At 65.1% G+C, this 56,274-nt stretch carries 54 protein-coding genes and 1 pseudogene (2 of these 55 only partly in view); 19 read left to right on the top strand and 36 right to left on the bottom strand.

Annotated elements, in window-relative coordinates:
- The 9 genes from tssC to AB4Y36_RS29315 all read left to right on the top strand — a co-directional run.
- Positions 1-102: the 3' end of a type VI secretion system contractile sheath large subunit gene (gene tssC / locus AB4Y36_RS29355; RefSeq protein ID WP_069267983.1), read on the top strand. Its footprint begins 1,374 nt before the window's first position; 102 of the gene's 1,476 nt are visible here — the last part of the coding sequence; its start codon lies off the left edge, out of view; its stop codon occupies positions 100-102.
- A gap of 131 nt (positions 103-233) precedes the next feature.
- Complete coding sequence (locus AB4Y36_RS29350) at positions 234-740, top strand: Hcp family type VI secretion system effector (protein ID WP_069267982.1); 507 nt, start codon at positions 234-236, stop codon at positions 738-740.
- Positions 741-752: 12 nt separating this feature from the next.
- Positions 753-1,247, top strand: a complete 495-nt coding sequence (gene tssE, locus AB4Y36_RS29345; RefSeq protein WP_368605829.1) for a type VI secretion system baseplate subunit TssE — start codon at positions 753-755, stop codon at positions 1,245-1,247.
- Positions 1,231-3,018: a type VI secretion system baseplate subunit TssF gene (gene tssF / locus AB4Y36_RS29340; RefSeq protein WP_368684843.1), complete on the top strand. Its 1,788-nt coding sequence runs from the start codon at positions 1,231-1,233 to the stop codon at positions 3,016-3,018. Before tssE ends, tssF begins: the two co-directional genes overlap by 17 nt.
- Positions 2,982-4,112 carry a type VI secretion system baseplate subunit TssG gene (gene tssG / locus AB4Y36_RS29335; RefSeq protein ID WP_368684842.1) on the top strand — a complete coding sequence of 377 codons (1,131 nt, stop codon included), beginning with the start codon at positions 2,982-2,984 and terminating at the stop codon, positions 4,110-4,112. The genes tssF and tssG overlap by 37 nt, the downstream gene beginning before the upstream one ends.
- Positions 4,109-6,763, top strand: a complete 2,655-nt coding sequence (gene tssH / locus AB4Y36_RS29330; RefSeq protein WP_368684841.1) for a type VI secretion system ATPase TssH — start codon at positions 4,109-4,111, stop codon at positions 6,761-6,763. The genes tssG and tssH overlap by 4 nt, the downstream gene beginning before the upstream one ends.
- Before the next feature lie 37 nt (positions 6,764-6,800).
- Positions 6,801-8,789 carry a type VI secretion system Vgr family protein gene (locus AB4Y36_RS29325; RefSeq protein ID WP_368684840.1) on the top strand — a complete coding sequence of 663 codons (1,989 nt, stop codon included), beginning with the start codon at positions 6,801-6,803 and terminating at the stop codon, positions 8,787-8,789.
- Positions 8,790-8,796: 7 nt separating this feature from the next.
- A complete protein-coding gene (locus AB4Y36_RS29320) occupies positions 8,797-9,342 on the top strand; it encodes a toxin-antitoxin system YwqK family antitoxin (protein WP_342946196.1) in 546 nt (181 codons plus the stop codon).
- 33 nt (positions 9,343-9,375) lie between these two features.
- Positions 9,376-9,771, top strand: a complete 396-nt coding sequence (locus AB4Y36_RS29315; RefSeq protein ID WP_368684839.1) for a DUF4280 domain-containing protein — start codon at positions 9,376-9,378, stop codon at positions 9,769-9,771.
- An 83-nt stretch (positions 9,772-9,854) separates the two neighbouring features.
- Here AB4Y36_RS29315 and AB4Y36_RS29310 read toward each other — a convergent pair whose 3' ends face one another.
- The gene (locus AB4Y36_RS29310) at positions 9,855-10,349 is read right to left on the bottom strand and encodes a hypothetical protein (protein WP_368684838.1); all 495 of its coding nucleotides are present in this window, start codon (positions 10,347-10,349) and stop codon (positions 9,855-9,857) included.
- Positions 10,350-10,629: 280 nt separating this feature from the next.
- Here AB4Y36_RS29310 and AB4Y36_RS29305 point away from each other — a divergent pair, with 280 nt between their 5' ends.
- The 5 genes from AB4Y36_RS29305 (at position 10,630) to AB4Y36_RS29285 (ending at position 14,193) form a co-directional block, all read left to right on the top strand.
- Positions 10,630-12,201: an alpha/beta hydrolase family protein gene (locus tag AB4Y36_RS29305; RefSeq protein WP_368684837.1), complete on the top strand. Its 1,572-nt coding sequence runs from the start codon at positions 10,630-10,632 to the stop codon at positions 12,199-12,201.
- Positions 12,202-12,408, top strand: a complete 207-nt coding sequence (locus tag AB4Y36_RS29300; protein WP_368684836.1) for a hypothetical protein — start codon at positions 12,202-12,204, stop codon at positions 12,406-12,408.
- Between the two features lie 241 nt (positions 12,409-12,649).
- Complete coding sequence (locus tag AB4Y36_RS29295) at positions 12,650-13,066, top strand: hypothetical protein (protein ID WP_083245546.1); 417 nt, start codon at positions 12,650-12,652, stop codon at positions 13,064-13,066.
- Positions 13,063-13,629: a MerR family transcriptional regulator gene (locus AB4Y36_RS29290; protein ID WP_368684835.1), complete on the top strand. Its 567-nt coding sequence runs from the start codon at positions 13,063-13,065 to the stop codon at positions 13,627-13,629. The genes AB4Y36_RS29295 and AB4Y36_RS29290 overlap by 4 nt, the downstream gene beginning before the upstream one ends.
- Positions 13,630-13,773: 144 nt before the next feature.
- Positions 13,774-14,193: an ester cyclase gene (locus tag AB4Y36_RS29285; protein ID WP_368619576.1), complete on the top strand. Its 420-nt coding sequence runs from the start codon at positions 13,774-13,776 to the stop codon at positions 14,191-14,193.
- 67 nt (positions 14,194-14,260) lie between these two features.
- Here AB4Y36_RS29285 and AB4Y36_RS29280 read toward each other — a convergent pair whose 3' ends face one another.
- Positions 14,261-15,529 carry an NAD(P)/FAD-dependent oxidoreductase gene (locus AB4Y36_RS29280; protein ID WP_069267969.1) on the bottom strand — a complete coding sequence of 423 codons (1,269 nt, stop codon included), beginning with the start codon at positions 15,527-15,529 and terminating at the stop codon, positions 14,261-14,263.
- 183 nt (positions 15,530-15,712) lie between these two features.
- On the opposite strand from AB4Y36_RS29280, the gene AB4Y36_RS29275 reads away from it, so the two are divergent.
- The gene (locus tag AB4Y36_RS29275; RefSeq protein WP_069267968.1) at positions 15,713-16,450 is read left to right on the top strand and encodes a class I SAM-dependent methyltransferase; all 738 of its coding nucleotides are present in this window, start codon (positions 15,713-15,715) and stop codon (positions 16,448-16,450) included.
- Positions 16,451-16,491: 41 nt separating this feature from the next.
- Here AB4Y36_RS29275 and AB4Y36_RS29270 read toward each other — a convergent pair whose 3' ends face one another.
- The 18 genes from AB4Y36_RS29270 to AB4Y36_RS29185 are packed head-to-tail and all read right to left on the bottom strand — an operon-like array spanning position 16,492 to position 33,506.
- A complete protein-coding gene (locus AB4Y36_RS29270; protein WP_069267967.1) occupies positions 16,492-16,932 on the bottom strand; it encodes an excinuclease ABC subunit A in 441 nt (146 codons plus the stop codon).
- A 17-nt stretch (positions 16,933-16,949) separates the two neighbouring features.
- Entirely contained in the window at positions 16,950-17,405 is a 456-nt protein-coding gene (locus AB4Y36_RS29265; protein WP_368684834.1) for a signal peptidase, read from the bottom strand.
- 35 nt (positions 17,406-17,440) lie between these two features.
- Positions 17,441-18,685, bottom strand: coding sequence for a beta-ketoacyl synthase N-terminal-like domain-containing protein (locus AB4Y36_RS29260; RefSeq protein WP_368684833.1), 1,245 nt, complete (start codon positions 18,683-18,685; stop codon positions 17,441-17,443).
- 2 nt (positions 18,686-18,687) lie between these two features.
- The gene (locus AB4Y36_RS29255; RefSeq protein WP_368684832.1) at positions 18,688-19,914 is read right to left on the bottom strand and encodes a beta-ketoacyl-ACP synthase; all 1,227 of its coding nucleotides are present in this window, start codon (positions 19,912-19,914) and stop codon (positions 18,688-18,690) included.
- On the bottom strand, positions 19,914-20,639 hold the full coding sequence (locus AB4Y36_RS29250; RefSeq protein ID WP_368619581.1) for a 3-ketoacyl-ACP reductase FabG2: 726 nt from the start codon (positions 20,637-20,639) through the stop codon (positions 19,914-19,916). Before AB4Y36_RS29250 ends, AB4Y36_RS29255 begins: the two co-directional genes overlap by 1 nt.
- Positions 20,636-21,121 carry a hotdog family protein gene (locus AB4Y36_RS29245; protein WP_368684831.1) on the bottom strand — a complete coding sequence of 162 codons (486 nt, stop codon included), beginning with the start codon at positions 21,119-21,121 and terminating at the stop codon, positions 20,636-20,638. Before AB4Y36_RS29245 ends, AB4Y36_RS29250 begins: the two co-directional genes overlap by 4 nt.
- Positions 21,122-21,129: 8 nt before the next feature.
- Complete coding sequence (locus AB4Y36_RS29240; protein ID WP_368684879.1) at positions 21,130-22,311, bottom strand: beta-ketoacyl-[acyl-carrier-protein] synthase family protein; 1,182 nt, start codon at positions 22,309-22,311, stop codon at positions 21,130-21,132.
- Positions 22,308-24,677 (bottom strand): MMPL family transporter, encoded by a 2,370-nt coding sequence (locus AB4Y36_RS29235; RefSeq protein ID WP_368684878.1) that lies wholly within the window; start codon positions 24,675-24,677, stop codon positions 22,308-22,310. The genes AB4Y36_RS29240 and AB4Y36_RS29235 overlap by 4 nt, the downstream gene beginning before the upstream one ends.
- A 59-nt stretch (positions 24,678-24,736) precedes the next feature.
- Positions 24,737-25,414, bottom strand: a complete 678-nt coding sequence (locus AB4Y36_RS29230) for an outer membrane lipoprotein carrier protein LolA (protein WP_368684830.1) — start codon at positions 25,412-25,414, stop codon at positions 24,737-24,739.
- A complete protein-coding gene (locus tag AB4Y36_RS29225; protein ID WP_069267959.1) occupies positions 25,402-25,842 on the bottom strand; it encodes a thioesterase family protein in 441 nt (146 codons plus the stop codon). The genes AB4Y36_RS29230 and AB4Y36_RS29225 overlap by 13 nt, the downstream gene beginning before the upstream one ends.
- A complete protein-coding gene (hutH, locus tag AB4Y36_RS29220) occupies positions 25,839-27,416 on the bottom strand; it encodes a histidine ammonia-lyase (protein WP_368684829.1) in 1,578 nt (525 codons plus the stop codon). Before hutH ends, AB4Y36_RS29225 begins: the two co-directional genes overlap by 4 nt.
- Positions 27,403-29,124, bottom strand: coding sequence for a glycosyltransferase (locus AB4Y36_RS29215; protein ID WP_368684828.1), 1,722 nt, complete (start codon positions 29,122-29,124; stop codon positions 27,403-27,405). Before AB4Y36_RS29215 ends, hutH begins: the two co-directional genes overlap by 14 nt.
- Positions 29,121-30,836, bottom strand: coding sequence for an AMP-binding protein (locus AB4Y36_RS29210; RefSeq protein ID WP_368684827.1), 1,716 nt, complete (start codon positions 30,834-30,836; stop codon positions 29,121-29,123). The genes AB4Y36_RS29215 and AB4Y36_RS29210 overlap by 4 nt, the downstream gene beginning before the upstream one ends.
- Positions 30,833-31,489, bottom strand: coding sequence for a hypothetical protein (locus AB4Y36_RS29205; protein ID WP_368603512.1), 657 nt, complete (start codon positions 31,487-31,489; stop codon positions 30,833-30,835). Before AB4Y36_RS29205 ends, AB4Y36_RS29210 begins: the two co-directional genes overlap by 4 nt.
- A gap of 8 nt (positions 31,490-31,497) precedes the next feature.
- On the bottom strand, positions 31,498-31,749 hold the full coding sequence (locus AB4Y36_RS29200; protein ID WP_069267955.1) for an acyl carrier protein: 252 nt from the start codon (positions 31,747-31,749) through the stop codon (positions 31,498-31,500).
- 3 nt (positions 31,750-31,752) lie between these two features.
- On the bottom strand, positions 31,753-32,052 hold the full coding sequence (locus AB4Y36_RS29195; RefSeq protein ID WP_069267954.1) for a phosphopantetheine-binding protein: 300 nt from the start codon (positions 32,050-32,052) through the stop codon (positions 31,753-31,755).
- The gene (locus tag AB4Y36_RS29190; protein ID WP_368684826.1) at positions 32,027-32,821 is read right to left on the bottom strand and encodes a lysophospholipid acyltransferase family protein; all 795 of its coding nucleotides are present in this window, start codon (positions 32,819-32,821) and stop codon (positions 32,027-32,029) included. Before AB4Y36_RS29190 ends, AB4Y36_RS29195 begins: the two co-directional genes overlap by 26 nt.
- Positions 32,805-33,506, bottom strand: coding sequence for a beta-ketoacyl synthase chain length factor (locus tag AB4Y36_RS29185; RefSeq protein WP_368684825.1), 702 nt, complete (start codon positions 33,504-33,506; stop codon positions 32,805-32,807). Before AB4Y36_RS29185 ends, AB4Y36_RS29190 begins: the two co-directional genes overlap by 17 nt.
- A 419-nt stretch (positions 33,507-33,925) precedes the next feature.
- Between AB4Y36_RS29185 and AB4Y36_RS29180 the strand changes: the two genes are divergently transcribed.
- Positions 33,926-34,525, top strand: coding sequence for a LysE family translocator (locus AB4Y36_RS29180; protein ID WP_368684824.1), 600 nt, complete (start codon positions 33,926-33,928; stop codon positions 34,523-34,525).
- Positions 34,526-34,535: 10 nt separating this feature from the next.
- Here the strand turns inward: AB4Y36_RS29180 and AB4Y36_RS29175 are convergent, their stop codons facing one another.
- Complete coding sequence (locus AB4Y36_RS29175; RefSeq protein ID WP_368684823.1) at positions 34,536-35,054, bottom strand: hypothetical protein; 519 nt, start codon at positions 35,052-35,054, stop codon at positions 34,536-34,538.
- A gap of 260 nt (positions 35,055-35,314) precedes the next feature.
- Here AB4Y36_RS29175 and purU point away from each other — a divergent pair, with 260 nt between their 5' ends.
- Complete coding sequence (purU, locus tag AB4Y36_RS29170) at positions 35,315-36,196, top strand: formyltetrahydrofolate deformylase (protein WP_342946207.1); 882 nt, start codon at positions 35,315-35,317, stop codon at positions 36,194-36,196.
- Positions 36,197-36,212: 16 nt separating this feature from the next.
- On the opposite strand, the gene AB4Y36_RS29165 is transcribed toward purU, so the two are convergent.
- On the bottom strand, positions 36,213-36,473 hold the full coding sequence (locus AB4Y36_RS29165) for a hypothetical protein (RefSeq protein ID WP_069267948.1): 261 nt from the start codon (positions 36,471-36,473) through the stop codon (positions 36,213-36,215).
- A 236-nt stretch (positions 36,474-36,709) separates the two neighbouring features.
- On the opposite strand from AB4Y36_RS29165, the gene AB4Y36_RS29160 reads away from it, so the two are divergent.
- On the top strand, positions 36,710-37,813 hold the full coding sequence (locus tag AB4Y36_RS29160; RefSeq protein WP_368684822.1) for a GlxA family transcriptional regulator: 1,104 nt from the start codon (positions 36,710-36,712) through the stop codon (positions 37,811-37,813).
- A gap of 593 nt (positions 37,814-38,406) precedes the next feature.
- Here the strand turns inward: AB4Y36_RS29160 and AB4Y36_RS29155 are convergent.
- The 13 genes and pseudogenes from AB4Y36_RS29155 to AB4Y36_RS29095 all read right to left on the bottom strand — a co-directional run bounded on the left by AB4Y36_RS29155 (position 38,407) and on the right by AB4Y36_RS29095 (position 54,141).
- The gene (locus AB4Y36_RS29155) at positions 38,407-39,399 is read right to left on the bottom strand and encodes a GlxA family transcriptional regulator (protein ID WP_368684821.1); all 993 of its coding nucleotides are present in this window, start codon (positions 39,397-39,399) and stop codon (positions 38,407-38,409) included.
- Between the two features lie 44 nt (positions 39,400-39,443).
- Positions 39,444-40,340: a choline ABC transporter permease subunit gene (gene choW / locus AB4Y36_RS29150; protein ID WP_368684820.1), complete on the bottom strand. Its 897-nt coding sequence runs from the start codon at positions 40,338-40,340 to the stop codon at positions 39,444-39,446.
- A pseudogene (locus tag AB4Y36_RS29145) lies at positions 40,333-41,618 on the bottom strand (glycine betaine/L-proline ABC transporter ATP-binding protein); the annotation flags it as partial. The gene choW and the pseudogene AB4Y36_RS29145, both read right to left, overlap by 8 nt.
- A gap of 97 nt (positions 41,619-41,715) precedes the next feature.
- Positions 41,716-42,576, bottom strand: a complete 861-nt coding sequence (locus tag AB4Y36_RS29140) for a glycine betaine ABC transporter substrate-binding protein (RefSeq protein ID WP_368684819.1) — start codon at positions 42,574-42,576, stop codon at positions 41,716-41,718.
- Positions 42,577-42,688: 112 nt separating this feature from the next.
- A complete protein-coding gene (locus AB4Y36_RS29135; protein WP_368684818.1) occupies positions 42,689-43,834 on the bottom strand; it encodes an FAD-binding oxidoreductase in 1,146 nt (381 codons plus the stop codon).
- A gap of 35 nt (positions 43,835-43,869) precedes the next feature.
- Positions 43,870-45,111 carry an aromatic ring-hydroxylating dioxygenase subunit alpha gene (locus tag AB4Y36_RS29130; protein ID WP_342946212.1) on the bottom strand — a complete coding sequence of 414 codons (1,242 nt, stop codon included), beginning with the start codon at positions 45,109-45,111 and terminating at the stop codon, positions 43,870-43,872.
- A 49-nt stretch (positions 45,112-45,160) separates the two neighbouring features.
- Entirely contained in the window at positions 45,161-45,973 is an 813-nt protein-coding gene (locus tag AB4Y36_RS29125) for an electron transfer flavoprotein subunit beta/FixA family protein (RefSeq protein WP_368684817.1), read from the bottom strand.
- Positions 45,970-47,139: an electron transfer flavoprotein subunit alpha/FixB family protein gene (locus AB4Y36_RS29120; protein WP_368684816.1), complete on the bottom strand. Its 1,170-nt coding sequence runs from the start codon at positions 47,137-47,139 to the stop codon at positions 45,970-45,972. The genes AB4Y36_RS29125 and AB4Y36_RS29120 overlap by 4 nt, the downstream gene beginning before the upstream one ends.
- A 4-nt stretch (positions 47,140-47,143) precedes the next feature.
- Positions 47,144-49,072 carry a (Fe-S)-binding protein gene (locus AB4Y36_RS29115; protein WP_368684815.1) on the bottom strand — a complete coding sequence of 643 codons (1,929 nt, stop codon included), beginning with the start codon at positions 49,070-49,072 and terminating at the stop codon, positions 47,144-47,146.
- A 3-nt stretch (positions 49,073-49,075) separates the two neighbouring features.
- On the bottom strand, positions 49,076-51,139 hold the full coding sequence (locus tag AB4Y36_RS29110; protein ID WP_368684814.1) for an FAD-dependent oxidoreductase: 2,064 nt from the start codon (positions 51,137-51,139) through the stop codon (positions 49,076-49,078).
- Between the two features lie 68 nt (positions 51,140-51,207).
- Positions 51,208-51,741 carry a DUF5943 domain-containing protein gene (locus AB4Y36_RS29105; RefSeq protein ID WP_368684813.1) on the bottom strand — a complete coding sequence of 178 codons (534 nt, stop codon included), beginning with the start codon at positions 51,739-51,741 and terminating at the stop codon, positions 51,208-51,210.
- 94 nt (positions 51,742-51,835) lie between these two features.
- Complete coding sequence (locus AB4Y36_RS29100; protein WP_069267935.1) at positions 51,836-52,807, bottom strand: dipeptidase; 972 nt, start codon at positions 52,805-52,807, stop codon at positions 51,836-51,838.
- Positions 52,808-52,857: 50 nt separating this feature from the next.
- Complete coding sequence (locus AB4Y36_RS29095; RefSeq protein ID WP_368684812.1) at positions 52,858-54,141, bottom strand: serine hydroxymethyltransferase; 1,284 nt, start codon at positions 54,139-54,141, stop codon at positions 52,858-52,860.
- Between the two features lie 417 nt (positions 54,142-54,558).
- On the opposite strand from AB4Y36_RS29095, the gene AB4Y36_RS29090 reads away from it, so the two are divergent.
- Entirely contained in the window at positions 54,559-55,629 is a 1,071-nt protein-coding gene (locus tag AB4Y36_RS29090) for a GlxA family transcriptional regulator (RefSeq protein ID WP_256094981.1), read from the top strand.
- 566 nt (positions 55,630-56,195) lie between these two features.
- Here the strand turns inward: AB4Y36_RS29090 and fdhA are convergent.
- Positions 56,196-56,274, bottom strand: the final stretch of a protein-coding gene (fdhA, locus tag AB4Y36_RS29085) for a formaldehyde dehydrogenase, glutathione-independent (RefSeq protein WP_069267059.1). 1,118 nt of this gene lie beyond the right edge of the window; only the last 79 of its 1,197 coding nucleotides appear in the window; its start codon lies off the right edge, out of view — the gene reads right to left on this strand; it ends in the stop codon at positions 56,196-56,198.

The raw sequence follows: 56,274 nt of genomic DNA, 5'->3' as shown, positions 1-56,274 counted from the left end.
GCGTACCGCGCGACGGTATTCCTGAGGCCGCACTTCCAGCTCGAGGAACTCACTGCCTCGATCCGGCTCGTGGCGACGCTGCCGCCGCCGGCGGCCGCCTGATCCACCCGCAAAAAAGCGATTCGATGAACAGACGACGGCCAGGCGGCGCATGAGCGCCCCTGGTCCCTGAACGCGCCTGGCGCCGCGCACGCGGCCCGCGCGGTTCTTTACTGCTTCGGGAGCAGCAAACCATGGATTCGATCATTCTCGACCTCGGCAGCGACATCAAAGGCGAGTGCACGCTGGAAGGCTATACCGACAAGATCGAGTTGATGTCGTACAGCCACAACGTGGCGATGCAGGTCACCAACGACGTCAGCAACTCGGAGCGCACCTCGGGCAAGCCCCATCTCGGCGAATTCACCGTGACGAAGTTCGTCGACGTCGCCACGCCCACGCTCAACGAATACTGCTGCTCCGGCAAGGCCATTGCGAGCGCGACCATCGTGGTGGGCCGCAACGCCGCCGAAAGCGACGGCAAGATCATGCCGTTCATCACCTATACGCTGAACAATGTCGTGCTGAGCAACGTGAGCGTGTCGGGCGGCGCGGGTGGCAAGCCCGTGGAAACGCTCTCGCTGAACTTCACGAAGATCAAGTGGGAACTCACCGCGCAGAAGGACGACGCCACCAAGGAAGGCACCGCGGCCACGACGTGGGACCTGGCCGCGAACAAGGTCGTGAAGGCAGCAGCCTAGCGCGCACCGCCTATGGCGAACGTCCGCGCCTTCATCGCCATCGCGCCCATGCCGCTCTTCGAGCGGCTGGCCGACGACGCGCCCTTCGACGCGCACGAGTCCGTCGACGAGCTCGCGGCGCGCACACTGGACGCGGCCGGCTTGCGCGCGTCGGTGCGCGCGGAGTTGCTGCGCCTTCTCAACACGCGCCGCGGCACGCCACGCCTGCCGCGCGCGCCGGACGTCCTGCTTTACGGCCTGCCCGACTGGAGCGGCCAAAGCGCGGCACGCGCGGAGGACCGGGCGGTGATCGAGCGCGAAGTGGCCGAGGCGATCCGCGCGTTCGAGCCGCGCCTTCGCGAGCCGCGCGTGAAAATCGAAGCGGACGCCGCCGCGCCATGGCGGCTGTGCCTGCGCATTCGGGGAACGCTGCGCGGCAGCGACGGCGTGGAGCACGTCGTCACCTATGTCGCCGGGCAGGATGGCGAAACGCAGTCCATCGGGATCGTCGATGAACGACTCGCTTGATGCGCAATTGCTCGACTACTACCAGCGCGAGCTGACTTATCTGCGCCGCGCGAGCGAAGGCTTTGCGCAGCGTTATCCGAAGATCGCCCGGCGGCTCGAACTCGGCCCCGGCGAGAGCGCCGACCCGAACGTCGAACGCCTGATCGAAAGCTTCGCGGTGCTAACCGCTCGCCTCCAGCGCACGCTCGACGACGAATACACCACGCTCACGGACGGCCTCCTCGAACAGTTTTATCCCTACGCGTCGCGGCCGGTGCCTTCCATGACGATCGTGCAATTCGAGCCCGATCCCACGCAAGGCAGCATCGCCGCGGGCTATCGCGTGCCGCGCGACACGACCCTCATGCACGTGGACGCGAGCGGCGCGACGATCCACTGGCGCACGTGCAGCGACGTGACGCTCTGGCCGATCACCCTCGCCGCCGCCCAGTTGCTCGACGCCGAGGAAGCCCAGGCGCTCACCGGCAACGCGTCGCTGCAATCGGCACTGCGGCTCACGCTGCGGGGCATCGGGCCGCACAAGCTGGGCACGCTGCCGATCGAGCGCTTGCGCGTGCGCCTCACGGGGTCGCCCGTCACCTCCGCCGCGCTCTACGACCTGCTCGGCGCACACAGCGCCGCCACCTGGCTGCAGACCCCCGAGGGTACGTTGCAGGCGCAACGCGGCCTGCCCTCCCCGGTTGGCTTCGACGAGGAAGACGCGCTGCTGCCGCTCGAAGACGGTGCGCATCCGGCCTGCCGACTGCTCGTCGAGTACTTCGCCTTTCCCGAGAAGTTCGCGTTCTTCGATCTGCCGTTCAAGCCGCCTGCCGATGCACTCGACAGCCTCGATCTCGTGATCGGCTTCACGGCCGCCCCGCGCGGGCGCTTCACGCTGCATACGCAGGATATCCAGCTCGGCTGCGCGAGCGCGCTCAATCTGTTCGCGCGCACCTCCGAACCCTTGCGGCCCGACGGGACGGCGCGTGAAATGCGCGTGAGCCCCGACGCGCACCGCGAATCGAGCACCGAGATCTACGCCGTGCGCAACGTGCGCGCCGTGGCGGGCCGCACGGTCACGGACGTGCCGCCCTGGTACGGCTCGATGCACGGCGCGGATTCGGCGGTGTACTGGTACGCGCGGCGCGTGAGCGGGCTGCATCCGTCACGTCCCGGCAGCGATGTCGTGCTCACATTCGTCGATACGCGCTTCAATCCCGCCGCGCCCGCAGCGCGCACGCTCACTGCGGATCTGCTGTGTACCAATCGTCATCTGGCCCACCGGCTCGCGCCGGGCGCCGCGCTGTCGTTCGAAGTGCCGGGCCCCGTGGCGAGCGTGCGCATTGCGCATCGGCCCACGCCGCAGATCGTGGCCGCGCTCGACGGCACGTCGCGCTGGCGCCTCGTGTCGCAGCTCGTCCTCAATCACACGTCGATCGTGGAAGGCCCGCAGGCGCTGCAGTCGCTGCGCGAAATGCTGATGCTCCACAATCTCGGCGCGCATGCCCCGTCGCAGCGCCAGATCGCGGGGCTCGTGGCCGTGTCGAGCGAACCCATCGTCGCGCATGTCGGTACGGACCGTTGGCGCGGCTGGCGCAACGGACTCGGCGTGCGGATCGAACTCGACGAAGCGAGCTTCGTGGGCGCGAGCACCGTGCTCTTTTCCGGCGTGCTCGCGCAATTTTTTTCGCTCTATGCGAGCGTCAACCGTTTCGTACAGACCTCGCTCGTGCGCGACGGTCGGGAGATCCGCACATGGCGGCCGACGATGGGCAGCCCGCTCGTTCTCTGACGCAGCGGCTGTTCGACGAACCGCACGCGTTCGAATTCACGCAGGCCGTGCGCCTGCTCGAGTTGTTGCAGCCGCACGCGCAGCCGCTCGGGACCGGGCTCGACCCCGGCCAGGAAGCGCTCGTGTTGAGCGGCAATCTGTCTCCCGCGTTTCCGGCGAGCGCGCTCGGGCCATTGCGGCGCGGCTTACCGCGCTCGCTCGCTTTTGCGCCTCAGGCGGGGGAAGAAGCATCCGCGCAATCCGGACATGCGGGACCGCCCCAGCTCCAGGTCAACGCGTTCGCGCTCGGCGGCCCGAACGGCCCCTTACCCGGTGCATGGCAGGAATGGCTGCAGGACCGTCTGCGCCGCAAGGACCGCTCGGCGGCGGCGTTTCTCGACATCTTCCAGCACCGGCTGCTGGCGCTGCTCTATCGTGCACAGCGCAAGTACCGCAGCGCCGAGCCGCTGCCCGCCACGACGCAGCGCTCGGCCGATGTCGTGCTGCGCGCGCTGACGGGCAACGCCTCGCTGAACTCGCGCGCCTCGTACAACCGCGCGGGGCAGGAAGCCGCAATACCGCCCGAGCCGCTCGACCTGCGCGCCGTGCTGGCGCGCGCGGGCCTCTTCGCGAACCGTCGACGCTCGATCGCGGGTTTCGACGTCATGGTGCTGCATCATTTCCGCGTGCACGTGCGCTCGACGCCGTTCGAAGGCGGATGGCGCACGCTGCCTCCGGCGAGCCGCACGGCGATCGGCTCCGGTGGACGCAACCGGCGGCTCGGTCAGGATGCCGTAGCGGGCACGAGGATCTGGGACGAACACCAGGGCATACGCGTGCGGCTGGGTCCGCTCAGGCGTTCGCAGTACGAAGCCTTCCTGCCCGGCGCGCCCGCTCACGAAGCACTGAATTCGCTGGCCTCCGAATGGTTCGGCGCCGAACTCAAGGTGCATCTCGAACTGCAGCTCGCCGCGGGCGAATTGCCGCGCGCGCGCCTCTCGCGGCTCGCGCCGCCGAAGCTCGGCTGGACCGCCTGGGCCGGCGCCGCGGAATCGGCGCCCGCGCGCCTCACGCGCCTCGCGCCCGAAGACGTTCCGGGGCGTACCGGGCCGTGACGCTCGATCTCAAGACGCTCGTTGCGCGCCTCGAGCGCGAGCCGCGCGAAGCCCTCGAACGCGCCGCGCAGCAATGCCTGCGCGAAACACATTTCGTGGTCGAAATCGAACACTGGCTGCTCGCACTCGCCGAACCCGAGGGCGGCGATCTCGCGTGCGTGCTGCCGCACTTCGGCGTGGACCGCGCCGCGCTCGGCGCCGAGATCCGCATGACGATCGCGCGCTTCAAGCGCGGCAACACGGGCATGCCGTCGTTCTCGCCCGACCTGCTCGTGTGGCTCCAGGACGCGCTCGTGCAATCCACCGTCGTGCTCCAGCAACCGCGCGTGCGCGCGGCGACGCTGCTTATCGCCCTGCTCGAAAACGACACGCTGCGCGCCCGCGCCGTGCATGGGGCGCCCACGCTGCTGCGCGTGGCGAGCGCCGCGCTGCGCGCCAATATGAGTGTCTGGCTCGCGCCTATCGAAGCGATGTCGCCGCTTGCCTCGACATTGCCGATCGCACCGCTCGAAGCGGCCATGGACGACAGCGCGAGCCTTCCCGTGCTGACCGGTGCCCTCAAGCCCGAGGCGCCAGCGCCCGCCCTGCTCGACCAATACACGCTCGACCTCACCGCCGAAGCGCGGGCCGGACGCATCGACCCGATCATCGGACGCAATGCGGAGATTCGCCAAACGCTCGACATCCTGTTGCGGCGGCGACAGAACAACCCGTTGCTCGTGGGCGCGCCGGGCGTGGGCAAGACGGCCGTGGTCGAAGGTCTCGCGCTGCGCATCGCGGCGGGCGACGTGCCGCCGCCGCTTGCGGAAGTCTCGCTGCGCATGCTCGACCTCGCGCTGCTGCAGGCGGGTGCGGGCCTGAAAGGCGAGTTCGAGCGGCGTCTGCGCGCCGTGATCGATGAAGCGCGGCACTCGCCACGACCGGTGGTGCTCTTCATCGACGAGGCACATACGATGATCGGCGCAGGCGGCGCGGAAGGCGGCAGCGACGCCGCCAATCTGCTCAAGCCCGCCCTTGCGCGCGGCGAGCTGCGCACGATCGCGGCCACGACGTGGCTCGAATACAAGAAGTACTTCGAGCGCGACCCCGCGCTCGCGCGGCGCTTCCAGCTCGTGCAGATCGAGGCGCCCGACGAGCCGACGGCCATCGCGATGCTGCGTGCGCTCGCGCAAAAGTTCGAAGCGCATCACAACGTGACGATCCTCGACGCCGCCATCGTCGATGCGGTGAAACTCTCGCACCGGTACATCTCCGCGCGCCAGTTGCCCGACAAGGCGATCGCCGTGCTCGATACCGCTTGCGCGCGCGTGGCGCTGGCGCAGCACGACACGCCGCCGCAACTCGAGGCGGCCAGGCACCGGCAGCGCGCGCTCGACGACGAGCTGCTGCGCCTGCGCACGGAAACGGTACTCGGCGCGAATCACACGCAGCGTCTCGCCGCGCTCGAAGCCGAACATGCGCACAACGCCACGCTCGTCGAGACGCTTGAGGGACGCTGGCGTGACGAAGCCGCTACCGTGCGTGAGATTCTCGCGGTACGCGCGAGTCTGGCCGCCCTCGACGCGGCGCCTCGCGATGCTTTCAACGAAGGCACGCACGAACCGCCAGAAAACGCGGACGCGAACGAGAACAACGAGGCCGCGGACCCGCGCGAAGACCTCGCCGCTGAACTGGCGCGCCTCGAAAGCGGCCTCGAAGCGATTCGCGACGACGACCCCATGGTGCCGGTTTGCGTGGACTCGAAAACCATCGCCGCCGTGATCGCAAGCTGGACCGGCATTCCCGTGGGCAAGATGCTCGCTGACGAAGCGCACGCCGTGCGCACGCTCAAGGGCCGTCTCGCGCAGCGTATCGTGGGGCAAGACGGGGCGCTCGACCGCATCGCCATGCGCATCCAGGCCTGGCGCGCGGGGCTCGCCGACCCGTTGCGCCCGGTAGGCGTTTTCCTGCTCGTGGGACCAACGGGGGTCGGCAAGACAGAGACGGCCTACGCCCTTGCGGATGCACTCTATGGCGGCGAGCGCAATCTCATCGTGATCGACCTCGCCGCGTATCAGGAAGCGCATGCCGTCTCGCAGCTGCGCGGCGCGCCGCCGGGCTATGTGGGCTATGCGAGCGGCGGCCAGCTCACCGAGGCGGTGCGCAGGCGCCCTTATAGCGTCGTCCTGCTCGACGAAATCGAAAAAGCGCATGTCGACGTGCTCGAAGCCTTCTACAACGTCTTCGACAAAGGCGTCATGGAAGACGGCACCGGGCTCGTGGTGGATTTTCGCAACACGGTGATCCTCGCCACCAGCAACGTCGGCGCCGAATTGCTGCTCAATACGCCTGCCGCAACGCTTGCCACCGACGCCTTTGCGCGGCGGCTGCACGAAGAACTGCTGCACGCGTTTCGCCCGGCGTTTCTCGCGCGCATGACCGCCGTGCCTTATGCGGCGCTCGACGACACGGTGCTGCGCGCCATCATCGAAAAGAAGCTCGAACAACTGCGCATGCGCTACCGCGATGCGACGGGAAAACAGTTCGCCTTCGACAGCAGGATCATCGACGCCGTGCTCGCGCGCTGCCGCGCCGCGGGTGGTGCGCGCGAGATCGACAACGTGCTGATGAACGAGCTGGTCGGCACGCTCGCGCAGTGGGCGCTCGAATGACGATGCACACCACCGGCCACGAAACACTACCCTCGCGATGAACCGCCCCATCTCCGCCGACACCGATGCGCGCATCAGCCTCACCGGCAGCGCGTTCAGCACCCTCTTTCCCGCCAGCTTCGAAGCGCGCGAGGCACTGGACGCTCCCACCACGCTGACGCTGCACGCTCACGGCGGATTGCCGCCGCCCGCGCCCTCGGGCATGACGGCCAACCATGCAACGCTCTCGCTCGCGTGGGGCGAGTCGCCTCGGCTCATCGACGCCGTTTGCACGCGCGCCGCGCAGCTGCCCTCGACGATAGATGCCAGCCACTTCACCCTGGAACTGCGTTCGTGGTTGTGGCTGCTCACCCTCTCGCGAAACAACCGCATATTTCAGGGCAAAAACGCGCAGGAGATCATCCAGGCCGTATTCGGGGGGCACAGCTTGACGGACTACTCCATCTCCATCACGGGCACGCCGGCTACGCGCGAATGGTGCGTGCAGTACGCGGAATCGGATTTTGCGTTCGTGAGCCGCCTTTGCGAAGAGGAAGGCTGGTTCTATTTCTTCCGCCACGATACGGGCAGCCATACGCTCGTCATTGCCGACAGCAACGACGCCTTCACGCCCTTGCCCGGCGACGCAACACTGCACTACACAGGCGGCACGAGCGGCACACGCGAATCGACGCAGATCGTCCATTGCGAGGTCGTCGAAGAGACGGCCACCGGGCTCTTCTCGCATACCGACTACGCGTGGGAGACGCCGACCGCGCAGCTCTATTCGCAGGCACAGGCGGCGTCGAACGGGCATAGCGTGTACGAGTACCCAGGGCGCTATGCCACCAGTGGCGACGGCTCCACGCTCTCCAGGCACCGCGTGGACGCGCTGCGTGCACCCACACGAATCCTCATTGGCGAAAGCGACTGCCGCGCGCTGGCGCCGGGTTGCCGCTTTACGCTGGCCGATCACGAATCGAGCGACGCCAACATCGAATGGGTCGTGCGCAGCGTGATTCACGAAGCCGACCACAACCGTTATCGCAACCGCTTCGAAGCGTTTCCGTTCGCGACGACATGGCGGCCCGCGCGTATGACGCCGCGCCCCTTCATGCCCACGCAGACCGCGACGGTGGTGGGCAAGAGCGGCGAGGAGTTGTGGACGGATCAGTACGGCCGCGTGAAGGTTCAGTTTCACTGGGACCGCGACGGCCAGAACGACGAACAGAGTTCGTGCTGGATTCGCGTGGCACAGCCATGGGCGAGCAAGCGCTTTGGCATGCAGTTCATGCCGCGCGTGGGCGACGAAGTCGTGGTGACTTTCATCGACGGCGATCCAGACCGGCCGCTCATTACGGGCAGCGTGTATAACGGCGCGAACCTGCCGCCTTATACGCTGCCCGACAACCAGACGCAATCCGGCATCAAGACGAATACCTCGAAAGGCGGCAACGGTTTCAACGAATTGCGTTTCGAAGACAAACAGGACAGCGAGGAAATCTTCCTGCAGGCGCAAAAGGACCTGAACGCCAAGGTGATCAACGACGCGACGTGGACCATAGACCACAACGAAACGAGCACGATCAAGAACGACCGCGCGCATACGATCAAGGAAGGCAACGATACGCTCACGGTCGAACAGGGCAACCGCATCACGACCGTCAAGACGGGCGACGAAACCGTCGACATCAAAGGCGCACGCACCGTGAAAGCCGGCGGCAACGAGACGCGGACCGTGGGCGGCAATCTCGATCAGACAGTGACGGGCAACATGACGCTCACTGTGGACGGCAACCTCACCATCAAGGTGAGCGGCACGCTAACGCTGCAGAGCACGGGCAACCTCACGGCGAAGAGCGACGCGTCGCTGACGAATCAGGCCGCCGTGTCGCTCACGAATCAGGCCGGGACGTCGCTGACCAACAAGTCGGACGGCACGCTTTCGAACGAGGCGCAGAGCGTGACGAACAAGGGCGCCGTACAGCAGACGGTGGACGGCGGCGGCATGCTGGTGGTCAAGGGCGGCATCGTGAAGATCAACTGAGGCGAGCATGGAGACGATTCGACCGGTCACGATAGAACGCGACGACACGCGCATTGAAGGCGCGACGCTGGGCGGCGCGCTGCACGGCCCCGTGCGCATCGAGACGGAAGGACGCCCCGTCGCGATGATGCGTTACGCGAATGGCGTGCTCAGCGGCCCGGCTACCTATTTCTATCCTGAGGGCAATTCCTCAGCGCAAGTGCAGTATGCGAACGGAAAGCTCGACGGCAAGGCGCTTTTCTACCACCCCGATGGAAAGATCCAGCGCGAGGAGCACTACGCGAACGGCGTGCTGCACGGCGTATCGCGCACCTGGCTGGCCGACGGCACGCTGCTCGAAGAAGCGCATTACCGCAACGGCAAGCTGCATGGGGTCTTGCAACGATTCCATCCGAATGGTTGCCTCGCGCTGCGGCAGCCGTTCAATGCCGGAAAACCGCTCGAAGCGGCGAAACGTTATACCGACGACAACCGCCCGCTAGCGGCGGACGGCAAGCCGCTGCCGCGTTGGAAACAATGGTGGCAGTCGCTCGCCAATCCGTCTTCGGCCTGATCCTCGCGCAGGCAACGCACAAGGAGGTACATCATGACCAGTCCGCAAGTCTGCGCCGGTGCCACATTGCAATGCTCGTTCGGCGGCGCGCCGGGCACGCTGAACGTTCTCCCCGTCAATCGCGTGCTAGTGAGCGGCGTGCCCGCCGCGACGATTGCCGACTCGATTCCCATCGCCAATATCACGCCGTTCGCGCTGTGCCAAAGCCCGGCGAATCCCACAGTGATCGCCGCGACCGCCGCGGCGCTGGGTGTGTTTACGCCGATGCCCTGCGTTCCGGCTACACCGTCGCCGTGGATTCCCGGCGGTGCGCCAACCGTGACGCTGGGCGCCATGCCGGCGCTGGATGCTCAAGGTACGCTCGTTTGCACTTGGGGCGGCGTGATCAAAGTGGTGCAGCCGGGGCAGGTAACTACGCTTGTGCCGTAGGGCGCGGTCGGCGACGCAAGGACGCCCGGCGCTACGCCAAAGGGAAAGCGATACGTCCGAAATCGCTCGCTTCGATCTGAATGTCAGCCCGGCGTTGCGTGCGCCGATCCGAGGCCGAGCATATGTAGCGCAAAGGCGCGCATGATATCCTGCACCGCGTTGGTCAGGACGCCTGTAAAACTAGCACTGAAGACTTTCTGAGGCCCCTTTCCGAGGATCTCGACTTTGCTTGTGTGCGAAAACACGACATTCGGCACCGCCCCCCCACTAATAACAAAATCGTAATACGCGCTCGGCTTGTTCTTCACGGTGTATGTCGTCCCGGCTTTCTTCCCTTTTTTGGTATCGAGGTGAATAGGTGCCGGCCGCTCTGCGGTTACGTGGCAGGAATTCGCCACGCCACCATTCGCGAGCGGTACGGTGATGTGATACGCCTCGTTCTGAATCTCGAATGGCAAGTAAATAAGGGTGCCGCCTTCGTCTGTCGCGTCATCGTAGGTAGCTGCCGCGGGGAGGATTCCGCCTAATGCGACCGCATTGTCCCAGTCTGTCTTGATGTTCGAGAAAACGAGAGGCATTGCCAATCTCCTGGTAGTTGAATGTGTGATCCTTCTGAGTAGATAGTAGCCCGTCGGATCGCAATTCGCCTTTTATTTTATGAACAATAGACGTTTTATTACATAGGATCCCAATCATCCGGAAAACACCTGCGCACACTCTTCATCAAGCACTTCACTGGAAAATTGTTCCCACAACCAGTAGCAAATGCCGAATTCGTTTACCTATACTCGTTTCACTCTGCAAGGCAGCCCCATTTTCCGAACACCAGCAAAAACGGAGCGTGAAATGCGAGGAGCGATGCTTAAGACGGGTTGGCTACTGCTGACTTTCCTTTTGTCGAGTGCCAGTGTTGTCGTGCAGGCCGCCTCGACATGCAGCGGCTTGAGTTGTTTTTTCCGCGGCCAGCTAGTCGAGCAGAGAACAAGCTTGCGCCTGAGCGCAAGCGACTTCACGAAACTGCTAAACACGAACGCAACGGGTCAGCAATTGCTGCAAGTCGCCGGCACGCCGCGCTGCGACATCGAAATCAAGTACTTCCGCTACCTCACGATAGGCGGCGCAGGCGAACCCACCATGTCGAGCGCCGCGCTGATGATCCCCGGCGGCGGCGCCTCGTGTACGGGGCCGCGTCCGCTCATGCTGTACGCACACGGCACTACGACCTACCGGAACTACAACATCGCCGACATTACTCAAGCGGACCCGGCCAACGGTGACGGCGCGGGCGAAGGCATTGCGGTGGCGGCGATCTACGCGGCGCAAGGTTATCTCGTCGTGGCTAGCAACTATGCCGGCTACTCGGGCTCCCCCTTGCCGTATCACCCCTATCTGAACGGCGACCAGCAATCCGCCGACATGATCGACTCATTGCGCGCGGCCCGATTCGCCATGGCCCTTCCCGACCCGGCAAACAAGACGCGTGAGAACGGCAAGCTGTTCGTCACTGGATATTCGCAAGGCGGCTACGTGGCGCTCGCGACCCACCGCGCGCTGCAGGCGGCCGGCATCAACGTCACGGCTTCCGCGCCGGGCTCGGGTCCGTATGCGCTGGGCGCCATGGCCGATGCCCTCGTCCAGGGCGAGGTCGACCTCGGCTCGACGATCTTTACGGTGCTGGTGACCACGAGCTACCAGCACGCCTACGGCAATATCTATCGCAAGCCGGGCGACTTTTTCGAGGCGCCCTATGCCCCTGGGATAGAGAACCTGCTGCCGAGCGTCACGTCAATGGACACGCTATTCGCCAAAGGCAAACTGCCCGCAACGCAGCTCTTCAGCAGCACGCCGCCTGCGCCACAGTTCGCTTCGTTGACGCCGCCTCTCGCGCCGCCCCTGGCGCCCGCTGAATTGACGCCGCTCTTCGCGATGGGATTCGGCACCGCGAATCTCGTGCGCAATGCCTATCGCCTGAGCATGCTCGAAGACGCCATCGCCAGTCCCGATGGCGCCTTTCCCACGCCGACCGCCGCGATGGCCCCCGCTGCGAGCCCGGCCCAGCCGCTGCGCCAGGCGTTCAGGCGCAACGATCTGCGCAACTGGGTGCCGCGCTCGCCCGTGCTGCTATGCGGCGGCCACCTCGACCCAATGGTGTTCTTTTTCAATGCGGCGATCGAGCAGGCCTACTGGAAGCACGCCAACGTCGCGCCGGGCCTGACCAGCGTGCTCGACGTCGACTCGGCGCCAGGCGCGAACGATCCGTTTGCCGCGGTCAAAGCTGGCTTCGCTCAGGCCAAGGCGGCAGTCGCCGCGCAGGCGGTTCAGGGTGGTGCAACGGATGGCGGGCTTTCCGCAGTGCTTCAGGTCTACCACGCCGACATCGTCGCGCCGTTCTGCATGGTCGCGGCGCGCGGGTTCTTCGGCAATTTATGATTGGCGGCCGCGATCGAGAACGCGATCAAGGGCAATCCGGCGTTCAAGCCTCACAAGGGGGAGCATAGTCAAAACGCCAAGGTCCATTGCTTTGCGGGTACGAATTGGCATGACTCGAAAAAGCACGAAACCGTTTCAGTCTCCGGCGTTAAATATAGTGGTGCCATTGAGGCCGACGTTCTTGGCGAGACCTATACCAACTTTTAATCGAGAGCCGCTTGACATACAGTTTCATCGCTCCCTCAGAACAGACATGGGGCGCTTGCAGCCAACAAGCCGCCATGCGCCCCTTTCCGTGGGCTAGAAGGCCTTTCACGCCTCGTGCAACACATTGAGCCTGAGCGTTCGACGGCACCAGTGAGCCGAAGCGGCACGAAGGCGCTTGACTCGACTACCGTAGTCACCTTCACGATCGATACCCTGTTCAACGGACAGGGTATCGATCGAAATGGAAACCGCCCGCGATCTCACCGACGACGCCTTCCTCGAAGCCTTTCTAAGCTGCAGGTTGCCACCGGCCGCGTTCAATCATCGCAATCATCTGCGCGTGGCGTGGATACACCTGCAGCGCTTCCCTCTGGACCAGGCGATCGAGCGCACCTGTGCCGGTATCGCGCAATACGCCACGCATCTCGGCGCGCCGGGCCGATATCACCGTACAATTACGGAAGCTTTGGTCCGGCTGATGGCGCATGCGGGCGCATCGGATTCATTGCACACGTTCGATGAGTTTCTCGCACACGCACCAGCCTTTTCCGGCGATTGCCGCGCGCTTGTCGCCGCGTACTATTCGCCCGCCAAGCTGAACCGGCCCGAAGCGCGCTTGTTCTTTCTCTCACCCGATAGACTTCCCTTGCCGTCATGACACGTCTCGCTCGTTTCACTCTCGGACGACTGGCACGCGAGGCGGGACTCTCGCGTTCCTCGCTGCTGCACTATGAAACGCTGGGCTTGCTAGTGCCGGTCGCACGCAGCACCGCGGGCTACCGGCTCTACGATGAGACGCAACGCGAACGTCTACGCGCAATCTGCGCGTACCGGGCCGCCGGATTACCACTAGCCGCAATACGCGACGTCCTCGCGAACGAGGCATACGCAGCCGCCCAGATCCTTGAAACGCATTTGATGGTGCTAACGGAGGAAATCGCGCGTCTCAAACAGCGTCAGAATGCAATTGCGACGTTGCTCGCGCAACCATCGTTTCGTCGGAGAGGAAAGAAGCGTGGCAAAGACGCGTGGGTTGCGATGCTGCGTAGCGCCGGCTTCGACGATGCGGAGATGGACAGGTGGCATGCAGAGTTCGAGGCAGAAAACCCCGACTCGCATGCAGCGTTTCTGGCTTCGCTCGGGCTGACGCCCAAAGAGGTGAATGCCATCCGCCGGCGCGCGAAGCTCACAGGCAACACAGCCATCAGCCACGTAGCCTGATGAAAGTCATTGACAGTCAAACCTGGAAATGTGCGCCACCGCACGTTCTCGCGTGACTCCGACGCACGTCGTCGCGCTTGGCCGTCTACTCTGCAGCAGCCGGCTTTCACTTCCCAATTTCGCCAACCAGGAGACGTTCATTCCATGCATGAAACAAGCGATAGGGTTCGCGCGTTCATCGAGGAAGTCCTGAATCAAGGGCAGATCGACGCCGCAGAGCGGTTTTTCTGGGAGGACATGGTCGAGCAGGTGCCGTTCCCCGGCCAGGGTCCCGGTATCGAGGGCCTCAAGGAGGTCGTTCGAGGGATGCGAGCCGCGTTCCCGGACATGCATTGGCGCGTCGAGGAACAACTCACGGAAGGCGACCGCGTGCTGACCCGCTTCGAGTGGACGGGCACGCACAGGGGAGCGTTCCTCGGCGTGGACGCTACGGGGCGCTCCGTCAAGGTCTGGGGCATGGTCATCGATCGCTTTCAGGACGGCAGGATCAAGGAAACCCGCCTCCTCATGGACACGCTCGGGCTGATGATCCAGCTAGGCGCGGTTCCTCCACCGGGCCAGTGAAACCGCGATAACCTGGTTGGTCCCGCGTCCCGCTGCGGGACCAACCCAGTGCGCCCCTCTTCGCTCGTTACAACGACAGCTTGCACGCCTCATGCAGCGAAGTGAGTCTGCGCACGGGCTCCGCTACATAAGGGTTGCTCTCGTCCCACGCGTAGCCCGCCAGCACCGAGCTAATCATCCGACGGATCAAGGGTGTTTGGCGCGGGTAGTAAATGATGTCCTGCAGCTCGCCCGTGTACCAGCGCTCGACGAAGGCGCGGAACGTGTCGATCCCCTTGCGCAGCGGCACGTCGTATTCGGCCTGCCAGTCCACGGCCGCGCCGCCGAGCGCGCGCTCGAGTACCTTCACGGCCAGGTGCGCCGAACGCAGCGCGATGGTCACGCCCGAAGAAAACACCGGGTCAAGAAACTCGCCCGCGTTGCCGAGCAGCGCGAAGCCCGGGCCATGCAATCGTTCGACGTTGGCCGAATAACCGCCAATCTGGTTCACCGGCATGAGAAACGGCGCGTCGCCGATCAGGCGGTTCAGTGTCGGCTCCTCGCGAATGAGGGCGCGCAGCCGCGCCTCGCGTTCCGCTTGCGGCATGTCGAGGAAAGCGGCATCGGCAACACAGCCCACCGACGAGCGCCCGCCCGCGAGCGGGATCATCCAGAACCAGACGTCGCGGTGCTCGGGGTGTGTCGCGATGCAAATCTTGTTGCGGTCGAAGACGTCAAGCGGCAGCCCGTCGCGCACGTGGCTGAAGATCGCGGCACGCGTCGGCATGCCGGTGGGCGCCTCCAGATCCAGGAGGCGCGGTAGCACGCGGCCAAATCCGCTCGCGTCGAGCACGAAACGCGCGTGCACTTCATAGCGCGCCTGGTTTTCGTCGATCGCCTCCAGCACCGGCGCGTCGCCCGTGCGCATGCCCGTCACCGTGTGGCCGAAGCGCACCTCGGCGCCCTGCTTCGCGGCGCAGCCGATCAACAGATCGTCGAACTTCGCGCGCTCGACCTGGTAGGTCGTGCCCCAGCCCTCTGAGTGTTTGTCGCGGAAGTCGTACGACGATACCTCGTCGCGCCACACGAAATGCGCGCCATTCTTGTACTGAAAGCCGGCTTCCACCACCGCCTGCAGCATGCCGGCCTCTTCCAGGTACGCCATGCTTTGCGGCAAGAGGCTCTCGCCGATCGAAAAGCGCGGGAAATGCTGGCGCTCCAGTACGAGCACCGAGCGTCCGGCCTTGCGCAATAGGGCCGCAGCGACCGCGCCCGAGGGGCCCGCGCCGATGATCGCCACGTCGACGGTTTCGCGTCGCGTGGACGGCGTAACGGCTTCTCCAATGCTCTTTTCCATAGTCCTTTCCCTTCTCTGCGTCCTGACGCGCTCTGTTACGTCCTGTCACGTCCTGTTACGACTGTATGCCCAATGCAAGTGCACTTTCCTGCGCGAAACCGTGATTCTGACACCCCTCGCTGCGCCCTTGCATTTACAATGCCCATTCGCGTCCACGACCGCATTCGCAACGGGTGAAAAAATATGTCGGTTTCCGAATCAAATTACGTGCCGTTCGTCCCGGAAACGGCCTTCGGTATCTGGTTTCTCCGCACCCATACGTGGGAGCACCACGTGCTGCGCGTGGCGATCAACGACCTCAAGCGGCTCGTCGACGTGCCTTTGCCCGACGCGCCCGAAATCGTCGATGTCGGCTGCGGCCAGGGCAAGTCGTTCCGCCTGCTGGCCGAGGCTTTCCGCCCGCGCCGCATCGTCGGGGTCGACTATCACGAGGCGTCGCTCGAACTGGCGGCGCGTGCCGCGCGCACCTGTCAGGACGAATTGCAGACGCAAACCGCGTTCGAACTGCTGCACGGCGATTGCGCGAGCCTGCCGTTACCCACGGCCAGCGCGGACATCGTCTTCTGCCACCAGACTTTCCATCACCTCGTCGAGCAGGAACGCGCGCTCGCGGAATTCCACCGCGTGCTCAAGCCGGGCGGCGTGCTGCTCTTCGCCGAATCCACTGAGGCTTATATCCGCTCGTGGGTCATCCGCCTGCTGTTCCGCCATCCCATGCACGTGCAGAAGAGCGCCAACGGCTACCTCGAAATGATTCGCGCAGCGGGTTTCCGTTTTTCGGAGCGCAATGTTTCGCTGCCCTATCTGTGGTGGAGCCGTGCCGCCGATTTCGGTCTCTTCGAGCGCCTCGGCCTGCATCATCCCAAGCCTGGGAAGCGGCGCGAAACCCTGGTCAACGTCGCCGCCGTGAAGGCGGCATGAAGGCGGCGTGAGCCGGGTCGCCCGCCGCCGCCTGCTGCGGGCTACTTGCCGCCCTTGAGCGTCACCACGTCGCCGACGAGCGCCACGCCGGCGATCATCGCGCCCGCGCCGCAGGTGAACTCCGTGGCACTCTCGCGCAGTTCGTTCTTGTAGTTGCTCTTGATGTTGATGACCGCGTTGCCGCCTTCCTTGCGCGCGCGTTCCTGCAGCTCCTGCACGGCCGAAAGGAACACGTGCTGGCAGGCCGCTTCGTCGCTCTTGCCAAATGCGTTCGTCTTCTTGTTCGTGGAGAACTGGCCCAGCGTCTTCTTCACCGCCGGATGCGGTTGGCCCGCAAAGTACAACGCAATGTCGTCGCTTACCTTGCCGGGCTCGCTCTGCAGCGCCACATCCACCGAATAGGTGTCGACGGTATTGCGTGCGTAGGCGTGCGACGTCGCGAAGGCCGCGCACAGCGCGGCGAACATCCACAATTTCTTCATTGCTTTTCTCCGTTGGTTCAGTTCGCTTGCAGCACCACGAGGTCGCCTGTGACGGCGATGGCCGCTGCACTCTGGCTCACGCCGCAGGTGTATTCGGTGGCCGACCCGGTTTCGCTGCCGTGAAAGCGCGTGGTCACGTTGATGACGGCGTTGGCGCCCTTGTTGTGGGCGTCCGCGCGCAGCTTGTCGAGTGCCATGGCGAGCACCTTGTTGCAGCTGGCCTCGGCGCCGTCGGTCGCGCGGGCGGCACGCAAGGAGTGCGAGGCATCACCGACGTGGCGCACCACTTCCGGATGCGGCTGCGCACCGAAATACACGGCGATTTTCGTGGCGGGGTCCGCGCTGGACGCGGCTTTCGCCGTCGAGAGCGAAGCTGCGGGCTGGATCGGCAGCGTGAGGCGCTGCGATCCGCAAGCGGCCAACGTCAGGCTGACGATCGCGGCCATGCTCAGCGTGAGGTAAGTCTTTTTCATTGGAATCCTCATTATTTTCAGGGTTGCCCGAAACTTCAGACTGCATTCCAGGCGCGAAACACCAGGCTGGCGCAACTGCCGCCGAACCCGAATGAAACCGACATCGCCGTATCGATGCGTGCGTCGCGCGTTTCACGCACGAGCGGCATGCCGGCGGCAGCCGCATCGAGTGCCTCGATGCCCACGGCACCCGCAATCCGGCGATCGCGCATCATCAGCAGCGTGTAAATGGCTTCGTGCGCACCGCACGCGCCGAGCGGATGGCCGCTGAGCGCCTTCGTCGACGAGAACGCAGGCACCTCGCCGCCAAACACGGCGCGCAACGCGAGCAGCTCCTCGACATCGCCAGATGGCGTCGAAGGCGCATGGGTGTTGATGTAGTCCGGGCGGCAGCCGGCCTCGGCGAGCGCCTCGCGCATTGCGCGCGCAATACCGGCCGCCTGCGGCGCGACCATCTGCGCACCGTCGGTGCACTGGCCGTAGCCGGTCAGCTCCGCGTAGATGCGCGCGTTGCGCGCCTGCGCATGCGCGAGCGATTCGAGTACGAGGATGCCAGCGCCCGAGCCGATCACAAAGCCGTCGCGCTGCGCGTCATAGGGCCTCGACGCCCGTTCGGGCGTGTCGTTGAAGCCGCGCGAGAGTGCGCCCATCGCGTCGAACATCAGCGTCATGTTGTCGTGCAGGCCTTCGGCGCCGCCCGCGAGCACGATGTCCTGGCGGCCCGTCTGGATCAGCTGCATGGCCTGGCCGATCGCGAGCGCGGAAGTCGTGCACGCCGACGAAGGCGAATACGTGACGCCTTCCATTCCGAACACGTGCGCAAGATTCGCCGATGTCGTGCTGCTCATCGCCTGCGGCACCGTATAGGGCGGCACGCGGTCGACACCTCGGGTGTTCGCGCTTTCCATGGCCGCGTCGTACGCGGACATCGTTCCGACGCCCGAGCCCACCACCGCGCCGGCCCGAGGGCTGAGCAGCGCGTGTGCGTCGAGAGCGGCATCGGCGATGGCGCTGCGTGCGGCGTGGCAGGCGAAGCGCGCCGTGTCGCCCATGAAGCGTTCGGCCTTGCGCTCGAACGGCGTTTCGCCCGCAACCGAAGCCACGGCCGCCACCTGGCTCGCGAAACCACGGTCGCGCCACGCCTGAACGCGCGTGATGCCGCCGCGTCCGTCGCGCAAGCGCGAGGAAACGCCGTCGAGCGTATTGCCGAGGCACGAGACGATGCCCATGCCCGTCACGACGACGCGCTGCAAGCTGCGCGCTGATAGCGATGTCCGCATGCTCAACGCGCGCGCCGGAAGATCAGCGACGTGTTCACGCCGCCAAACGCGAAGTTGTTGCTCATCACGTATTCGGCGTCTATCGTGCGCGGCTCGCCCCGGATGTAGTCGAGCGGCGCGCAGGCCGGATCGACCTGGGTCAGGTTGAGCGTGGGCGCGTACCAGTTGCGCTTCATCATCTCGATCGTCCACCAGGCCTCGATCGCGCCGCAGGCGCCGAGCGTATGGCCGATATAGCTCTTGAGCGAGCTGATCGGCATGCGCGCGCCGAAGGTCTCCGCCGTGGCCTGGCTTTCGGCCACGTCGCCGCGATCCGTGGAGGTGCCGTGCGCATTCACATACGCGATCGCTTCGGGGGCCAACTGCGCGTCGTCGAGTGCCTGACGCATCGCGACCGCCATCGTCGCCGCCGTGGGCTGCGTGATATGCGCGCCATCCGAATTGCAGCCGAAGCCCATCACTTCCGCATGAATGCGCGCGCCGCGCGCCACGGCATGCTCGTATTCCTCGAGCACGAGCGTCGCCGCGCCCTCGCCCACCACGAGCCCGTCGCGCGCGGCATCGAACGGACGTGGCGTGAGTTGCGGCTCGTCGTTGCGCGTGCTCGTGGCATAGAGCATGTCGAACACCGCCACGCCGGGCCCCGAGAGTTCCTCGGCGCCGCCCGCGAGCATCAGCGTCTGTTTGCCGTTCGCGATCATCTCGTAGGCGTAGCCGATTGCCTGGCTGCCCGAAGCGCACGCGCACGACGTCGGCACGATGCGCCCCTTGAGGTCCCAGAAGAGGCTCACGTTCACGGCCGTGGTGTGCGGCATCATCTGCACGTAGCTGTTCGACGTCACATCGCTCATCGAGCCCGTTTCGAGCATCTTGCCGAACGCGCGCACCGGCTCGACCGAACCCGCCGAGGACCCGTACGCCACCCCCATGCGGCCGTCCTTGATCGACGCATCGTCGAGCAGGCCCGCGTCGGCCAGCGCGTGCTCGCTCGCACGCACGGCGTAGAGCGAGACCGGGCCCATCGAACGCGTTTTCTTGCGCGGGTAATAGTCAGGCGCAGTGAACGCCGGCAGCGGGCACGCAAGGCGCGTATGCAGCGCCTCGATATAGTCCCAGTCGTGCACGCGCTTGACGGCGTTGACGCCGCCCTTGAGCGCGGCTTCGACCTGCGCCCACTGATCGCCGAGCGCGGTCACGCCGCCCATGCCGGTAATGACGACGCGCTTCATCAGACCATCCCGCCGTTGACGCCGATGACCTGGCGCGTGACATAAGACGCCGCGTCGGACATCAGGAAGCCGACCACGGCCGCGACTTCGGCGGGCTGCCCCACGCGATTCATCGGCACGGCCTTGAGCGCGTGTTCGAGCGGCACGTCGTCGAGCATGCCCGTATCGACGAGCCCGGGCGCGACGCTGTTGACTGTGATGTTGCGGGTGGCCAGTTCCACCGCGAGCGCCTTCGTCGCGCCGATCAGCCCCGCCTTGGCGGCACTGTAGTTGACCTGCCCGCGATTGCCCGTCACGCCCGACACGGACGCCACCGTCACGATCCGGCCGCCCTTGCGCGCACGCACCATCGGCATGACGAGCGGATGGACGACGTTGTAGAACGCGTCGAGGCCCGTTTCGAGCACGATGTCCCAGTCTTCGTCGGTCAGTGCGGGGAACGCGGCGTCGCGCGTCACGCCCGCGCAGCAGACGATGCCGTAGTAGGCGCCGTGCGCCGCCACGTCGTTTTCGAGCGCGGCGCGGCATGCGGCGCGCTCGCGCACGTCGAACTGCAGCACGCTGGCTGTGCCGCCCTGTGCGACGATGCCTGCGGTGACGGCATCCGCTTCGTTGCGGCCCGTGCGGCAATGCACGGTGACGGCAAAGCCGTCCGCGGCAAGATGGTAGGCGATCGCGCGACCAATGCCGCGGCTCGCGCCGGTAACGAGAACACGCCGGCTCATGATCTGGAATTCTCCTCGATGAAAGTCTGGAAATCGCGCGGCTGATACACCTTCACGGTGGCCTCGGCCAATAGCTTGTCTTCCTGATTGATGGTGCAGCCGTATGCGCCGTGGCCTTCTTCGCTGCGCAGCAGTTCGCTAACCGTCACGCTGAGTGGCGCGCCGCCTGCGAACGCAGCTTGAGCCGCCTCATAGCGGCGCGTGCCGAGCAGCACGCCTGGGCGCGCGGGCTTGCCTTCGCGCATCGACAGCAGGCCGACGTGGGCGGCGATCGCCTGCGCCATCAGTTCGATGCCGATCCATGCGGGCATCGCGCCCTGCTCGTCGGCGTACCACGCATCGGCGCGCACGCCGGCAAGCGCCGTGAGCGATTCGTCGCTGCATGCGGCGACCGAGTCGAGCAGCAGCATCGTGCCGCGGTGCGGGATGATCGTCTCGATCGGCGGGAACGCATCCGTCGGGGAGGAAAAAGCGGAATTCATGGCCTCGATCACCGTCCGAGTATGAGTGAAACGTTGCTGCCGCCAAACGCGAAAGAGTTGCTCATCACGTATTGGCGCACGCCGTTGCGCGGCAAATGCCGCACGCCTTCGATCAGGTCGAGCGCGGGCAGCGCCGGGTCGGCTTGTCCATCCCACAGATGGCGCGGCAGCGCGACGTCGTCGCGAGCGAGCGCGAGCCATGCCAGGCCCAGTTCGCTCGCGCCCGCCGCGCCGAGCGTATGGCCCGTGAGCGGCTTCGTGCCGCTCGCGGCCACGCCGTCGGGGAACACGCGCGCCATCAGATGCGCTTCCATCTGGTCGTTCTTGATCGTGGCCGTTGCGTGCAGGTTGACGTAGCCGATCGCGGCCGCGCCGATGCCCGCGTCGGCGAGGGCCGCGCGCAAGGCGAGTTCGCCGCCCGTGCCCTGCGGGTCGGGCGCGGAAATATGGTGGGCGTCGCTCGACTCGCCCGCGCCCGCGAGCATCACCGGCCCTTCCTCGCGGGTCATCAGGAACACCGCCGCGCCTTCGCCGATGTTGATGCCGCGACGCTGCGCGCTCATCGGATTGGTTCGCACGGGGCTGGTCGATTCGAGCGAGGCGAAGCCTTGCAGCGTGAGTTCGCAAAGCGAATCGACGCCGCCCACGACGACGGCATCGCAAAGGTTCGCCCGCAGCAGACGGCGTGCGGCAGCGAACGCCTTCGCGCTCGACGTGCACGCCGTGGAGATCGTGTACGCCGGGCCGCGCAGATCGAGCGCCGCGGCGGCGAACGGCGCGGCCGTGCCGATCTCCATCTGGCGGTAGTCGAACGCCGAAGCGGCTTCTTGCTGCACAGGCTGCGTGAACATCGTTTCCGCGGCGCTGATGCCCGACGTGCTCGTACCCAGCACGACGCCGATACGGCCCGCGCCAAAACGTTCGCGCGCGGCTTCGATGGCGCTGCGGACCTGTGCCAGTGCGGCGAGCAGAAGCCGGTTATTGCGGCAGTCGTAGCAGGCGAGCGATGCGGGCGGCGCGATGCCGAGCGGCGCCTTCACGCTGCCCGCGAACGCCGTACCGGTGCGTGTCGCGATCGGCCCCATGCCGGGCGCCTCGCCGCGCGCGAGCGCTGCGACGATCGCAGGTACATCGTCGCCTAGCGCGTTGACCATGCCGAGCGCATGCAAATAGACAGGGAGCGCCATCAGGCCTTTCTCCGTTGATTCGTGGGCATGCCGCTTGTTCCGCTTATGCCGATAGGCGCGAGCATGACGGACACCATGATGCCGAGCGACAGGGTGGCGCCGAAGCTCTTGAGCGCGGGCATGGAACTCATGCCGAGCATGCCGAACGAGAGCAGCGTGGTCGCGGCGGACAGCAGCACGCCCGTCCATACGGCGCCGCGATCGGTGGCAGCGCGCATCGCGCCTTCGCGCAGAAAGACGGCATAGTTCGCACCCACGCCGAGCACGAGCATCAGCGCCAGCATGTTGAAGAGATTGATGCGCACGTGCGCATAGCCGAACGCTGCGAGCGTGACGCCGATGGCGAGCCATACCGGAAGCGCGACCGCGATCGCCCCGCGCCAGCCATAGCGGAACATCAGCAGCGCGAGCACGAGCGTGAGCGCGCCCGCGAGCCAGATCGCGCCGTCCTGTCGATACACGCCGAAGAGCCGCGACACGCTCGCCGCCTTGTCGACGAAGCTCACGCCGGGCAACGCGTGCGCGACGTCGAGCAGCGCAGGTGCGTTCGCAGCGGACACACCCTGCGGAATCACGATCGCCGCGAATGCACCGGGCGTGCTCGCGGAACGGCCGAGCCACAAGTGGCGGAACGGCTGCGACCAGGGTTCGGCAAGCCAGTCGTCCACGTGCAGCATGGAAGCGCGCGAGTGCGCCCAGGCATCGAGCCACGTTTGCGCCACCTCGTCACGAAAGCCCGCTGCGCCCAGCAGCGAGCGCAAGGCGGCGGGATCGGCGAACACATGCACGCCGAGCAGCGCGCGATCGGCCCGCTGCTGCGCTTCGGATGGCACGAACGACGTCACCGATTGCCAGCCGCTCAGCGCGGACGCGCCCGTGAGCGTGCCGAGCCGCGCGCACAACGCGTCGGTGCGCTCGAGCACGGCCTCGGGCGACGCGCCGCGCACGACGAAGAACTGCGCGCTGTTGTCGGCCCCCACTGCGCTCGACACCACGCGCTCCTGCGCAACGAGCGCCGGGTCCCGTTGGATCAGTAGATGAATGTCGTCGTCGCTGCGCAGTTGCAGCCAGCCCGGCACGGCGATGACAACGAGCGCCAGCGCGACGCCCCACGCGCGACGGCCGCCGATCAGCGCCTGCCATTTCGCGAGCGAGGCCGCGGCCACCGCGAAGAGCGTATGCGGACTGCGGCGCGCGGGCTGCGTCATGAGGCTCGGCAGCAGCCAGACAACAGAAGCGAAAGCCGTGAAGATGCCGACGATGGCGAAGCACGCGATCTGCCTGAGCGCCGGAAACGGCGCGAACGTCAGAATGGCGTAGCCAAGCAGGCTCGTGCTGAGCGCCACCGTGAGCGCGGGCAGCACCTCCCGCGCGCCGCGCCGCGAATCCCAGCCGTGCCGCGTGCCGAGGTAGACGACGAAGTACTGAATGGAGTAATCGACCGCCTCGCCGATCAGGCTCGCGCCGAACACCAGCGTCAGCAGATGCAGCTTGCCGAAGACGAGCATCGTGGCCGCGAGCGCGCACACGATGCCGAGCGCGGTGGAAACGAAACCGAGCAGGATCAGCCGAGGCGAGCGGAAGATCCAGAGCATGAGCAGCGCGATGCCCACGGCCGAAACGATGCCGATCACATGGACGTCGCGCTCCGAGGCGCGCCGCGCAGACTCGGCATAGAACACGGCGCCCGTGCGCGCGACCGTGACGTCGGGCCACGACGTCTTGAGCGCCGCTTCGCCGTTTGCGACGGCAAGCAGCACGCCCCGTTGAACGTCGGATTCGTAGGCAGACCCAGGCAGCGTGCCGATCACGAGCACGCTCGTGGTGTTGCCGCGATGCGCAACGAGGAAACCGTCCTCGATGGTGAGATTCGATGCCGCGAGCGGCAGCCCTGCGAGCCAGTGCTGAAGCCAGCCGAACGGATCGTCGGCGAGCGACGTTGCGAGACCCGCGTTCGGCAGGCCATAGAGGCGCTCGGCGAGCGCGCCGCGCAGCGTTTCTGTGCTCCCCGAGGCAGTCGCGCGGTCTTGCGCGGTCAGCAGGCCAAAGCGGTATGGCAGGTAGAAACGCGCAATGCGGCCGAAGTCGAATGGCGGAACTTGTGCCGTCACCGAAGCGAACGCGTGACTCGCGCTCAGCACCGCGCCCAGTTGGCCCGCTGCCGCTTTCGCGTGCGCCGCGTCGCTGCTCGACACGAGCAGCACGGCGCGGTTGCCGAGCGCGCTCGCGAGCTGGTCAACGGCCTCTTCGGCCACGGGGTCGGCCTCGGTTGCCGGCAGCAGTGCGAGCAGGTTCGTCTGCAGGGGCGTCGGCCCCGCAAAGCGCCAGGCGCAATACAGCGCCGCCGCGAGCGCGAGCAGCAGCCACATGGCGCGCAGCGTCCACTGCCGCCACGGCTGGGTTGCGGTGCGAAGCTCCGAGGAACTCACTATGGCGTTCCGAAAAGTTTCTGGTCGGCGGGCAAGAGTTCGGACACCTGCGCGCTGCCGCTAAAGTCATACTGCGTGACGTCGCCGTTGGCGAACGTGATGCGCAAGCTGCGCAGGAAGTCGCCGCCTTCCATCTCGATGCCGCGCAGCGCCTGCGCGATCTGCGGCTGGCGCGGCACGAGGCGCATCTGCCATTGCGAAGGCGTGCCGCGCGCCGCTACGTCGAATTGCGAGTACAGCCCGCTCAGGTCGCCGCCGAGCATCGCCCGCATCATCTTCGCAATCTCTGCCGCACCGCGCGCGCCCTGCGCGCCGCCGTTCCGGGTGCGCTGATCGGGTTGACCGTTGGCATCGATCACGGTGACGCCGCTGTCGCGCATGATCCACGTTTTCCTGTACGGCGTTTCGACCTGCCAGATCACGCCGCGCTCGCGAAAGAACAGCAGCGAGCCCGTGCTGACGAGCGGGGCTTTCATCGCGGCAAGCGTCTGCGTTTGCGTGAAATGCGCACGCACGCCGTTCGCGCGCGCAAGACGCGACGCGATCTGCGAGACGAGTGCCGCGTCGCCGGCGTCCGTGCTCAGGTTCACGGGCGCCGTCGCGGCCTGCGCCGGCATCCACATCGACTGAAGCGCAAGCAGTGCGGCCACCGCCGCGCATCGTTTCAACGCGCCCATGCACGCTCCAGCTTTTCGAACACGACAGGCGGCGAGACGAACTGCAGCTCCTGCGTGGCGGCGCTCACGGCGACCTGGATCGTGTAGCCCTTCGTGAGCCGCGTGCGCGAATCGCGATCGTAGACTTCGTAGCCGATTTTCAGGCGATTTTCGTACTCGAGCAGATGTGCGCAGACTTCGAGCTGCTGCCCATAAACGGCGGGCCGAACATACTTCAGATGCGCTTCGACCACGGGCCACACGTAGCCGGACGCCTGCATCTCGCGATAGTCGTAGTCGAACTTGCGCAGCAGCGCCGCGCGGCCGAACTCGAAATACTTCAGATAGTGGCCGTGCCAGCAGACATTCATCGCGTCCACGTCATGGAACGGAACTTCCACATTCGCGCTCGCGCTCAACATCGGCGCAACCTTGCGTGATTCGCTCATGGCCTGCCCTCCGCGTTCGGCCCGAGGAATTCGCCGGTTGCGATTCGCTCCGTTATGGCGCGCAGTTCGTGTTCGAGCGCGCGGTCCTCGTCGACGAATGGCGACGTCGCGGCCACGTCTTCCATGAATGCGGAAAGCGGCTCGGGAATGACGGTCTCGGCATTGCCGCGCAGTCGCAGTCGCGCGGCCTGCACGGTGGCGAGCGCGTGGGCGGCCGCGACCTGCTCCGTGAGTTGCAGCACGCGCAAGCAGTCGCGCGCCGCGATCGTCCCCATGCTCACCTTGTCCTGATTGTGTGCTTCCGTCGAGCGGGAAAACACGCTCGCGGGCATCGTGTGCTTGAGCGCCTCCGCCGTCCACGCCGACGACGAAATCTGCACAGCCTTGAAGCCGTGATTGATCGGCACGCGCGCCCTCGTCGCGCCCGTGAGGTTGCGCGGCAGGCCGTTGTTGAACTTGTCGTCGACGAGCAAGGCGAGCTGCCGGTCCATCAGGTCGGCAAGATTCGCCACGGCCGTCTTGAGGCCGTCCATGGCGAACGCAATATGGCCGCCGTAGAAGTTGCCGCCGTGCAGCACGCGCTCGCCGTCGGGATCGATCAGCGGATTGTCGTTGGCGCTGTTCAGTTCGTTCTCGATGTCGCGGCGCATCCACGTGCGCGCGTCGTTCGCGACGCCGATTACATGCGGCGCGCAACGGATCGAATAGCGGTCCTGCAATCGGTGGCCCGGCGTGTCCGGTCGGCCGGCCAGGTCAGCGCGGATCCAGGCCGCCGCTTCGCCCTGCCCGGCGTGCGGCTTGGCTTCGAAGATGAACGCGTCGAAATGCGCGGCTCGCCCGTCGAGCGCTACAGTTGCGAGCGCGGTGAGGCGCGCGGCGAGGCGCGAGAGCTGCGCCGCGCGCGTGAACGCGAGACAGGCGAGGCCCGTCATGACCGCCGTGCCGTTCATCAGCGCGAGGCCTTCCTTGGGCGCGAGCGTGAGCGGTTCGCGGCCAAGCGCGAACCACGCGTCGCGTGCCTCGCAGGGCGCGCCGCGAAACTGCACGCCGCGCTCGCCAACCAGCGCCGCTGCGACATACGAAAGCGGCGTGAGGTCGCCGCTTGCGCCCACCGAGCCTTCGGCGGGAATCCGCGGCAACACGCGATGATTGATGAGATCGGCGAGACGTTCGAGCAGCACCGGTCGCACGCCCGAAAGCCCGAACGCCAGCGAATTCAGACGCGCGGCGATCACGGCGAGCGCCGAGGCGTCGTCGAGATACTCGCCCATGCCGCAGCCGTGATAGCGCGTGAGCTGCAGCGGCAGGGCCTCGACGAGCGCCATCGGCACGTCGACGACGCAGGCGTCGCCGTAGCCCGTATTGACACCGTACACGGTCGCACCGGCTTCGAGATGGCGGCGCAAAAACTCCGCGCCGCGCGCGATGCGCTCGCGCCAGGCCGGGTCATCGTTGAGCCGCACGGCGGCGCCGCCACGCGCCACCGCCACGACGTCCTCGATCGTCAAATGGCGGCCGCCGAATATCACGGCATCCGCCTTGACTCCGGCATCCTTCAGGTCAGTCTCTGCCATTCGCTCCCCCACTGGGGCGCGCCCAGAAATCGTAGAAATTGAACCATTGGTAAGGCGCCTTGCGGCAATAGTGTTCGAGGCGCGACGCGAAGCGCTGCGCCCATGCCGCAATATGCTCGGCGCGGCCACGCCGCGGCAGCTCGATACGCTCGGCAAACGGCTCGAAGTAAAGCCGGTAGCCCGTGCGCTCTTTCAGGCAGAACAACAGATAAACGGGGCACGCGAGCGCATGCGCCAATACATAGGGTCCCTGAGCAAACGCGGCGGTCTCGCCGAGGAATTGCGCCTCGGTGGTACGGCCCGTTTCGCGCGCGGGCGTGCGGTCGCCGACGATGACGAGCAGCTCGCCGCGGTCGATGCGCTCCTGCATCATCAGCGCCGTTTGGGGGCCGAAGTCGCTCACCGGCACGAGATGCTGCGCGAAATCGTGATGGGCGGTAGCCAGCACGCTGTTGAAGCGTTTCGCGTGCTCCGTGTAGACGATGGCCGTCACCTTCGTCTGCGCGCCGCGCACGGCCAGCGCCCGCGCCATCTCGAGGTTGCCGTGGTGCGAGCCGATCACGAGCGCGCCGCGGCCGCTCGCGATCAACGCGTCGAACGCGCGTGGGTCATCGATCTCCACGTCGGCCGGACCGACGCGGCCCGTCCAGGCGGCCAGCTTGTCGAAGCCCGATTGCGCGAACGAGAGCATATGGCGGTAGGCCGTGAACCAGCCGGGGCGCGGCGTCTCGCGCTCCGGCGAACACTGCTGCAGCCGGTTGAAATAGCGCCGCGAGGCGTCCCGCGCGGGGCGGCCCGTCACGAGGAAGTACGCGACGATCGGATGCAGCCAAAGCGCGGTGAAGCGCCGCCCGAACAGGCCGCAACTCCAGGCCAGCAGCGCCATGCCGAGCCGGCTGCCGCGTTCGGCAGTGCGCCACCACGGGTCGTTGCCGTCGCCCGCAGCCGCCGTCCGTGCCAGAACCTGCGGCAGGACCTTATGCACGAGGAGCAGCGGCAGACGCGCGAGCATGCCCGCGACGAGCCGCGTATGGCTGCGGCTGATACGCACGTTGTCCCACAGCACGTCGAAATGCGAGACGCCCTCGGCCGCGTAGGTGACGGCGGTCGGAATCGAGACGAACGCCACGCGCCGCCAGTGCAGGCGCACGAGAATCTCGATGTCGAAGTCCATGCGCTCGGGCAGCTTCACGCTGTCGATCAGCGCGCACGCGAGGTCGAGCGGATAGAGGCGAAAGCCGCACATCGAATCGCGAATCGTGAACGAGAGCGTCTCGATCCACACCCACACGTGGGTCAGATAGCGCCCATAGAGGCGCGCTTTCGGCACACTCTCGTCGTACACGGGCTGGCCGATCACGACCGCGCGCGGATTGGCCTGCGCGGCGGCGAGAAAGCGCGGGACGTCCGCGGCGTCGTGCTGGCCGTCGGCGTCGATCTGCAGCGCGTGCGTATAGCCGGCGTCGCGCGCGGCGCGCAGCCCCGCCATCACCGCCGCGCCCTTGCCGCCGTTCACGGCCAGGCGCTGCAGCGTGAGCTTGCCGGCGTAGCGGCGCGCGAGGTCCGCCAGCACCTGCTGGGTGGCTTCGTCGCTGCCGTCGTCCACGACGATGAGCGGCAGGCCGTGGACGATCAGGTTCGCCACGGTGCCGCCGATCGCGTCCTTGTGGTTGTAGATCGGAATGACGATACAGGCCGCGAGGCTCATGCGGGCTCCCTGTATACGAAAGCGCCGGACGCGCAGTCACGCTCGCCGACGCGCCACGCGAACGCTACGCGGCGGCGCACGGCGTCGTGCTTGAGCACGAGCTTGAGCAGCACGCCCGGCGGTACCGGCATGGTGAATTTCAGTTGATCGATCGAGGCGAGCGCGCGCACGCCGGGCACCCAGTCGCGTGCGAAACGCATCGCCCAGTCCACCTGCACGACACCCGGCAGAATCGGCAGGCCCGGAAAGTGGCCCGCGAAATGAACGAGCGTGTGCGGCACGCGTAATTCGAATGCCCGCCCTTCTGCGTCGTCCCATTGAGCGAGCAGCTCGAACCCTTCTTCGCTGGCCGCGAACGCGCGGGCAACCGCTTGTGCCTGAACCTTGCCGCGCGAGTCGGCTGGCAGCGCGCGATGAATGCGCCAGTGGCGCGGCAGAACGACAGTGTCGAACCAGGCGGCGAGATGGCGGCGCAATGCTTTCAGGAGCAGAACGCGGCCGTCGCGGCGCAGCGTTTCGCGGCCCTCTGCGGTGAGCACCACGAGCGCGCCGATGCGCTCGCGCGAGCCGCCTTCGAGCAGTACCGCCCTCACTTCGGCAACGCCGGGATGCAGTAGCAGTTTGCTCTCCATCTCGCTGAGCGACACACGCTTGCCGTCGAGCTTGACCACGCGGTCGAGCCGCCCTTGCAGCACGAAGCGGCCGTATTCATCGAACGCGGCCTTGTCGTCGGTGCGATGCCAGCCGTCGTGGCCGAGGTGCGGCGAGCGCACTTCGAGCGCGCCGCCCTCTTCCGCTGCGGCCGCGCGCACGGCGATGCCCGGCATGGGCGTCCACGCTTGCGCTTCGGTTTGTCTGCGCCAGGCGATGCCGCCCGTTTCCGTACTGCCGTAGATCTCCAGCGGCGCGGCGCCGAACGTGGCGGCGTATTGCTTCGCCGTGTCGAGCGCCAGCGGGCCGCCCGACGAGAAAAACGCGCGCGGCTGCGCAGCGAGCGTCGCGAACCCCGGCAGATCGGGCCAGCGCGAGAGCTGTGCAGGCGTCGAGACGACGACAGTCGCGGCACAGTGCGCCGAACATTCGGCGATACGCGCCTGCAATTGAGCCGGGTCGGCACAGGTCGCGCGGGCGAACGGCCTGCCCGCGGCCAGCGGCCAGAAGACGCGGAACAGTAACCCGTAAATGTGGTGATGCGGCACGCTCGCGAGCACGGCCGCGTCGCCCAGCAGCGTGCCCCACGCGGCTTCGAGCGTATGCACTTCCGCGTCGAACTGCGCGAGCGTCTTGTGTACGGGCTTCGGCGTGCCGCTGCTGCCCGACGTGAAGAGCGTGAGCAATGCGTTCGCGTCGAACGCCATGCCGGGCTCGACGGGTTGATCCGCAGGGGTATCGGCACACCAGGCGGCAAGCTCGTTTTCGTCGAGCACCGCGTCGTACGCGTCGCTCAGTTCGGCGAGATAGCCCGGCGTCGCGTTCGCCGGAATCACGGGCACCTTGCCGGCCGCAAGCAGTCCGAACAAAGCGCAGGCGAACGGATACGGGTCGTCGCTCCAGAGCGCGAAGCGCAGGCCCGGCCGCGTGCGCATGCGCTCAGCGATGCCAAGCGCATGCGCACGGAACGTATCGAAGTCCGTTACGTTCGCGCCATCGACGCAAACGGCGCTGCGCGGCTCGCGGCAACGCGCCACGAGGAGCTCGTGCAATGCGATCACACCGCCTCCCGTCGCGCAGCACGCGGCAGCATGATCCATTTGCGCCAGACGAACTCGCCGGCGAGCAGCGCACCGATGATCAGATAGGAGAGCATGCCGTTGTAGAGCGACCAGGCGCGCGTGGGCCAGGCAAGCGCCGTCCAGGCAGAAAACGCACTGTTCAAAGCGAAGAAAATACACCAGAGCTGCGTGACGCGGCGCGTATAGCACACGATGTGCGCGGGCGGATCGGGATAGGTCAGGCGTGCGAATTTTTCGACCATCGACGGGCCCTTCACGAGGGTCGCGCCGAAGGCGACGAGCAGCCCGATATTCACGAGCGAAGGATACAGGCGCATGAGCCGTTCGCTATTGGTGATGACGATCGCCACCGAGGCGACATTGAGCATGACGGCAACGGCCCAGTCCACCGGCGTGAGCTTGCGCAGCGTTGCCGCGAGCGCGCCCGTGCCGGCCACGCGCTGCATCCAGAGCAGCACGAGCAGCAGCAAGCCCACGAAGCGCGGCGAATCCCAGCGCCACGCGCAGAGGATCACGACCGGGTAGGCGAGACTGGCCAGCAACCGCCACTTGCTGCGTGCCCGGCCAGCTGCTGCGTCGCTTTCACCTGCACCGGCAGGCTCAGCCGCGCCGTGCCCGCGAAGAACCGTCACGAATCGCCTCAGGCCTGGGTCACGAGCAGCGTCTCGACCGCGACGATCACGTCGCCCACGGTGCGCACCTGCTTGAACTCTTCCGGCTTGATGCGGCGGCCCGTCATTTCCTGGAGCTTGATGGCCAGATCGACGGCATCGATGCTGTCCAGATCCAGTTCCTCGAACAGGTGCGCCTCCGGCGTGACGCGCGCCGGATCGATATCGAAGTTCTCGTGAAAGATCTCGCGGATACGGTCGAGAATTTCAGCTTCGTTCATGATTCAATCCCCTTTCCCTGCAGTGGCTTCCAGCGCCTCGTTTTCGTTTGTGTGCCCCGCGACGAGCGCCGCGAGCGTGTTGATCGACCGGAAGTAGCCGCGCACGTTTTCGTCGTCGGCGTTGATGGTCAGTTGATAGCGCTGGCGCAGCACGATGCCGATCTCCAGTGCGTCGATCGAGTCGAGCCCCACGCCGTCGGTGTCGAACAGCGGCGCGTCGTCGTCGATATCGGCGGGCGTGAGATGCTCGAGATCGAGCGCCTCGATCAGGAGCCGCTTAATTTCCAGTTTTAAAGTATCCATAGTCAAACAGGTGCTGTGTGATTTGCGCCTCGATGGTGCGCGTAACGTTGCGCGCGGCGAGTGCGGAAGGCATGTCGCGCGGCGCGAGCGGCTGGACGCCGATGGGCGCCAGCACGTTCACGCTCATGCGGAAGGGCCGCTGCGGAACGTGATACCAGCGCATCTGCTTGGTGAAGGCGGGCGGATCGCAGTGCATGAGCACGGGCAGAACCGGCGCGCCGGCCTCGAGTGCCGTATGCGCGAAGCCGCGCGAGAACGCATGCAGGCGATTCGGCGCGGGGCTGCGTGAGCCTTCGGGAAAAATGATCATGCTGTAGCCGTTCGCGAGCTGGCGCGCGCAGTCCTGCACGAAGCCTGTGGGATCGGCGTTGCTCACGTACTCGGCCGCGCGCACGATGCCCCAGAAGCACGGGTTGCGCCAGTGCGCGTTCTTCACGACGCAACAGGCCGAAGGCGTGAGCGCGAGCAGCACCACCACGTCGAGATAGGTGGGATGGTTCGCGACAACGATGGCGGGTGCGCCCGAGCGCAGCGCGTTCGCGCCGGCCACGTCGAGCTTCATGACGCCCGCGCGCTGCAAGGCGGCCACGAGCGAGCGGAAAAACCAGTGAATGACGGTGGTAACCGCGCGCTGCCGCGAAGCGCGATGCGGCCAGACCGCTGCGAGCGGAAAGACGATCACCGAGAAGAGCAGCCCGCACGCGCCGAAAAACGCGAGACTGAAGCCGGTGGCGAAGAGCCGCCAGCCATAATCAAGCCGAGCCGACATGCCAGCTCCATTGCCATGTGCCGCCGCTGCCCTGCCACGCGGCGCTTTCGCCGCCGCTCAGGCAGTGATGCAGCGCTTCACTTTGCGTAGCGAATTGGCGTGCCTGTGCTGCCGAGCCCGGCTTGTTTTCCGCGATGGAGCACGCGAGCCGGCCTTGCGGCGCCTCGCTCGCATCGAGCAGCAACGCGAACGCGCCGCGCTGCACTTCCTGCTCGACCGTGCCGTAGCGCGCGTCGGCGGGTTCGTCGGCGTAGACGACCAGGACCGGGCTTTCGGGGTCTTCCGTATGCAGCGCATGGCCTTCGAGCAGCGCGTAGCCCAGCGTCTGTGCCCCTGCCGAGAGGGCCGTAGCCGGCGAACGGTCGCCGCGCACGATGCCGAACAGCCCCGTCATCGCATTGAGCACGGAAAGGCTGAAGGCGTTCGGTGAAACGGGCTTGTGTGCTTCGATGTCGCGCAGAATGTCCGTCGTGCGGCGCAACTCGCCGTGCCGCGATGCGAAAACCACGCGCGGCCTGGTTTGCGCATCGACGCAGTCGCCCGCCACCTTCAGCGCCATCCGCGAAAGCGCGCTCAGGCGGCGGCGCATCATCGGATCGACGAACGCAACCTCAGGCACACTTTCCGATGCGGAAGACCAGAAGGACCAGCGCGCCACGGGCATGGTCCACGACAAATCAGGCATAGGGGTTGACGATAGCGGCCGCAGCGTGCGGGCTCTCGACCCCGAACGGCGTATGTTTATTTTTCCTCGACCCGCAAAATTTTCTGGGCAAAGTTCTCGTGCGTGCTTTAACGGCGGGCGTCGCGAATTATTTAGGGTGAAACAAGAAATATTTTGAAATGATTTGTTACGCATCAAGAGATGCATTGAAATCAATAATTTAGGCGCGTGGCATAAGCACGCATTTGGACAAAGCAGATGCCGCTCTCAACATCACGAATATCGGCCGATGGTTTAGCGCATCGAACCCGGCTGAAATAGGCATATATCGGCGCTAGTCGTAGAATGCGGGCGCCGCGGGACAGTTTTCGTCACTGGCTGCCATAACGCCCTACAGTCGGCTTTCAATCATCCAAACACCCTGTTCCCTAGTCGCTCCCATGCTTTCCATTTCCACCATCGGGCTGATGGTCTCGGGCTCTGCGATCGTGCTGCTCATGCCGGGGCCGACCAACACGCTGCTCGCCGCCGCCGGGTTGCGGCAGGGCCTGCGCCGCTCCGCGCATCTGACTGCAGCCGAACTGGCCGGCTACCTGGTGTCGATTACCGTCTGGGGGCTTTGCTTCACCCACGCATCGCATTCGCTGGGCTGGCTGCCGAAGGTGCTGCGTGTGGCCAGCAGCCTCTATCTGGCGTGGCTCGCCTTGCGCCTCTGGTTCACCGCCAACTCGATCGAAACCTCGGCCAGGGGCGTAGTGAGCACGCGCACGCTGTTCAGCGCCACGGTGCTCAATCCCAAGGCCATTTTGTTCGCGGGCTCGATTTTCCCGCCCGCGGCGTTCGCGAGCGTCATGACGTGGTTCCAGGCCATGGCGATCTTCGCGGTCTTGCTGATTCCCATCGGCCTGACGTGGATCGCCATTGGCGCCGCGCCGCGCAACGGTCGTGCACCGTTCATTCGTCCCGCGTTCTTCCAGCGCTGCGCGTCCGTCGTGGTGGGCGCCTTCTCCGTGTCGCTCATGTGGGCGCTCGCGCACTGACGCTATCGCGTCATTCCCGGGCTCGAGCGGCTTGCGGCGGAACGAGTTCGGCAACGCTGAACCAGCGGCTGCCAGGCGTGCCAGCCAGGCGCTGCAGCGCCTCGGCGTCTTTCACGCCGCATTCCACCGGAAAGGACTTCGCTGAGTAAGCGGCTAGCCAGAGGGTCCGCATCACGCCATCGGTGAACGCAACGTACGGTACGGCGGCGCTCGCCGGGCAACTGACTTCCGCAAGCGGCACCGGATCTTCTTCGCCGAAACTGAAACCTTCGGCCGCCAGTTCGAAGCGCGGGTCGGCACGCCATATTCGCGGATTGCCGTCTGCGAGCCCGGCGTGCTCGCTGCGCGGGTCGGCACGCCAGAGCCTCAGGAAGCGCGCGCAGTCGACTTCGACCACGGCCCGTTCGTCGTTGCCGTAGTTCGAGCGGCTCACCGACATATACACATCGGCGACCGATGTGCGCACGCGAAAAAGCGCGGCACACTGCCCGTTCAACGCCCTCGCCTGCAGACCCAAATAACTCTCCATCTCCGCTCCCGTATCGCCGCAGCCCATGCTTGCCGGAGAAAAAAGCGGCGGATAGGAGGAACGCGACAGCCATAGGGGCAAAAACGACCTTCTTGTTGCTGGTGCAGGTTTGGCGTTGGGTTGGCGTATTCATTCTCTCGATACAGCGCGTGGGTTCTATGTGCGGCATGCCGATTGGTGGCTTACTTGCGCCATCAAGCCAGCGCCCCCGCACGACGCGCAAGATGCAGCGGGCGCACCACGACACGAGGAGAACGCGCATGCCCACCGAAGACCCGCAGCACCGCTACGTGCTCACGCTATCCTGCCCCGCCGCCGCGGGGCAGGTTGCCGCGGTCGCCGGCTTTCTCGACGCGCACCGCGGCTATATCGACGAGCTCACGGTGTTCGACGACGACATCAGCACGCGCTTCTTCCTGCGCTGCGTCTTTCACGAGGTCGTGCAGCCCGGCGCGGGCGAGCGCTTCGATCTCGCGGGCCTGCGGGACGAGTTCGCGAGCGTCGCGCGCAAGCACGAAATGACCTGGGCCATTCACGACCTGCGGGTGCGTCCCAAAGTGCTCATCATGGTGTCCAAGCTCGAACACTGCCTCGCCGACCTGCTGTTTCGCTGGCGCATGGGCGAGCTGCAGATGGACATTGCGGGCATTGCCTCGAATCACCGCGATTTCGAGCCGCTCGCAAAACAGCATGACCTGCCGTTTCACTATCTCCCCGTCACGCCTGAAACGCGGCGTGAACAGGAAGCCGCCATCCTCGACTTGTTCGATTCGACCGGTTCGGAACTGCTGATTCTCGCGCGCTACATGCAGATTCTTTCAGACGAAACGAGTCGGAGGCTGGCCGGCCGCGCCATCAACATCCACCATTCCTTCCTGCCCGGCTTCAAGGGCGCGCGCCCGTATCACCAGGCGCACGTGCGCGGGGTCAAGCTGATCGGCGCGACGGCGCACTTCGTCACCGACGATCTCGACGAAGGCCCGATCATCGAGCAGGAAGTGCAGCGGGTGGACCACTCGCTGAACCCCGAGCGCCTGCTGGCCGTCGGCCGAGACGTGGAATGCGTGACGCTCGCGCGCGCCGTGCGCGTATTTCTCGAGCGCAGGGTCTTCATCAACGACGGCCGCACCGTCGTACTGTAAGCAAGCGTATGAGCGTTCACGCCGCCATGCTGTAGCGGCGCTGCGCCTGTGCCGCCAGCGCCGCGAACGCGCCCTCGCTCATCCTGCTCGCCACCCGCTCTGCATAGTCGTGATGCCGCTGCGCGAGCGGCGCGCCCACGCAACGCGCCTGCAGATAGCGCAGCAGCCCGATACGCCCGTGTCCGCGCGCCATGCTCTGCTCCAGCAGGGCGAGCGCGGCTTCGGCGTCGCCGTGACAGGCGCGTTTGTTGAGTTCGACGGTTGCGGTGCGCGGCATGACAGCAGGCCTCGTGGACAGGGGCAGCGTGGGGCGTGTGCCCGCTAGGGAGTTGACCAAAGCGGCGGCGCCGCCGCTAGAATGAACGCGCCAGAGCGGCGGAACCGCCCCGCCATGCTGCGTGTATTCCTTCAAAACTTCGCTTTTGCGAAGATCGATGTCGGAAACGGACAAGCGCCTCGGGGCCTTATCGGGGAAGCTTGGCTAAAACCGCATCGTCGCTTTCCTGTGCCTCCATGTCCGACACACTCGCCACCGCCGTTTCCATCGACGCCGCTCCCAAGGAGCGCATCCGTTTCGGCATCGTGCTGCTGCCGAACTTCACGCTGACCGCGTTCTCGGGTTTCGTCGACATGCTGCGTCTGTCTGCCGACGAAGGCGACTACAGCAAGCCCGTGCGCTGCTCGTGGCGCGTGATCGGCGAAACGCTCGCACCCGTGCGTGCGAGTTGCGGCATCCAGATCGCGCCTTGGGAAACCTTCGCCGAAGCCGAACCGGTCGACTATCTCGTGGTCGTGGGCGGACTGCTGCACTCCGGCCCGCACGCCAGCGAAGCGACGCTTCAGTACATCCGTCGCGCGGCCGGCGGCGAGACGACAGTCGTCGGGATCTGCACAGGCGTTTTCGCGCTCATGCGCGCCGGCGTGCTCGATGGTCACCGTATTTGCGTGAGCTGGTTCCACTATTGGGACTTCATCGAGCGCTTCCCCAACGTCAATGCCGATGCCATCGTCGCCGACCGTCTGTTCGCGATCGACCGGCGCCGCATTACCTGCTCGGGCGGCCGCGCGTCGATCGACGTCGCCGCTGCCATTTTGCTGCGCCACTTCGATCATGCGACTGTGCAGAAGGCGCTGCGCATTTTGCTGGTCGGCGAAATGCAAAAGGGCAATGCGCCTCAGCCTCATCCGCCCGGTCTCGAGCCTGCCACGCACCCGAAGGTGAAGCGCGCCGTACTGTTGATGGAGCAGCAGGTTGGCCGCAACGTGCCGCTGGAAGAACTGGCCTGCAAGCTGAACCTCTCGCCGCGGCAACTCGAACGCCTTTTCAAGGCGGAGACGGGGAAGAGTCCGCGCGCGTTTGCCAATGCGTTGCGTCTGCGGACGGCCGCCTGGTTACTCACGAGTTCGGATCGCACCGTTGCTGATATTGCTTCTAGTTGCGGGTTTTCGGATGCTTCGCATCTTGGGCGTGAGTTTCGCAAGCAGTTTGGCGTGCCGCCGGTGATGTTTCGCGCGCAACGTAGTGGGCAGGATGCGGTGCAGTTGGCGGATCTCGATGCGCTATTGCGGAGTGGTGCTGCGCTTGCTGAGGTGGGTGTTAGTGGTTCCTTGCATTGACTTTTTTTGCCGGTTGGGCGCTTTTTTGGGCCTTTCCTTGTTTTCGCGTCGGTATGCATGCGTTGCCCCTGTGCGGGGCGGCACCTACTTTCTTTGCGGCGGCAAAGAAAGTAGGCAAAGAAAGCCGCTCAAACCGCTAATGCCTGCCACAGTTCACATCTCGCCGTACATGGTGAATGGCTCCGGAGCGTCTGTCGCCTCGCACCACCTAAGTTAGTGACAAGGCGCTCATTCATCCCGCTGCTCGCTTCGCGCGCTGCGGTGGGGTCTGCATGGGAAACCAGCGGGCACGCGTGAGCATTCGCGAGAACTCATGTGCCCCACTGGTTTTAGGTTATGCCCTTCGGCGCGCGTAGCGCCGCCGGAAGGATGAGCGCCTTGTCACTCCGTTTGGGGGCGAGTGGTGACAGACGCTCCGGAGCCATTCGCCATAAGCGGCGCGATGTGAACCGTGGCAGGCGCTGGCGGTTTGAGCGGCTTTCTTTGCCTACTTTCTTTGCCGCTGCAAAGAAAGTAGGTGCCGCCCCGCACAGGGGCAACCCAGGCATACCGCCGCGAAAACAAGGAAAGGCCAAAAAAACAAAAAAATCCGATCAATCAGCGCCGCGCCGCTCATGACTCGGCGCATGCCCAAACTGCACCCGATACGCCTTACTAAAATGGCAGGGTGAATTAAACCCACAAATAGCGGTCACACGAGAAATCGAAGTATCGGTAGTCCGCAACAGCTCCCGCGCGCGCTTCAGCCGCAACGTCAAGTAATAATGCGTCGGCGAAACGTTGAGATACGCCTTGAACATCCGCTGCAAATGCCGCTGCGAAAGCCGAACGAGCCGCGCGAGTTCCTCCAGCGACAGAGGCTCCTTGATATTAGCCTCCATCAACCGCACGACCTCCACCAACTCGGCACGCGAAAAACCCACACGCGCATCCACGGGGATAGGCTGCAAATCCGTCGAACTGCGAATCCGCTCGAGAATGAACTGTTCGGACACCTTAGCGGCAAGACTCTGCCCAAGACTCGCACCAACGAGTTCGAGCATCAGATCAAGCGGCGCGGTGCCGCCCGTGCAAGTAAGGCGGTCGCGATCGACCACAAACAGCTCATCGGCGAAACGCACACGCGGAAACTCTTCATGCAGGACCGTGAGATCCTCCCAATGCACTGCGCAGCGATAACCGTCCAGCAACCCGCTCGCCATCAGCGCATAAGCACCGGTGCAGATGCCGCCGAGCGGCACGCCCTGCTGCGCCACCATGCCGAGCGTGGCGCGCACGCCTTCGCTCATGATCTCGCGTATGCGTATGCCGCCGCACACAATCAGCACGTCGGGCAGGCACGCCGGGTCGAGCGCCTGCGCGGGGCGCACGGTGATGCCGTTGCTTGCTCGGGCCGGTGCGCCATCGAGCGAGTAGATCGACCAGCGGTAATGGTCCGCGCGCCCCACGTAGTTCGCCATGCGCAGAACCTCGACCGCACTCGAAAACGCGATCATCGAGAAGTTCTGCAACGTCAGGAAACCGAAATGCCTGAGAGACGATGCCGTGCGCGTTTCGGGCTCGGGAACGGCGATGTCGATCGTCACATTGCGCTCCTCGGGAACGACGGTTGATCGTGTTACTTCAACGCTTACGCCTCTACGACTGCGGGACGCACTCGCATCAGTTGCTTCAGTCCGGAGAACAGCGGCGCTTTTACCGCGCCCGGCGCCCGGCCAAAGCTCTCCGTAATCCGGTCAAGGATGATGGCGAGCAGCACGACGGAAAGTCCGCTTTCGAAGCCGAGGCCAATATCCAGCCGCTGAATGCTTGCGAGCACGTCGTTGCCGAGACCGCCCGCGCCCACCATCGAAGCGATGATGACCATGGAAAGCGCCATCATGATGGTCTGGTTCACGCCCTGCATAATGGACGGCAGCGCGTTCGGAAACTGCACCTTGTACAGCAGCTGCCACGGCGTGCAGCCGAACGCCTGCCCTGCTTCGACGATCTCGCGGTTCACGTGCTTGATGCCGAGACTCGTGAGACGAACGGCAGGCGGCATGGCGAAGATCACCGTGGACAGAATGCCAGGCACGCGGCCGAGACCGAATAGCATCGCGGCGGGAATCAGATAGACGAAGGCCGGCATGGTCTGCATCAGGTCGAGGATGGGCCGCACGATCGTATGCACGACTTTGCTCTTCGCTGTCCAGATGCCAAGCGGAATGCCGATCACGAGGCTGATCACCGTTGACGAGAGCGTGAGGCCGAGCGTCACGACGGTCTGATCCCAAAAGCCGGTTGCGTAGATCAGCAATAGCGAGCAGGTGGCGAAGATCGCGAAGCGCCAGCCCACGCGCCACAGGCCGATTGCGATGAAGAACGCCATGAGCGCCCACATGGGAATGGCCTGCAAGCCGTGCTCGACGAACGCCGCGAAGCCCTCGATTGCCTTGCCGACGGCGTCGAAGCTGTTGGCGTCGTGGTCGAGCAGATAGTGAACCGACTGATCGACCCACTGGCCGACGGGAATGATCTCAGACATGGGCGGCACCTCGATTACGCGTAATGACCTTCAGCACGGCGGCCTGATCGATGGAGCCGCAATAGCGGCCCTCGTCGTCGACCACGGGCAGCGCCGTCGTGTTCGCACACACCCGCGAGACCACCTGCTCCAGCGGCGTGCCAAGCGTGATGCATTCGACTTTCTTCAGCGACGGCTGCGCGGCGCCGATCGCATCGCGCGTGACGCAACCGCTGATGCGGCGCTGGGCGTCCAGCACGAACGCGTAATCGGCGCTGCCGTTGAGCGACGAGGCCACGCTCTTCGCGTCGAGCGTGCGGATGACCGGCACGGCTTCGCGTTGCATGAGGTCGCCGGCGGTGAGGTAGCGGCTCGTGTCCACGCCGTCGAAGAACGCGCGCACATAATCATCGGCGGGGTTGCTGATGATTTCCTGCGGCGTGCCGATCTGCACGATGCGTCCGCCTTCCATGATCGCGATACGGCTGCCGATGCGCAGCGCCTCTTCGAGGTCGTGCGAAACGAACATGATCGTGCGGCGCTGCTCTTTCTGCAGTTGCAGCAGCACGTTCTGCATTTCCTTGCGCTTGAGCGGATCGAGCGCGGAGAATGCTTCGTCCATGATCATGAGCGAAGGATTCACCGCGAGCGCGCGAGCGAGGCCCACGCGCTGCTGCATGCCGCCCGAAAGCTCGGCGGGCAGCTTCTGCGCAAACGCCGCGAGGCCGACCTGTTCCAGCACGGCCAGCGCGCGCCGCTCGCGCTCCTTGCGGCCCACGCCCGCCACTTCGAGGCCGAACGCGGCATTCGCAAGCACACTGCGCTGCGGCATGAGCGCGAACGACTGGAACACCATGCTCATGTCGGTGCGGCGCAGCGAGACCAGCTCAGAGCGGCGCACGGCCGCGATATCGCGCCCGTCGATGACGACCTTGCCGGCGGTGGGTTCCACGAGCCGGTTGATGAGCCGGATCAGCGTGGACTTGCCCGAGCCTGAGAGGCCCATCAGCACGAAAATCTCGCCCTCGTGCACCTCGAACGACGCATTGTTCACGCCGAGCACATAGCCGGTCTTCGCGAACAGCTCGTCTTTCGTCGCGCCCTTCGCGAGCAGTTCACGGGCAAGCTTCGGGTTGGGCCCGAACACCTTGCATAATCCATCGACCACGATCTTGGGGGATTTCATCGACTCCGTCTCCTCGAACGGCAGGCGCCGGCCCGCACGGTATGTCTACATAGTTGCCAGAAAAATCCCTGCCGGGATGGCGAATTGCGACAGACGCTTGCGCAAAAGCGACACGGCGCCGCGTCAGAAAGGTCACATGCTGCGCGCGGCCCGTGATGGGCGCTGATCTGGCGGGGCCGCGGCGGGCCCCCTGCCGTTTTATTGCTGCGATTACTGCGTACCCGCCCAGGCATTCACACGGTCGCCATGCGCGGCGATCCACGTGTCGGCGGCTGCGTCGGGCTTTTCGCCGTTCTGGATCGCAAGCATCACGCTGTCGATCTCACCCGGCTTCCACTGGAAGTTCTTCAGGAACGTCACCACCTGCGGAGCCTTCTTCTCGAGCTCGGGGTTGGCCACGTTGTCCACGTGCTCGGCCGCGCCGTAGACGTTCTTCGGATCGTCGAGGAAGCGCAGCTTGTACTTGGCGAACATCCAGTGCGGCGTCCACCCCGTGACGATCACAGGCTTCTTCGTCCCCACCGAACGCGCCAGTTCGGCAGTCATCGCGCTGCCCGAGCTCGGCATCACGCTGTAGCTGAGGTCGTATTGCTTGACGGCCTCGTCGGTCTTGCGCATCACGCCCGCGCCGGCGTCGATGCCGACGATACGACCGCCGAACGCCGACTTGTCGGCGTTCAGATCGGTAATGCTCTTCGCGCTCACGTAGTCGGGCACCACGAGGCCGATCTTCGCGCCCGTGAAATTCGTGCCGAGGTCGACCACCTTGTCCTTGAATTGCGCCCAGTACGCGCCCTGTGTGACGGGCAGCCAGGCGGAAAGCGTCGCGTCGAGGTCGCCACGCGCCACGCCTTGCCACATGATGCCCGCGGCCACCGGCACGAGTTGCACTTGATAGCCGTAGCGTTTCTCGATGATGCGTGCGGCCACGTTGGACGTCGCGACGCTGTCGTCCCAGCCTTCGACATAACCGATCTTCAAGGTCGGCTTGCCGTCGGCAAACGCCGGGGCGTTCAAGCTCACCATCGCCGATAACACACCGGTCCAAAAGAGTTTTCCAGCCAGCTTCATGGTCGATCTCCTGTGATATGGGCAAGCGCCCCGTGCCTATGCAGATTCGCCCGCCACAATCTGCCGCTAACGTCGATTTACGACGTGTTCTTGTCGTTGCGCGACGTGCGCGCTATTTGTCGACGACGAGGTCGGACAGCGGCTTCGAGCAGCACAGCAGCGCCATGCCCTGATCGATTTCGCGCTGGCGTATGCCGCCGCTGTGCTTCATCTCCACTTGCCCGGAAACGAGCTTGACCTTACAGGTTCCGCACATGCCCTGGCTGCACGACGAAGCGAGGCGCACGCCGGCCTGACGCGCAGCATCGAGCACGGTCTGTCGTGCACCGCATTGAATCTCGCGGTGGCTCTTCGCGAAGGTCACCGTGAAGCTGGCCGTTTCGACCGACGATTCCGCCGGGGGCTGTTCCACCGGCGCCTCGGCTTGCGCCGTAAGCGTTTCGAATGAAAAACTCTCTTCGTGATAGCGTTCGCGCGCAAAGCCCGCTTCGTCGAGCAGATTGCGCACGGCTTTCATGTAGGGCGCGGGCCCGCAGGTAAAGATTTCACGCTCCATGAAGTCCGGCGCAATCAACTTCAGCAGCGGCAGCGAGAGAAAGCCGGTCACGCCGGACCAGTCGGTGCGCGAACCTACCCTTTCACAGACGAACGACGTGCGGAAATTCGCGCGGCTCGAAGCGATCAGCTCCAGTTCGCGCGCGAAGATGATGTCGTCGGGCGTGCGGGCGCTATGCACGAAAACGATATCGCGGTCCTCCGCGAGATCGTGGTGCGCGCGGCTCATCGACATCAGCGGCGTGACGCCGGACCCTGCGGAAAGGAATAGATACTTCGGCGCGGGGTGACGCGCACAGGTGAATTCGCCGGCCGGTCCGAGCACGCGCAGCGACACGCCAGGCCGCAGGTTGTCGTGCAGCCAGTTCGACACCTTGCCGCCCGGCACGCGCTTGACCGTAATGGAAATGGTATGAGGCCGTGCGGGCGAAGACGAAATCGTATAGCACCGGTTGATGGCCTCGCCGTCGATCTCGAGTTCGAGCGTGAGGAACTGCCCCGGCTCGAACGAGAACGTGCGGCCCTGCGGCGAGCGCAGGAAAAAGCTCTTCACATCGTGCGTTTCCTGCCATACGTGGCAGCACACGAGGGTCTCCTCGACCTCGCTCGTCCATCGCTCGGGCAGCGCGCCCCAGAACGCCGGGCGCGTCACCCGGCTGTCGCTGGCGTCGAGTGGATTGAATTGGGCCGCGTCTCGCATCATGTCAAACTCCGCTCTCTTTGCTTTACGCGTGTGCGTTATGCGCCAATCTGCCTGGCGAGGCGGCCGATATACCAGGCCGAGAACTTTTCAACGAGCCCTTCTGTGTACGGCGAATATGGACCCGGTTCATACGCACTGCTCGTCGCGCCGCGCTGCGAGTACTCCACGAGCGTGCGGTCCTGGTTGTTGGTCGCGTTCCACACGGCGGTGAGGTTCTCCACGTCGTAATCGATGCCTTCGCGCGCGTCCTTGTGAACGAGCCAGCGCGTGCGCACGAGCGTTTCGCCGGCGGAAAGCGGAATCACGGAAAACGACACGATGTGATCGCTCATGAAGTGATGCCACGAGTTCGGCTGCGTCCAGAACGAGAGGCCGCCGAGATCGGCCGTGCGGAATTCGCCGAGCAGCTTCTTCGAAGCGACCTTCGCGTCCAGCGTTTGGGACTCGCCGCAGCGGTCGAGCGGCAGGCGCTGCGTGCGAAAACCCGTGACATCCAGCAGCTTTTCGATTTCGACCGACGGCAGGTCCATCGCTTCCCACTGCTTCGCGCGCTCGTTGCAGGTGCGCTCGAACGCGTCCATGCCTTCCGCGTTGGCGTCCGTGCGCGCGTAGCCGAAGCCGTATTCGTAGAGCGAAATCGTCAGCTCGGGATGATTCGCCACGCAGTGATAGCACTCGCGATTGTTTTCCATCACGAGCTTCCAGTTGCCCTTCTCGATGATGTCCACCTGCGCGGCGACCTTGCAGCTAGCCAGGTCGTGCGGCAGCAGATACGGCTCCATCTCGGCGCGCATCGCCGCGAAGTCGGCGGGCGGCTCTTCGGCGAGACACACGAAGATCAGGCCCGCGAGATTTTCCACATGCACGTTCTTGAGGCTGTGCTTGCAGCGGTCGAACTGCTCGCCCATGTGCTCCGCGAACATCAGCGCGCCCGTGAGGTTGTAGGTCCAGCTGTGATACGGGCACACGATATTGCCCACCGACCCCTTCTCTTCGTTACACAGCCGCGCGCCGCGGTGGCGGCAGACGTTGTGGAACGCGCGCACCTGCATGTCGTCGTCGCGCACGATCAGGATCGAGTCGCCCGCCAGATCGACGGTCACGTAGTCGCCCGGTTCGGGAATTTCGGCTTCCGTGGCGACCTCGATCCAGTGTTGCCGGAAAATCGTCTCCATATCGAGCGCAAAAATCTCCTCGCTCAGGTAGAAAGGCGCCTCCAGGCTGTAACCCGCCTGGCGGCGCTCGATCAGCGCGCGAATCTCTGCCGTTACTTTCATGTGTGCTCCGGATTTTTCATCCCAGTTCGTTGCCGACAGGCCAGCAAAATCAGTAATCGATGAGTTGATGCTCCCGCAAATACGCGAGGATCACTTGTGCTTTTTCGACCGAACTCCCTTCAATTACGACGTTGCCGCCCCGGCTTTCGGTCGTGGTCGCCGAAAGCATGCGCGCGTGGCCCGAGCGTTTTTCCGCCGCGGCCAGCCGCACGGGTTTACGCTCGATCGGGCCAACCGTCCATGCGGAAGCGTCGGTCGATTCAGCGGCGCTGACGCGCATTGCGCTCGCGGGCCGTACCGCGCCCGCGCGCAGCCGCGCATAGGCGTACCGGGGCTGGGCATTCGCGAGCGGATGCACGGCGATCAGGGCGGGCAGCGCCGTCTGCACGCGGCGCCGCAGACCTTTGGGCAGAAACTGGCGCACCACGGCGGCGCGCGTCGTGACGTCGACGTCGATATCGACCGCGCCGCCCACGATCGGCAGGCCCAGCGCAGCCGCCACACGGTACGGCAGCATGCCGCTGTCGTGCGCGCCCTCGGCGCGCGTGCCGGTCAGCACGAGGTCGTAGCCGCGCACGCGCTCGGCGAGCACCCGTGCCGCGTCGCCGGAAGGCGTGCAGGCCAGCACCTCCACTTCGTGCGCGCCCAGCGCGAGGTATTCGGCGAGCGCGGGATCGGCGGCGTCGCCTGCGTGCAGCACGTCGAGACGCGCGCGATGCCGCTCGGCCAGCGTGCGCGCGAGGTCGAGCGCGAGCGCGTCGTTGCGGCTGTAACGCGGCGCGCCGCTCACGGGGTGCCGCCCCACCGAAACGAGTACCGCAATGCGCTCGATTCCACGTTGAGGATCATGGCGTGCGTTCATGCGGCGACTCCTGTGGAATGCGTTTCGTCACGTACGGCGCTCATGTCGGCGCGCTTTGCGCGTGCGGCTTGCACCTGCTCGATCAGCGCGGCGATCGTGCCCTGCGCGTCGCCGACCACGGTCAAGTTGGCACGCTTCGCAATCGGCGCGCTGCCGTCGAGATTCACGGCAATCACATGGCGGCAGTCCTTGATGCCCTGCAAGTGCTGCACGGCGCCCGAAATGCCGAACGCGATATACACGCTCGCCTCGACCGTCTTGCCCGTTGCGCCGACTTGCTTGTCACGCGTGAAGTGACCGTTGTCCACCGCCACGCGGCTCGCGCCGATCGCCGCGCCGAACGCGTCCGCGAGCAGACCGAACGCCGCAATGTCGGTCACGCCGTTGCCCGCCGAGACGATGAAATCGGCTTCTTCGAGTGCGACCTGGGCGGCGTCGATGGATTCGAGCCCGAGGTCCTTGTATGGCGACGCGAGGTCGGTAGCCGGCCGGATGAAATCGCCCGCGACGCGTTCGCCGGCGCCGACGAAAGGCAGTTTCGCCTCGACGGCGTTCGGCGCGAGCAGGATCACTTCCGGCAGCGAGCGTGCGGCCCACGCGCGCTTCGCCTGCTCATACACGCCCACATGCTTCGCATCGATCTCGACCACGTGAGTTGCCACGCTCGCACCCGCGGCGGCCGCATAGCGGCGGCCGAGGTCGCCGTCGCCGCTGGCGTTGTCCGGCAGGAACACGTGCTTCGGCGCGAGCGCCGCCGCGCAGGCCTGCAGCGCACGCAACCGGCTTTCCGGCGCGAACGTGCGGCGCTCGAAACCCGGCAGTTCGATCAGCTTGTCCACGCCGAGCGCCCCGGCATCGTCCTTCAGCTCGCCGAACACGAGCAGCGCGATTTCGGTATGCGCATCGGCCAGCAGCGCGGCGGCGGCAATGGCCTGGCACGCGTGATCGTCGAGCGCGCCGCGTTCGGCGTGCGCAACGACGAGCAGAACATGATCGGGATGACTCACCACGCGGCGTGGCTTCGCTGCGCTTGCGTGCGCGTGCTGCGCGAGCCACTGCGCATCGCTCGTGTCCGCGCTGCCGGCTTCGCCCAGCGTGATGCGCCTGAGGCCCGCGGCCGTAATGACAAAGGGGCGGCGCGGATCGATTCGTTTGAGGGTATTCATCGATTCACTCCAGCGAGGCGGCGACGAGTTCGGCCACGTCGAGCACGTCGGGGCGCGGACCCACGACGCCTTCGAGCATCGCCGTGCACTGCGGGCAGCCCACGGCGACGACTTCGGCATTGACTGCGCGCGCGTCGGCGATGCGGATGTCGGGAATGCGCTGCTTGCCGGGGATATCGGTGAGCGGCGCGCCGCCGCCTCCGCCACAGCAGCGTGCTCGCATGCCGTGGCGCTCCATCTCCACCACCTTGATGCCAATGGTCTTGAGCAGCTTGCGCGGTGCTTCGGTCTCGCCGTTGTAGCGGCCCAGATAGCAGGGATCGTGGTACGTCGTGCGCTTTTCCGCGAGCGCCTGCACGGCCTTGGGCGCGATGCGTCCGGTCGCGGCGAGTTCCGCGAGGTAGGTCGTGTGATGCAGCACCTCGTAACGCCCGCCAAGCGCGCGATACTCGTTGCGCAGGCTATGCATGACGTGCGGATCGGCAGTGACGATGCGCGCGAAGTTGAGCGACGCGAGCGTCGTCATCATTTGCTTCGCCATCTGCTGGAATGTGGCTTCGTCGCCGAGGCGACGTGCCACGTCGCCTGTGTCGGTTTCCCGCGCGCCCAGCACCGCGTAGTTCACGCCCGCCTTGTTGAGGACCTTCACTAGTGCGCGCAGCGTGCGCTGATAGCGCATGTCGAATGCACCCTCGCCCGCCACCACGAGGACGTCCACGCGCTTGCCCGGTTGCGCCACGGGCGCGTTGAGATCGACCGACCAGTCGTAGCGCGCGGCCTTGTCGTAGCCGCCTGCCGTGCCCGTTTCGCGCAGATTGGCAAGCACCTCAGGTCCTTTGCCCGGTACCTCGCCGTGCACCAGCGTCTGGTTGCGGCGCATATCGACGATGGCGTCCACGTGCTCGATCAGCATCGGGCACTCCTGTACGCAGGCGCGGCAGGTCGTGCAGGACCACAGCGTTTGCGCTTCGATCAGGCCTGAAACGATCGGGGCATTCGGCGCGCCGGCATGCTGGCCGACCTTGATGCCGGGCGTGGGGCTGCCTGCATAGGCCGCATCGGTGCCGCCCGCCATGCCCACCACGAGATCCTGAATCAGCTTCTTGGGGTTGAGCGGCTGGCCCGAGGCGAACGCGGGGCACGCGGCCTCGCATTTGCCGCACTGCACGCAGGCGTCGAAGCTCAGCAACTGGTTCCAGCGAAACTCGACGGGTTTCGTCACGCCGTATTCCTGCTTCTCTTCGATGTCGGGGAGCTTCAGCGCCGTGGGCGGCGTGGCCGTGCCGTTGCCGGTCCAGCCCTCGCGCGTGGCCGAAAAACGCTCCTGGCGTGGATGGAACGCGAGGTGCAACAGCCCCGCCACGGCATGCTTCATCGGGCCGCCGCGCGCCGCGCCGAACGTCATCGCGAACGCGCCCACGGCGATCAGCACCGCGCAGAGCACCGCGAAGCCGCCCGACATGGCGCCCGCCGGTACGACCGTGAAGAGCGCCACGCCCAGCGCGAACGAACCGAGCAGCCACGGCAGCGTATTCCAGGGCCCGCGCGAGAGGCGTGCCGGCACCGCCTTCGCGTGACGGCGGCGCCACACGAACACCACGCCGATCAGCATGGCGAGGGCCGCGAGAAAAACCAGTTTGTCGAGCCATGGCGAATAGATCGCGAATCCGTAGTTGACGAACACGAGCGCGAGCGCCGCGATGGCGCCGCCCGCGGTGGCGACGTGCGTCCTGGCGATGTACGGGTCGCGCGCCACCACGTGGTGCAGATCGACGAAATAACGTTTCGGGATACTGAACAGCTTGCCGACGCCGACGGAGCCAGGCGCGGCGGCACGCCCCATCCGCCAGAAAGCGGCCCGCTTCGCGACCGCGAATGCGAGCCCCGCCATCGACACCCACAGCAGCGCGGTAATGAGCCAGGTCGGATTCATGGTTCAGAAGTCCTTGGCGAGCCGCAGCGCGTCGTAGATCGCGCCGTGAATGTTGTGCAGGGAGATGCAGTCGCCCACGCGGAAGAGCAGGAAGCGGCCATTGCCGAGTTCTTCGGAAAGGCAAGGCTGCGCCTCGGCCGCGAAGAGCTTGTGCACGTCCACCTGCCCGCGATTGACTGACTCAGGTTTGAGCTTCCAGTACAGGGCGTCGTTGGGCGTGCTGCCGTTTTCGATCACCACCTGATCGACGGCGCGCTCTTCCTGTTCCTCCGTGTACTCGTTGCGCAGCACGGCGATCTTCTTGCCGTCTTCTTCGTACACACGGTCGAGCCAGTAATTCGGCGTGTGAATCACGCCTTGCGCATAGAGGCGGCGATAGAAGATCGGGAACGTGGTGCCGCCCACGTCGTCGGCGACCTTCACGTCCGGCGTCACGATCTCGACCTTCGAGCCGCGGCTCGAAATGAAATCGGCGACGCCTGCGCCCGCATGCGTGCTCACGCCGTCGTAGACGAGCACGTTCTGCTTCGGCTCGACCTTGCCGCTGAGGATGTCCCATGCGCTCACGGCGAGCCCCTCTTCCACGCCCCAGGCCGGAACCTGCTGCGTGAAGCTCGACCCGCCCGTGGCGAGCACGATGATGTCGGGCTTTTCCGCGAGAATGGTTTTCTCGTCGGCCGTCACGCCAAGGCGACGATCCACTCCAAGTCGCTTCGTCTCCATGTCGAACCAGCGCACGATGCCCGCCATCTGCTCGCGCTGCGGCGCTTTCGCAGCGAGCAGAATCTGGCCGCCCACGGCGTCGTTCTTCTCGAACAGCACGACATCATGGCCGCGCAGCCGCGCCACGCGTGCGGCCTCGAGGCCCGCCGGGCCCGCGCCGACCACCACGACCTTGCGCTTCGGGCCACGCGATTTTTCGATCACGTGCGGCATGGTCGCTTCGCGCGACGTTGCCGCGTTCTGCACGCACAGCACGTCGAGCCCGTTGTACTGGCGGTCGATGCAATAGTTCGCGCCCACGCACTGCTTGATCTCGTCTTCGCGGCCGTCGCGAATCTTGATGACCATGTGCGGGTCGGCGATCTGCGCGCGCGTCATGCCCACGAGATCGACCATGCCGCTCGCGAGCAGACGCTCGGCCTGGCCCGCGTCGCGAATGCTCTGCGCATGCATGACCGGCAGCTTGACCACCGACTTGATGCCCGCCGCGAGATGCACGAACGGCTCCGGCGGCAGCGCCATGGGCGGCATGCAGTTCGCGAGCGTGTTGTGCGTATCCGCGCCTGAGCCGATCACGCCGAGATAATCGATGAGACCCGTTTCCGACATCGCCTGTGCGATTTCCTTGAGCTGCTCGTGATCGAGGCCGTCTTCGTGGAATTCGTCGCCGCACATGCGCAGGCCGACGCAAAAGTCCTTGCCCACCGCTTCACGCACGGCCTTGAGTACTTCCACGCCGAAACGCAGACGGTTTTCGAGCGAGCCGCCCCATTCGTCGGTGCGGAAGTTCGTGCGGGGGCTCCAGAACTGGTCGATCAGATGCTGGTGCGCGGCGGAGATTTCGATGCCGTCCATGCCGGCGTCCTTCACGCGCTTGGCAGCCGCCGCGAAGTCGCCGATGATGCGGCGGATCTCCTCCACCTCGATGATCTTCGCGTTGCCGCGGTGCACGGGCTCGCGTACACCCGAAGGCGACATCAAATGCGGCCAATGCTCGCCGTGAAAGGCGGAGCGGCGGCCCATGTGGGTGGCCTGGATCATGATCTTCGCGCCATGGCGGTGCATGGCCTCGGCCAGACGCGCGAGCGGATCGATGATCTTGTCGGTGGCGAGATTCACCGACTTCCACCAGCCCTGCGGGCTGTCGATCGACACCGGGCTCGAGCCGCCGCATACGGCCAGGCCCACGCCCCCCTTGGCTTTTTCTTCGTAATAGCGGATATAGCGGTCGCCCGGCAGGCCGCCCGGCTCCGCATAGACCTCGGCGTGGGCCGTGCTGACGATGCGGTTGCGCAGCGTGAGCTGATTGAGCGTCAAGGGTTTGAACAGATTCGGGTAGCGCATCGCAGACGACCTCTGGCGTTCGTGTCTTTCGGTGTGACCTGTATTGCGGGGGGGGGGGGCGCGGCCGTTCAGGCGGCGATCGGCGAGACTTCGAAGACGCAGTGCGCGTGGCCTTCGGCGGCGCACTGCACTTCTTTCGATTGCGAACGCGGCGCGCTCTTTCCGCCTTCCGTCGTGTCGTTCACCCAGTCCATCGCGCCCGCGAACCAGCCCGCGAACATGTAGCAAAGCTTGCCTTCCTTGCCCGGTTGCGCGAGCACGAACGACGAATGACGCAATTCGATCTTCGCGCGCGCGGTGGCCGGATCGGCCTCGCGTATCGTGAAGAGGCCCCAGCCGCGCTGTGAAAGACGCTTCAGGTAATGCTCGAACACGGCCATGCCGGCAATGCCGTGCTTCTCGGCTTCCTTCGCGCACCAGTGGTACGCGGACTTGTAGCCGGCCTTGTAGAGAATCTCGGCGTACGCATCGCGGCCAAGCGCCTCTTCCACGGCTGTGTGGTTGTTAGTGAAGAAGTGACGCGGCACGTACAGCATCGGCAGCGCGTCCGTGGTCCAGACGCCCGTGGCGGGATCGACATCGATCGGCAGTTGCGGTTGCATTTCGTGGGGCTCCAATGACTCAACGAGCGTTTTTTAGTTAGGGTTTCTTATTGGTAATGATGGCCTTTCCATGCTGCACGGTCAGGCCCGGCGATCAACCGCCCCAGACTTCGCCGAACACGCGCATCCAGTTCTCGCCCATGACCTTCTTGATGCGCGTCTCGCTCCAGCCGGCTTTTTGCATGGCCGCCGTGAGATTCGGAAATTCGCCGATCGTGCGGATGCCTTCCGGGTTCACGACCTTGCCGAAGTTCGTGAGGCGGCGATAACGGCCCTTGTCGTGCGTGATCCAGTCGAAGAATTCGGTGCTGTAGCCTTGCGTGAAATCCGTGCCGATGCCTACGCGGTCTTCGCCGATCAGATCGACCACGTATTCGATCGCCTCCAGATAATCCTCGACGGTCGAGTCCGGGCCTTTCTTGAGGAACGGTGCGAACATCGTCACGCCCACGAAGCCGTTCGCGTCGGCAATCTCCTTCAACTGCTCGTCGGTCTTGTTGCGCGGGTGCTCCTTGAGACCCGACGGACAGCAGTGCGAATACGTCACCGGCTTCTTCGAGCACGCGATCGCATCCGACGACGTCTTGCCGCCCACGTGCGAAAGATCGACGAGAATCCCCACGCGGTTCATTTCCTGGATCACTTCGCGCCCGTAGCCGGAGAGGCCGCCGTCCGGCTCATAGCAGCCGGTGCCGACCAGGTTCTGCGTGTTGTAGCAAAGTTGCACGACGTTCACGCCGAGTTCCTTGAACACCTCGATATAGCCGAGGTTGTCCTCGAACGCATACGAGTTCTGGAAGCCGAAGATGATGCCGGTCTTGTTCTCTTTCTTCGCGCGCAAGATGTCGTCGGTCGTGCGCACGAGCGTGAGGATCTCGCTGTACTCGCGAATCTGCTGCTTCATCTGCGCAATGTTGTCCACGGTCTTCTGGAAGTCCTCCCAGACGGAAACCGTGCAGTTGACGGCGGTGACGCCGCCCTTGCGCATGTCTTCGAACACCGAGCGTTCGAACTTCGAAATGTTCAGGCCGTCGATGATGATGCTGTTGTCGTGCAGAGTGCTCATTAGCCGCTCCGAAACTCGCGAATGGAATTGAAAGGCGGTGGTGTGAAGAATCAGGCTTGCGTATAGATCGGGAAGCGTTCGCACAGCGCGAAGATCTCGCGGCGCACGCGCTGCTCCGTGGCGGCGTCGCCTTCGGGATGCGTGCGCAGTGCGTCGAACACTTCGAGAATCAGTCGCCCGATCTCGCGGAATTCGTCCACGCCGAAACCGCGCGTCGTACCCGCGGGCGTACCGAGGCGAATGCCCGAAGTCACAGTGGGCTTTTCGGCGTCGAACGGAATGCCGTTCTTGTTGCAGGTGATGCCGGCGCGCTCCAGCGCCTGCTCGACCTGATTGCCCTTGAGGCCCTTGGGCCGCAGATCGACTAGCAGCAGATGGTTGTCGGTGCCGCCCGTGACGAGGTCGACACCGCCAGCCTTCAGCACCTCGCCCAGTGCCTTCGCATTGGCGAGCACGCTGTCGATATAGGTCTTGAAGCTGGCTTCGAGCGCTTCGCCGAACGCCACCGCCTTGCCCGCGATCACGTGCATGAGCGGGCCGCCCTGCAGGCCGGGAAACACGGCCGAGTTGATCTTCTTCGCGATCTCCTCGTCGTTGGTCAGCACGAAGCCGCCACGCGGGCCGCGCAGTGTCTTGTGCGTGGTGGAGGTGACGACGTGCGCGTGCTCGACGGGGTTCTGATGGCGTCCTGCCGCGATGATGCCCGCGATATGCGCCATATCCACCATCAGCTTCGCGCCGACCGAGTCGGCAATGGCGCGAAAGCGCGCGAAGTCGAGTGCGCGCGGGTATGCGGAAAAGCCCGCGATGATGAGGCTGGGTTTGTGCTGCTGCGCGAGTTCTTCGACCTGGTCGTAGTCAATCAGCATGGTTTCGCGGTTCACGCCGTACTGCACGGCGTTGAACCACTTGCCGGAAAGCGCCGGCCTGGCGCCGTGCGTCAGGTGGCCGCCCGCGTCGAGCGACATGCCGAGCACCGTATCGCCCGGCTTGGCGAGCGCGAGCATGACCGAGCCGTTGGCCTGGGCGCCCGAATGCGGCTGCACGTTGGCAAAGCCGGCGTTGAACAGTTGCTTGATGCGGCTGATGGCAAGCGCTTCCAACTCGTCGGCGAATTCGCAGCCGCCGTAATAACGCTTGCCCGGATAACCTTCCGCGTACTTGTTGGTCAGCACCGAGCCTTGGGCCTCGAGCACGGCGCGCGACACGATGTTTTCCGACGCGATCATTTCGACCTGCGACTGCTGCCGCTCGAGTTCTTTCAGGATGCTGCTGCGGATTGCCGAATCGCGCTGCGCCAGCGTTTGCGAGAAGAAAGGTTGAGTGTTCGACATAGGGCTTCCGTGACGATGAATGAAGGACTTCCTGCAAGGCTGGAGGCCCCGTCGCGACTGGCTTGAGAGCGGCTTTGAACCCGCTTGACCGGCTGGGGACCGACGGTTCTATTCTTGTCGTTCGAATTGGCGCTCAACGTCGAAATTCAGACGCGTTCTTTTCCTTTTCCGCCATTCGCGTCCATTTTTCACAAGTGGCTACGTTAGAGCGCCCGCTAACGGTGCGCCGTGCCCCATGTTTCCCAATCCAGATTATTTATCGTGCATCGCAGTGCACCAATCCCGCACTCTCGGCCTATTTCCCGCGTCCGGCATTATTGACCAGATGACTCAGGGTTTTGCCGCATGGCACACTGGACCCGCCAAATTCGAAAATTGCGGTAGCGTAGCCGGCCCCCCGGGCCTCACCGGGCCTCCATTGGGCATCAGGCTACCGATCACAAGGAATCGTCCCCCATGCTGCCGGATCGCACAGCGTCGTTAGCGCACTTCGCGTTCATGCCGCTGCCCGACTTCACGATGATCGCGTTCACGAACGCCATCGAAGTTCTTCGTATGGCTAACTACCTGAGCGGACAGCCGCTTTACAGGTGGTCGATCATCAGCCCGGAGGGCGGCCCGGTCGCGTCGAGCAACGGGCTTTCCATCGATACCGGCCCGGCCGAATGCGTGGGGCAACCCGATATCGTGTTCGTCTGCGGCGGCATCGATGTGCAGCGGGCCACCACGCCCGGCCATCTCGCTGCGCTGCGCCGCTTTGCGCGCATGGGTGTTGCGCTGGGCAGCCTTTGCACGGGTACCTATGCGCTGGCGAAGTCTGGGTTGCTGGCTGGGTATGCTTGCGCGATCCATTGGGAGAACATGTCGGCGCTGAAGGAGGAGTTTCCTTCGACGCGTTTTCTCAAGGAGCTCTTCGTCATCGACCGCGACCGGGTGACGTGCACCGGCGGCGTCGCGCCGCTCGACATGATGCTGCATCTCATCACGGCACGTGTGGGCACAGCTCGCGTGACGCAGATCGCCGAGCAGTTCGTTGTCGAGCATGTGCGCGATACGTCTGCCCAGCAGCGCATGCCGCTCGTCGCGCGGCTCGGGTCCGCGAACAAGTCGCTCTTCGAAGTCATCTCGCTTATGGAGAACAATATCGAAGAGCCGCTTTCACGTGAAGAGCTGGCGCGGCTTGCGAATATGTCACAGCGGCAATTGCAACGGCTCTTTCACGAGCATCTTGGCATGACGCCTACGCATTACTATTTAACGCTGCGCTTGCGGCGGGCGCGTGAACTGTTGCTGCAGACCGATATGTCGATTATGCAGATTACGATGGCCTGCGGGTTTCAGTCGGCTTGTCACTTTAGCAAGAGCTATCGGGATGCTTTTGGGAGCGCGCCTACTGGGGAGAGGCGGAAGCGGATTGCACCGCTTTCTGGTGCTGATTCGCCTGTGGCGGCGGCTGTTGTTGTCCCTTCGCCTGTTGTTCATATTTGAAACTTGCTTTCGCGCTGGTCTGCTAGCGTTGCCCCTGTGCGGGGCGGCACCTACTTTCTTTGCGGCGGCAAAGAAAGTAGGCAAAGAAAGCCGCTCAAACCGCCAGCGCCTGCCACGGTTCACATCTCGCCGTACATGGTGAATGGCTCCGGAGCGTCTGTCACCACTCGCCCCAAAACGGAGTGACAAGGCGCTCATCCTTCCGGCGGCGCTGCGCGCGCCGAAGGGCATAACCTAAAACCAGTGGTGCGCGTGCATTCTCGCGAAGCTTGAAATGCCTCGTGGTTTCCCATGCAGACCCCACCGCAGCGCGCGAAGCGAGCAGCGGGATGAATGAGCGCCTTGTCACTAACTTAGGTGGTGCGAGGCGACAGACGCTCCGGAGCCATTCACCATGTACGTCGAGATGCGAACTGTGGCAGGCATTAGCGGTTTGAGCGGCTTTCTTTGCCTACTTTCTTTGCCGCCGCAAAGAAAGTAGGTGCCGCCCCGCACAGGGGCAACGCATGCATACCGACGCGAAAACAAGGAAAGGCCCAAAAAAGGCCAAAAGCCAAAACTAAAAATTAAGCGGCCAACAACCCATGCGGATCAATCACAAACTTCCGCGGCGCACCGCCATCAAACTTTTTATACCCCTCAGGC

This window comes from Paraburkholderia sp. BR10936 (genome assembly GCF_040965735.1).
Lineage (GTDB): Bacteria > Pseudomonadota > Gammaproteobacteria > Burkholderiales > Burkholderiaceae > Paraburkholderia > Paraburkholderia nodosa_A.
The sequence above is the reverse complement of the archived record's forward strand: the minus strand, read 5'-3'. Positions and strand labels throughout refer to the sequence as shown.

Coding starts and splice junctions, on each gene's coding strand:
- AB4Y36_RS29350 (WP_069267982.1), top strand. CDS start 234: ATGGATTCGATCATTCTCGACCTCGGCAGCGACATCAAAGGCGAGTGC.
- tssE (WP_368605829.1), top strand. CDS start 753: ATGGCGAACGTCCGCGCCTTCATCGCCATCGCGCCCATGCCGCTCTTC.
- tssF (WP_368684843.1), top strand. CDS start 1,231: ATGAACGACTCGCTTGATGCGCAATTGCTCGACTACTACCAGCGCGAG.
- tssG (WP_368684842.1), top strand. CDS start 2,982: ATGGCGGCCGACGATGGGCAGCCCGCTCGTTCTCTGACGCAGCGGCTG.
- AB4Y36_RS29325 (WP_368684840.1), top strand. CDS start 6,801: ATGAACCGCCCCATCTCCGCCGACACCGATGCGCGCATCAGCCTCACC.
- AB4Y36_RS29320 (WP_342946196.1), top strand. CDS start 8,797: ATGGAGACGATTCGACCGGTCACGATAGAACGCGACGACACGCGCATT.
- AB4Y36_RS29315 (WP_368684839.1), top strand. CDS start 9,376: ATGACCAGTCCGCAAGTCTGCGCCGGTGCCACATTGCAATGCTCGTTC.
- AB4Y36_RS29310 (WP_368684838.1), bottom strand. CDS start 10,349: ATGCCTCTCGTTTTCTCGAACATCAAGACAGACTGGGACAATGCGGTC.
- AB4Y36_RS29305 (WP_368684837.1), top strand. CDS start 10,630: ATGCTTAAGACGGGTTGGCTACTGCTGACTTTCCTTTTGTCGAGTGCC.
- AB4Y36_RS29295 (WP_083245546.1), top strand. CDS start 12,650: ATGGAAACCGCCCGCGATCTCACCGACGACGCCTTCCTCGAAGCCTTT.
- AB4Y36_RS29290 (WP_368684835.1), top strand. CDS start 13,063: ATGACACGTCTCGCTCGTTTCACTCTCGGACGACTGGCACGCGAGGCG.
- AB4Y36_RS29285 (WP_368619576.1), top strand. CDS start 13,774: ATGCATGAAACAAGCGATAGGGTTCGCGCGTTCATCGAGGAAGTCCTG.
- AB4Y36_RS29280 (WP_069267969.1), bottom strand. CDS start 15,529: ATGGAAAAGAGCATTGGAGAAGCCGTTACGCCGTCCACGCGACGCGAA.
- AB4Y36_RS29275 (WP_069267968.1), top strand. CDS start 15,713: ATGTCGGTTTCCGAATCAAATTACGTGCCGTTCGTCCCGGAAACGGCC.
- AB4Y36_RS29270 (WP_069267967.1), bottom strand. CDS start 16,932: ATGAAGAAATTGTGGATGTTCGCCGCGCTGTGCGCGGCCTTCGCGACG.
- AB4Y36_RS29265 (WP_368684834.1), bottom strand. CDS start 17,405: ATGAAAAAGACTTACCTCACGCTGAGCATGGCCGCGATCGTCAGCCTG.
- AB4Y36_RS29260 (WP_368684833.1), bottom strand. CDS start 18,685: ATGCGGACATCGCTATCAGCGCGCAGCTTGCAGCGCGTCGTCGTGACG.
- AB4Y36_RS29255 (WP_368684832.1), bottom strand. CDS start 19,914: ATGAAGCGCGTCGTCATTACCGGCATGGGCGGCGTGACCGCGCTCGGC.
- AB4Y36_RS29250 (WP_368619581.1), bottom strand. CDS start 20,639: ATGAGCCGGCGTGTTCTCGTTACCGGCGCGAGCCGCGGCATTGGTCGC.
- AB4Y36_RS29245 (WP_368684831.1), bottom strand. CDS start 21,121: ATGAATTCCGCTTTTTCCTCCCCGACGGATGCGTTCCCGCCGATCGAG.
- AB4Y36_RS29235 (WP_368684878.1), bottom strand. CDS start 24,677: ATGTGGCTGCTGCTCGCGCTCGCGGCGGCGCTGTATTGCGCCTGGCGC.
- AB4Y36_RS29230 (WP_368684830.1), bottom strand. CDS start 25,414: ATGGGCGCGTTGAAACGATGCGCGGCGGTGGCCGCACTGCTTGCGCTT.
- AB4Y36_RS29225 (WP_069267959.1), bottom strand. CDS start 25,842: ATGAGCGAATCACGCAAGGTTGCGCCGATGTTGAGCGCGAGCGCGAAT.
- hutH (WP_368684829.1), bottom strand. CDS start 27,416: ATGGCAGAGACTGACCTGAAGGATGCCGGAGTCAAGGCGGATGCCGTG.
- AB4Y36_RS29215 (WP_368684828.1), bottom strand. CDS start 29,124: ATGAGCCTCGCGGCCTGTATCGTCATTCCGATCTACAACCACAAGGAC.
- AB4Y36_RS29200 (WP_069267955.1), bottom strand. CDS start 31,749: ATGAACGAAGCTGAAATTCTCGACCGTATCCGCGAGATCTTTCACGAG.
- AB4Y36_RS29195 (WP_069267954.1), bottom strand. CDS start 32,052: ATGGATACTTTAAAACTGGAAATTAAGCGGCTCCTGATCGAGGCGCTC.
- AB4Y36_RS29190 (WP_368684826.1), bottom strand. CDS start 32,821: ATGTCGGCTCGGCTTGATTATGGCTGGCGGCTCTTCGCCACCGGCTTC.
- AB4Y36_RS29185 (WP_368684825.1), bottom strand. CDS start 33,506: ATGCCTGATTTGTCGTGGACCATGCCCGTGGCGCGCTGGTCCTTCTGG.
- AB4Y36_RS29180 (WP_368684824.1), top strand. CDS start 33,926: ATGCTTTCCATTTCCACCATCGGGCTGATGGTCTCGGGCTCTGCGATC.
- AB4Y36_RS29175 (WP_368684823.1), bottom strand. CDS start 35,054: ATGGAGAGTTATTTGGGTCTGCAGGCGAGGGCGTTGAACGGGCAGTGT.
- purU (WP_342946207.1), top strand. CDS start 35,315: ATGCCCACCGAAGACCCGCAGCACCGCTACGTGCTCACGCTATCCTGC.
- AB4Y36_RS29165 (WP_069267948.1), bottom strand. CDS start 36,473: ATGCCGCGCACCGCAACCGTCGAACTCAACAAACGCGCCTGTCACGGC.
- AB4Y36_RS29160 (WP_368684822.1), top strand. CDS start 36,710: ATGTCCGACACACTCGCCACCGCCGTTTCCATCGACGCCGCTCCCAAG.
- choW (WP_368684820.1), bottom strand. CDS start 40,340: ATGTCTGAGATCATTCCCGTCGGCCAGTGGGTCGATCAGTCGGTTCAC.
- AB4Y36_RS29140 (WP_368684819.1), bottom strand. CDS start 42,576: ATGAAGCTGGCTGGAAAACTCTTTTGGACCGGTGTGTTATCGGCGATG.
- AB4Y36_RS29135 (WP_368684818.1), bottom strand. CDS start 43,834: ATGATGCGAGACGCGGCCCAATTCAATCCACTCGACGCCAGCGACAGC.
- AB4Y36_RS29130 (WP_342946212.1), bottom strand. CDS start 45,111: ATGAAAGTAACGGCAGAGATTCGCGCGCTGATCGAGCGCCGCCAGGCG.
- AB4Y36_RS29125 (WP_368684817.1), bottom strand. CDS start 45,973: ATGAACGCACGCCATGATCCTCAACGTGGAATCGAGCGCATTGCGGTA.
- AB4Y36_RS29120 (WP_368684816.1), bottom strand. CDS start 47,139: ATGAATACCCTCAAACGAATCGATCCGCGCCGCCCCTTTGTCATTACG.
- AB4Y36_RS29115 (WP_368684815.1), bottom strand. CDS start 49,072: ATGAATCCGACCTGGCTCATTACCGCGCTGCTGTGGGTGTCGATGGCG.
- AB4Y36_RS29110 (WP_368684814.1), bottom strand. CDS start 51,139: ATGCGCTACCCGAATCTGTTCAAACCCTTGACGCTCAATCAGCTCACG.
- AB4Y36_RS29105 (WP_368684813.1), bottom strand. CDS start 51,741: ATGCAACCGCAACTGCCGATCGATGTCGATCCCGCCACGGGCGTCTGG.
- AB4Y36_RS29100 (WP_069267935.1), bottom strand. CDS start 52,807: ATGAGCACTCTGCACGACAACAGCATCATCATCGACGGCCTGAACATT.
- AB4Y36_RS29095 (WP_368684812.1), bottom strand. CDS start 54,141: ATGTCGAACACTCAACCTTTCTTCTCGCAAACGCTGGCGCAGCGCGAT.